Annotated in this window: 56 protein-coding genes (1 of these 56 only partly in view); 33 read left to right on the top strand and 23 right to left on the bottom strand. The window is 61.0% G+C overall.

Features of this window, described 5'->3' with window-relative positions:
- On the bottom strand, window positions 1-440 hold the 5' portion of the coding sequence (locus tag GSQ83_RS17015) for a DUF4142 domain-containing protein (RefSeq protein WP_158804061.1). 70 nt of this gene lie to the left of the window's left edge; 440 of the gene's 510 nt are visible here — the first part of the coding sequence; its start codon is at window positions 438-440; the stop codon falls past the left edge of the window.
- Window positions 441-656: 216 nt separating this feature from the next.
- On the opposite strand from GSQ83_RS17015, the gene GSQ83_RS17010 reads away from it, so the two are divergent.
- Window positions 657-1475 carry a sugar phosphate isomerase/epimerase gene (locus GSQ83_RS17010; RefSeq protein ID WP_158804060.1) on the top strand — a complete coding sequence of 273 codons (819 nt, stop codon included), beginning with the start codon at window positions 657-659 and terminating at the stop codon, window positions 1473-1475.
- A gap of 49 nt (window positions 1476-1524) precedes the next feature.
- On the top strand, window positions 1525-2727 hold the full coding sequence (locus tag GSQ83_RS17005) for a Gfo/Idh/MocA family protein (protein WP_158804059.1): 1203 nt from the start codon (window positions 1525-1527) through the stop codon (window positions 2725-2727).
- Between the two features lie 235 nt (window positions 2728-2962).
- On the opposite strand, the gene katG is transcribed toward GSQ83_RS17005, so the two are convergent.
- The 4 genes from katG to GSQ83_RS16985 all read right to left on the bottom strand — a co-directional run bounded on the left by katG (window position 2963) and on the right by GSQ83_RS16985 (window position 7682).
- Window positions 2963-5146: a catalase/peroxidase HPI gene (gene katG, locus GSQ83_RS17000; protein WP_158804058.1), complete on the bottom strand. Its 2184-nt coding sequence runs from the start codon at window positions 5144-5146 to the stop codon at window positions 2963-2965.
- A gap of 177 nt (window positions 5147-5323) precedes the next feature.
- The gene (locus GSQ83_RS16995; protein ID WP_158804057.1) at window positions 5324-6220 is read right to left on the bottom strand and encodes a LysR substrate-binding domain-containing protein; all 897 of its coding nucleotides are present in this window, start codon (window positions 6218-6220) and stop codon (window positions 5324-5326) included.
- A gap of 162 nt (window positions 6221-6382) precedes the next feature.
- Complete coding sequence (locus GSQ83_RS16990) at window positions 6383-7207, bottom strand: DeoR/GlpR family DNA-binding transcription regulator (RefSeq protein WP_158804056.1); 825 nt, start codon at window positions 7205-7207, stop codon at window positions 6383-6385.
- 28 nt (window positions 7208-7235) lie between these two features.
- Window positions 7236-7682 carry an aminotransferase class III-fold pyridoxal phosphate-dependent enzyme gene (locus tag GSQ83_RS16985; protein ID WP_254065757.1) on the bottom strand — a complete coding sequence of 149 codons (447 nt, stop codon included), beginning with the start codon at window positions 7680-7682 and terminating at the stop codon, window positions 7236-7238.
- A gap of 26 nt (window positions 7683-7708) precedes the next feature.
- Between GSQ83_RS16985 and GSQ83_RS16980 the strand changes: the two genes are divergently transcribed.
- Together GSQ83_RS16980 and GSQ83_RS16975 are read left to right on the top strand one after the other, a co-directional pair.
- A complete protein-coding gene (locus tag GSQ83_RS16980; protein WP_158804055.1) occupies window positions 7709-8299 on the top strand; it encodes an ABC transporter permease in 591 nt (196 codons plus the stop codon).
- A gap of 8 nt (window positions 8300-8307) precedes the next feature.
- A complete protein-coding gene (locus GSQ83_RS16975; protein ID WP_254065738.1) occupies window positions 8308-9183 on the top strand; it encodes an ABC transporter ATP-binding protein in 876 nt (291 codons plus the stop codon).
- 56 nt (window positions 9184-9239) lie between these two features.
- On the opposite strand, the gene GSQ83_RS16970 is transcribed toward GSQ83_RS16975, so the two are convergent.
- Window positions 9240-9896 carry an NAD(P)-dependent oxidoreductase gene (locus GSQ83_RS16970; protein WP_158804053.1) on the bottom strand — a complete coding sequence of 219 codons (657 nt, stop codon included), beginning with the start codon at window positions 9894-9896 and terminating at the stop codon, window positions 9240-9242.
- A 50-nt stretch (window positions 9897-9946) separates the two neighbouring features.
- Window positions 9947-10675 (bottom strand): FMN-dependent NADH-azoreductase, encoded by a 729-nt coding sequence (locus tag GSQ83_RS16965; RefSeq protein ID WP_158804052.1) that lies wholly within the window; start codon window positions 10673-10675, stop codon window positions 9947-9949.
- A 198-nt stretch (window positions 10676-10873) separates the two neighbouring features.
- Here GSQ83_RS16965 and GSQ83_RS16960 point away from each other — a divergent pair, with 198 nt between their 5' ends.
- From GSQ83_RS16960 to GSQ83_RS16940, 5 genes are all read left to right on the top strand, one after another.
- Window positions 10874-12295, top strand: coding sequence for a PLP-dependent aminotransferase family protein (locus tag GSQ83_RS16960; protein WP_158804051.1), 1422 nt, complete (start codon window positions 10874-10876; stop codon window positions 12293-12295).
- Between the two features lie 147 nt (window positions 12296-12442).
- Window positions 12443-12910, top strand: a complete 468-nt coding sequence (locus GSQ83_RS16955; RefSeq protein ID WP_158804050.1) for a carboxymuconolactone decarboxylase family protein — start codon at window positions 12443-12445, stop codon at window positions 12908-12910.
- Window positions 12911-13102: 192 nt separating this feature from the next.
- A complete protein-coding gene (locus tag GSQ83_RS16950) occupies window positions 13103-13423 on the top strand; it encodes an SMR family transporter (RefSeq protein WP_158804049.1) in 321 nt (106 codons plus the stop codon).
- Between the two features lie 405 nt (window positions 13424-13828).
- Window positions 13829-14290 carry a nitroreductase family deazaflavin-dependent oxidoreductase gene (locus tag GSQ83_RS16945; protein ID WP_158804048.1) on the top strand — a complete coding sequence of 154 codons (462 nt, stop codon included), beginning with the start codon at window positions 13829-13831 and terminating at the stop codon, window positions 14288-14290.
- Window positions 14291-14534: 244 nt separating this feature from the next.
- On the top strand, window positions 14535-14777 hold the full coding sequence (locus GSQ83_RS16940) for a hypothetical protein (RefSeq protein WP_158804047.1): 243 nt from the start codon (window positions 14535-14537) through the stop codon (window positions 14775-14777).
- A 52-nt stretch (window positions 14778-14829) separates the two neighbouring features.
- Here GSQ83_RS16940 and GSQ83_RS16935 read toward each other — a convergent pair whose 3' ends face one another.
- A complete protein-coding gene (locus GSQ83_RS16935; RefSeq protein WP_158804046.1) occupies window positions 14830-15678 on the bottom strand; it encodes a MurR/RpiR family transcriptional regulator in 849 nt (282 codons plus the stop codon).
- 141 nt (window positions 15679-15819) lie between these two features.
- On the opposite strand from GSQ83_RS16935, the gene GSQ83_RS16930 reads away from it, so the two are divergent.
- From GSQ83_RS16930 to GSQ83_RS16895, 8 genes are all read left to right on the top strand, one after another.
- Entirely contained in the window at window positions 15820-17256 is a 1437-nt protein-coding gene (locus GSQ83_RS16930; protein WP_158804045.1) for an extracellular solute-binding protein, read from the top strand.
- A gap of 1 nt (window position 17257) precedes the next feature.
- Window positions 17258-18187 carry a carbohydrate ABC transporter permease gene (locus GSQ83_RS16925; RefSeq protein ID WP_158804044.1) on the top strand — a complete coding sequence of 310 codons (930 nt, stop codon included), beginning with the start codon at window positions 17258-17260 and terminating at the stop codon, window positions 18185-18187.
- Window positions 18187-19014: a carbohydrate ABC transporter permease gene (locus GSQ83_RS16920; protein WP_158804043.1), complete on the top strand. Its 828-nt coding sequence runs from the start codon at window positions 18187-18189 to the stop codon at window positions 19012-19014. Before GSQ83_RS16925 ends, GSQ83_RS16920 begins: the two co-directional genes overlap by 1 nt.
- A gap of 12 nt (window positions 19015-19026) precedes the next feature.
- Window positions 19027-20052, top strand: coding sequence for a Gfo/Idh/MocA family protein (locus GSQ83_RS16915; RefSeq protein ID WP_158804042.1), 1026 nt, complete (start codon window positions 19027-19029; stop codon window positions 20050-20052).
- 67 nt (window positions 20053-20119) lie between these two features.
- Entirely contained in the window at window positions 20120-21718 is a 1599-nt protein-coding gene (locus tag GSQ83_RS16910; protein WP_158804041.1) for a serine hydrolase, read from the top strand.
- Between the two features lie 58 nt (window positions 21719-21776).
- Entirely contained in the window at window positions 21777-22142 is a 366-nt protein-coding gene (locus tag GSQ83_RS31380; protein WP_371418032.1) for a YkgJ family cysteine cluster protein, read from the top strand.
- An 84-nt stretch (window positions 22143-22226) separates the two neighbouring features.
- Window positions 22227-23189: an ABC transporter ATP-binding protein gene (locus GSQ83_RS16900; protein WP_158804039.1), complete on the top strand. Its 963-nt coding sequence runs from the start codon at window positions 22227-22229 to the stop codon at window positions 23187-23189.
- Entirely contained in the window at window positions 23186-23965 is a 780-nt protein-coding gene (locus tag GSQ83_RS16895) for an ABC transporter permease (protein WP_158804038.1), read from the top strand. The genes GSQ83_RS16900 and GSQ83_RS16895 overlap by 4 nt, the downstream gene beginning before the upstream one ends.
- 2 nt (window positions 23966-23967) lie before the next feature.
- Here the strand turns inward: GSQ83_RS16895 and GSQ83_RS16890 are convergent, their stop codons facing one another.
- Window positions 23968-24852, bottom strand: a complete 885-nt coding sequence (locus tag GSQ83_RS16890; protein WP_158804037.1) for a LysR family transcriptional regulator — start codon at window positions 24850-24852, stop codon at window positions 23968-23970.
- Between the two features lie 178 nt (window positions 24853-25030).
- On the opposite strand from GSQ83_RS16890, the gene GSQ83_RS16885 reads away from it, so the two are divergent.
- The 8 genes from GSQ83_RS16885 (at window position 25031) to GSQ83_RS16850 (ending at window position 33745) form a co-directional block, all read left to right on the top strand.
- Window positions 25031-26143: an alkene reductase gene (locus tag GSQ83_RS16885; RefSeq protein WP_158804036.1), complete on the top strand. Its 1113-nt coding sequence runs from the start codon at window positions 25031-25033 to the stop codon at window positions 26141-26143.
- Window positions 26144-26177: 34 nt separating this feature from the next.
- Window positions 26178-26936, top strand: coding sequence for an SDR family oxidoreductase (locus GSQ83_RS16880; RefSeq protein WP_158804035.1), 759 nt, complete (start codon window positions 26178-26180; stop codon window positions 26934-26936).
- Window positions 26937-27316: 380 nt separating this feature from the next.
- Window positions 27317-28738, top strand: a complete 1422-nt coding sequence (locus tag GSQ83_RS16875; protein ID WP_158804034.1) for an LLM class flavin-dependent oxidoreductase — start codon at window positions 27317-27319, stop codon at window positions 28736-28738.
- A gap of 10 nt (window positions 28739-28748) precedes the next feature.
- Window positions 28749-29519 (top strand): ABC transporter ATP-binding protein, encoded by a 771-nt coding sequence (locus GSQ83_RS16870; RefSeq protein ID WP_158804033.1) that lies wholly within the window; start codon window positions 28749-28751, stop codon window positions 29517-29519.
- Between the two features lie 11 nt (window positions 29520-29530).
- Window positions 29531-30412, top strand: a complete 882-nt coding sequence (locus GSQ83_RS16865; protein WP_158804032.1) for a branched-chain amino acid ABC transporter permease — start codon at window positions 29531-29533, stop codon at window positions 30410-30412.
- 3 nt (window positions 30413-30415) lie between these two features.
- Complete coding sequence (locus GSQ83_RS16860; RefSeq protein WP_158804031.1) at window positions 30416-31492, top strand: branched-chain amino acid ABC transporter permease; 1077 nt, start codon at window positions 30416-30418, stop codon at window positions 31490-31492.
- 85 nt (window positions 31493-31577) lie between these two features.
- Window positions 31578-32918: an ABC transporter substrate-binding protein gene (locus GSQ83_RS16855; RefSeq protein WP_158804030.1), complete on the top strand. Its 1341-nt coding sequence runs from the start codon at window positions 31578-31580 to the stop codon at window positions 32916-32918.
- Window positions 32919-32935: 17 nt separating this feature from the next.
- On the top strand, window positions 32936-33745 hold the full coding sequence (locus GSQ83_RS16850) for an ABC transporter ATP-binding protein (protein WP_158804029.1): 810 nt from the start codon (window positions 32936-32938) through the stop codon (window positions 33743-33745).
- 60 nt (window positions 33746-33805) lie between these two features.
- Here the strand turns inward: GSQ83_RS16850 and GSQ83_RS16845 are convergent, their stop codons facing one another.
- The 3 genes from GSQ83_RS16845 to GSQ83_RS16835 all read right to left on the bottom strand — a co-directional run bounded on the left by GSQ83_RS16845 (window position 33806) and on the right by GSQ83_RS16835 (window position 37985).
- Window positions 33806-34822, bottom strand: coding sequence for a site-specific integrase (locus tag GSQ83_RS16845; protein WP_158804028.1), 1017 nt, complete (start codon window positions 34820-34822; stop codon window positions 33806-33808).
- Between the two features lie 220 nt (window positions 34823-35042).
- Window positions 35043-36530, bottom strand: coding sequence for an FAD-dependent oxidoreductase (locus tag GSQ83_RS16840; RefSeq protein ID WP_158804027.1), 1488 nt, complete (start codon window positions 36528-36530; stop codon window positions 35043-35045).
- 516 nt (window positions 36531-37046) lie between these two features.
- Window positions 37047-37985 (bottom strand): LysR family transcriptional regulator, encoded by a 939-nt coding sequence (locus GSQ83_RS16835; RefSeq protein WP_158804026.1) that lies wholly within the window; start codon window positions 37983-37985, stop codon window positions 37047-37049.
- 227 nt (window positions 37986-38212) lie between these two features.
- Between GSQ83_RS16835 and GSQ83_RS16830 the strand changes: the two genes are divergently transcribed.
- Together GSQ83_RS16830 and GSQ83_RS16825 are read left to right on the top strand one after the other, a co-directional pair.
- Window positions 38213-39349: an HlyD family secretion protein gene (locus GSQ83_RS16830; RefSeq protein ID WP_254065735.1), complete on the top strand. Its 1137-nt coding sequence runs from the start codon at window positions 38213-38215 to the stop codon at window positions 39347-39349.
- Window positions 39346-40917 carry a DHA2 family efflux MFS transporter permease subunit gene (locus GSQ83_RS16825; protein ID WP_158804025.1) on the top strand — a complete coding sequence of 524 codons (1572 nt, stop codon included), beginning with the start codon at window positions 39346-39348 and terminating at the stop codon, window positions 40915-40917. The genes GSQ83_RS16830 and GSQ83_RS16825 overlap by 4 nt, the downstream gene beginning before the upstream one ends.
- Window positions 40918-41010: 93 nt before the next feature.
- Here GSQ83_RS16825 and GSQ83_RS16820 read toward each other — a convergent pair whose 3' ends face one another.
- Window positions 41011-42249, bottom strand: a complete 1239-nt coding sequence (locus GSQ83_RS16820; RefSeq protein ID WP_158804024.1) for an acyl-CoA dehydrogenase family protein — start codon at window positions 42247-42249, stop codon at window positions 41011-41013.
- A 291-nt stretch (window positions 42250-42540) separates the two neighbouring features.
- Between GSQ83_RS16820 and GSQ83_RS16815 the strand changes: the two genes are divergently transcribed.
- Genes GSQ83_RS16815 through GSQ83_RS16795 form a run of 5 tightly spaced genes read left to right on the top strand, consistent with a single transcriptional unit; the run spans window position 42541 to window position 44530 of the window.
- Window positions 42541-42798, top strand: a complete 258-nt coding sequence (locus GSQ83_RS16815) for a hypothetical protein (protein WP_158804023.1) — start codon at window positions 42541-42543, stop codon at window positions 42796-42798.
- Window positions 42799-42801: 3 nt separating this feature from the next.
- On the top strand, window positions 42802-43086 hold the full coding sequence (locus GSQ83_RS16810) for a substrate-binding domain-containing protein (protein WP_158804022.1): 285 nt from the start codon (window positions 42802-42804) through the stop codon (window positions 43084-43086).
- A gap of 8 nt (window positions 43087-43094) precedes the next feature.
- Complete coding sequence (locus tag GSQ83_RS16805; RefSeq protein WP_158804021.1) at window positions 43095-43382, top strand: hypothetical protein; 288 nt, start codon at window positions 43095-43097, stop codon at window positions 43380-43382.
- Entirely contained in the window at window positions 43379-43534 is a 156-nt protein-coding gene (locus GSQ83_RS16800; protein ID WP_158804020.1) for a hypothetical protein, read from the top strand. The genes GSQ83_RS16805 and GSQ83_RS16800 overlap by 4 nt, the downstream gene beginning before the upstream one ends.
- A 9-nt stretch (window positions 43535-43543) precedes the next feature.
- Window positions 43544-44530, top strand: coding sequence for an SDR family NAD(P)-dependent oxidoreductase (locus GSQ83_RS16795; protein ID WP_256367241.1), 987 nt, complete (start codon window positions 43544-43546; stop codon window positions 44528-44530).
- Between the two features lie 50 nt (window positions 44531-44580).
- Here the strand turns inward: GSQ83_RS16795 and GSQ83_RS16790 are convergent, their stop codons facing one another.
- From GSQ83_RS16790 to GSQ83_RS16745, 10 genes are all read right to left on the bottom strand, one after another.
- The gene (locus GSQ83_RS16790; protein ID WP_158804018.1) at window positions 44581-46071 is read right to left on the bottom strand and encodes a sugar ABC transporter ATP-binding protein; all 1491 of its coding nucleotides are present in this window, start codon (window positions 46069-46071) and stop codon (window positions 44581-44583) included.
- 7 nt (window positions 46072-46078) lie between these two features.
- The gene (locus GSQ83_RS16785) at window positions 46079-47116 is read right to left on the bottom strand and encodes a substrate-binding domain-containing protein (RefSeq protein WP_158804017.1); all 1038 of its coding nucleotides are present in this window, start codon (window positions 47114-47116) and stop codon (window positions 46079-46081) included.
- 46 nt (window positions 47117-47162) lie between these two features.
- The gene (locus tag GSQ83_RS16780; RefSeq protein WP_158804016.1) at window positions 47163-48167 is read right to left on the bottom strand and encodes an ABC transporter permease; all 1005 of its coding nucleotides are present in this window, start codon (window positions 48165-48167) and stop codon (window positions 47163-47165) included.
- Window positions 48168-48175: 8 nt separating this feature from the next.
- Window positions 48176-49291: a mandelate racemase/muconate lactonizing enzyme family protein gene (locus tag GSQ83_RS16775; RefSeq protein ID WP_158804015.1), complete on the bottom strand. Its 1116-nt coding sequence runs from the start codon at window positions 49289-49291 to the stop codon at window positions 48176-48178.
- A gap of 84 nt (window positions 49292-49375) precedes the next feature.
- Complete coding sequence (locus GSQ83_RS16770) at window positions 49376-50233, bottom strand: cyclase family protein (protein WP_158804014.1); 858 nt, start codon at window positions 50231-50233, stop codon at window positions 49376-49378.
- Between the two features lie 12 nt (window positions 50234-50245).
- Window positions 50246-51763 (bottom strand): sugar ABC transporter ATP-binding protein, encoded by a 1518-nt coding sequence (locus GSQ83_RS16765; protein ID WP_158804013.1) that lies wholly within the window; start codon window positions 51761-51763, stop codon window positions 50246-50248.
- 2 nt (window positions 51764-51765) lie between these two features.
- Window positions 51766-52731, bottom strand: coding sequence for an ABC transporter permease (locus tag GSQ83_RS16760; protein ID WP_158804012.1), 966 nt, complete (start codon window positions 52729-52731; stop codon window positions 51766-51768).
- Complete coding sequence (locus GSQ83_RS16755) at window positions 52731-53774, bottom strand: ABC transporter permease (RefSeq protein ID WP_158804011.1); 1044 nt, start codon at window positions 53772-53774, stop codon at window positions 52731-52733. The genes GSQ83_RS16760 and GSQ83_RS16755 overlap by 1 nt, the downstream gene beginning before the upstream one ends.
- Window positions 53775-53868: 94 nt before the next feature.
- Window positions 53869-54897, bottom strand: a complete 1029-nt coding sequence (locus tag GSQ83_RS16750) for a sugar ABC transporter substrate-binding protein (protein ID WP_158804010.1) — start codon at window positions 54895-54897, stop codon at window positions 53869-53871.
- A gap of 81 nt (window positions 54898-54978) precedes the next feature.
- Window positions 54979-55761, bottom strand: a complete 783-nt coding sequence (locus tag GSQ83_RS16745) for an SDR family NAD(P)-dependent oxidoreductase (protein ID WP_158804009.1) — start codon at window positions 55759-55761, stop codon at window positions 54979-54981.
- A 188-nt stretch (window positions 55762-55949) separates the two neighbouring features.
- On the opposite strand from GSQ83_RS16745, the gene GSQ83_RS16740 reads away from it, so the two are divergent.
- A complete protein-coding gene (locus GSQ83_RS16740; RefSeq protein WP_158804008.1) occupies window positions 55950-56684 on the top strand; it encodes a FadR/GntR family transcriptional regulator in 735 nt (244 codons plus the stop codon).
- The last annotated feature ends 2 nt before the right edge of the window (window positions 56685-56686 follow it).

Below are 56686 nucleotides of genomic sequence, written 5' to 3'. Positions count from 1 at the left end.
TCCGCGAAAGCTTTCAGGTCGCTATCGCTGCCATTTTGGATTTCGGTCTGCATGACCTGCTCCATCTGTTTGTGGCCGGCTATCTGTCCATCGATATAGGCGGCATCGAAGGCTGTGCCGGCGGTGTTCTTCAGCGCAGCGGCATCGGCCATATGCGCCGCATCCGTCGTCGCGGGCACAGCGAGGCCCTTTTCCTTCGCGAGTGCGGCGAGCGCCTGATTGTTCGGGGTGTGCTGCTCGATCATCTGCTGGCCGAATTGCTTGACGGACGCTGAGCCGGCCTGTGCGGTGGCCAACTGTCCTTCCTGAACCTCTGCCAAGCCCCCGATCGCAGCCTGCTGCACGAAGATTTTGTCCTGAGCGGATACCGCCGGGTTCGCGGCCATCGCGGCCAGTGGGAGAAATAAAATAGAAGCGCCGAAGACGATCGAGCTTTTCACGTGAACAATATCCTTGAGTGAACGCCCCTAACAGGCTGGAGGCGAGTGAGAAGCTTGGGCGCGGGATCTCGGCGGCAAGCACTGATCTCGGAAAGGTGCTTCACGAAGAGCGGGTTCGGCCGCGCTCGTGAAGCTCTTAGCCGCCGCGATTTGAATTGCCTGATGAGGGCGGCTGGCGGACAATCGGCGGCTGACCACGCCTAGGGAGATAAACATATGGCCCAGAAAATTGCCTATCACGCGAATTGCTGGGGACCGCTCGGCGGCCATCCGGTCGGCGTCACCTCCATCAAGGATCTTGTCTACCAGACCTTCGGCGACATGAACCGGGCCTTCGCGGATATCGCGGCCGCAGGCTATCACGCGGTCGAGCTGTTCGATGGCAATCTGCTCGATTTCGCAGGGCGGATGGGCGAGCTGCGCGGGCAGCTTTCGGAGCAAGGCCTGCAACTCCTGGCGGTCTATGGCGGTGGAAATTTCATCTACCCGGATATTCTCGAGGAGGAGTTGCGGCGGATCGAGCGTGCTGCAAATCTCGCCGCCGAGGCAGGCGCGATACACTTCGTAGTCGGGGGAGGAGCGAAACGCTCGAGCGAACCACGCGATGGCGACTATGACCGGCTTGGGCAGGCACTCGATCGGGTCGCCGACATCGCTGAGCGGCTGGGCCTATGCGCTCTTTATCATCCACATCTCACGACCATGGCCGAAACGCCCGAGCAAATTCGGCGCGTCTTCGCCAAGACCCGCATCGGCTTCTGCCCTGACACCGCACATCTCGCCGCGGCCGGCGGCGATCCCGCGGCGCTGATCGCTGAGCACTACGATCGTGTGAGCTACGTCCATCTCAAAGGCTGGCAGCGCGACCCTTTCGCCTTCACGCCGATTGATCGCGGCGACCTCGATCTTCTGCCGACCTTGCATCTCTTGCGCGAACGCGGCTTTGATGGGTGGATCACCGTTGAGCTCGACGCATGGCCTGATCCGGCCGAGGGCGCACGCGCGAGCATGGCATGGTTGCGGGACAAGGTGTGACCTCGTCAGCACCTTTGCCGCCACCCATTTTCGGACAGGAATATTCCCCATGCATCGTCTCAATGTTGGCATGATCGGCGGCGGCTTCATGGGCAAGGCGCATGCTTTGGCCTATGCCGCGATGCCGATGTTTTTCTGGCCCGCCCCCGCGATCCCCATCCGCCATACCATTGCCGATGTCAGCGACGAACTGGCGGACGACGCCGCGAATCGCTTGGGCTTCGCGAAGGGCGTGTCGGATTGGCGGCGCGTCATCGACGATCCCGAAATTCACATCGTGGATATCGTCACGCCAAACAATAGCCATGCCGAGATCGCCATAGCGGCCGCGCAGGCCGGCAAGCATGTCATCTGCGAGAAGCCACTGGGCCGAACCGCCGCGGAAGCCCTGATGATGCTCGAGGCTGTAGAGGCCGCCGGCGTCACCCACATGGTCGCCTTCAACTATCGCCATACGCCAGCTGTGGTGCTCGCGCGGAAGATCATCGAGGAAGGCCGCATCGGCACAATTCGCAACTTTCGCGGCACCTATCTGCAGGATTGGTCAGCGGATCCCGACGGCCCGCTGTCCTGGCGTTTCCAGAAGAAAATCGCGGGCTCTGGCGCGCTGGGCGATATCGCCACCCATGTGATCGACATGGCGCGCTATCTCGTGGGCGAGATCGCGGCCGTCAGCGCCGTCGCGCGAACCTATATCACCGAGCGTCCTATTCAAAACAGCGGCACCGACAAGCTTGGGGCGGGGCCAAAACTCAGCGGAGTGCCTAAGGCCGCGGTCGATGTGGACGACGAAATTATGACGCTGATCCGTTTCCAGGACGGCGCGGTAGGCTCGCTGGAAGCAACCCGCAACGCCTTTGGCCGCAACAACTATCTGACCTTCGAAATCCATGGCAGTGCAGGTTCGATCTTCTTCAACTACGAGCGTCGTGACGAATTGCAGGTGATGTTCGCCGATGATCCGGCTGACCGACGGGGGTTTCGCACAATCTATACGGGACCGGCCCATCCGCATGGCGATGGTCTTTGGCCCATCCCGGCATTGGGCATCGGCTATGGCGAGACTAAGATCATCGAATGCCATCTCTTCATGACCGCGATCGCCGAGGGCCGGCAGCCCTCGCCCAATTTCCGCGATGGCTATCTGAACGAAGTCGTCGCGGATGCTATTTTGGCTTCCAGCGAAACGGGTATTTGGACAGACATTCGCGCACAAAGTCGCAACGAAATAGCTGCGGAACACAAACGCTAGAGTGGGATGTCTCTGGCTTGGACTTTGCAATTCCACCACGTCATGCTCGGCGAAGGCCGGGCATCCACGCCTTCCTCACTTCTAGAAAGCAAGGCGTGGATGGCATGCCTTCGCATGCCATGACGAATCTTCGAATTGCGGTTCTGTTTTAGATCGTCACGGCCTAGGGGCGGCGCTCATTCTGAACGCCGCCCCTAGATCTCGCCTGCGGGTTACATAACTCCCGCGCCTGGCGTCAAATCAAGTCGTACCGATCGACGTTCATGACTTTGTTCCATGCCGCCACGAAGTCCTTTACGAACTTCTCCTTCGAGTCCGAAGCGGCATAGACCTCTGACAGAGCGCGCAGTTCCGAGTGTGAGCCGAAGATCAGATCGACACGCGTGCCGGTCCATGTCGGCTGCTTGGTGGTGCGGTCACGGCCCTCGTAGACATCCTCAGAGCCGGTCGGCTGCCATTCCGTACGCATATCGAGCAGGTTGACGAAGAAGTCGTTCGTCAGTTTCCCGGGCTGCTTAGTGAAGACGCCGTGCTGAGATCCCCCGGCATTGGCCCCCAGAACACGCAGACCGCCGATCAGCACCGTCAGATCTGGCGTGGTCAAGGTCAGCAACTGTGCGCGGTCCACCAAAGCCTCTTCAGGCGCCATGAATTGCGCACCACGGAGGTAGTTGCGGAAACCATCAGCGACAGGCTCGAGCGGCGCGAAAGACGCCACGTCGGTCTGCTCCTGCGACGCATCCATCCGTCCCGGCGTAAATGGCACCTTCACATCGGTCCCAGCATCCTTCGCGGCTTTTTCGATTGCCGCTGCACCGCCGAGCACGATCAGGTCGGCGATCGACACTTTCTTTCCGCCGGCGGCCGAAGCGTTGAACTCCTTCTGAATCGCTTCGAGCGTCTGCAGCACTTTCGCCAGTTCGGGCGGATTGTTAACCGACCAATCCTTCTGCGGCGCAAGACGAATGCGCGCGCCGTTGGCGCCGCCGCGCTTATCGGAACCACGGAAAGTCGAAGCCGATGCCCAGGCGGTCGAGACCAGCTGGGAAACCGAAAGCCCCGAGGCGAGGAGCTTGGTTTTGAGGGCGCCGATATCCTGCTCATCGATCACCGGATGATCAATGGCCGGAATCGGATCCTGCCAGATCAGCGTCTCCTTCGGCACCAGCGGACCGAGGTAGCGCTGGATCGGTCCCATGTCGCGATGCGTCAGCTTGAACCAGGCGCGGGCAAAGGCGTCGGCAAACTGATCCGGGTGCTCGTAGAAACGCCGCGAAATCTTCTCGTAGGCAGGGTCGAACCGTAGTGCCAGATCCGAGGTCAGCATGGTCGGCACGCGCTTCTTCGAACTGTCATACGCGTCCGGGACATCGGCAGGGGCATTCTTCGCCTGCCACTGCTGGGCACCAGCCGGGCTCTTCGTAAGCTCCCATTCGAACTTGAACAAATTGTCGAAGAAGTGGTTGCTCCACTTCGTCGGAGTCTGGCTCCAGGTTACCTCGAGGCCGGCGGTGATCGCATCCGCCCCGAAGCCGCTGCCATGTTTGCTCCTCCAGCCGAGGCCCTGATCCTCGAGGACGGCGCCTTCCGGCTCCGCGCCGACAAAGGACGGGTCTCCGGCGCCATGAGTTTTGCCGAAGGTGTGACCACCGGCGATGAGAGCGACCGTCTCCTCGTCATTCATCGCCATGCGCGCGAAGGTCTCGCGAATGTCGCGGGCGGAGCCGAGCGGATCCGGCTTGCCGTTCGGCCCCTCCGGATTGACATAGATCAGACCCATCTGCACCGCGCCGAGCGTCCCATGCAGTTCCCGCTCGCCGCTGTAACGCTCGTCGCCCAGCCAGGTTCCCTCCGGACCCCAGTAAAGCTCCTCGGGCTCCCAGGTGTCGGCCCGGCCGCCGGCGAAGCCGAAGGTTTTAAAGCCCATCGATTCCAAAGCGACATTGCCGGTGAGAACGAAGAGGTCCGCCCAGGAGAGTTTTTGGCCGTATTTCTGCTTGATCGGCCAAAGGAGCCGGCGTGCCTTGTCGAGATTCGCGTTGTCCGGCCAGCTATTGAGCGGCGCGAAGCGCTGCTGGCCACCACCGGCACCACCACGGCCGTCCGTGGTGCGGTAGGTTCCGGCACTGTGCCATGCCATGCGGATGAACAGACCGCCATAGTGACCAAAGTCGGCTGGCCACCAGTCCTGCGAGTCAGTCATCAGGGCATAGAGGTCTCGAATCACTGCATCGAGATCGAGGCTCTTGAACGCTTCCGGATAGTCGAAGGCATCACCCAGGGGGTTGGATCGCGGCGAGTGCTGCTTGAGAATGTCCAGGCGCAACCTGTTCGGCCACCAGTCGCGGTTGGCTCTGCCACCGCTTCCGTGCATTACCGGGCACCCGCCCGCGCCTTTATCGTCAACTTTAGCGTCCATATTTGCCTCCCATCCCTATGCTTGCCTCGCCGGACAACCCATGCGCCAATCCCGCGACGAATGCTGGCTGTCCGCCCGCAAGCGTGAGGAATTTTAGCGCAGTACGGGAGCTTGTATAATAGATTATTGGTATCAGAGCGATAGAGCCGAGCTATCGTTCTCGAGGCTCCGGCCCGCTTAGACGAGGTTGACGCTCTGCGGCAGATGATCGCGCAGGGTCTGCGCCAGAAGGTGAAGATCCCGAACTCTGGGATAACTGCGGCGCCATATAAGCCCCACGCGACGCCCGATGCCGGCTTCCAAGGGATGCGCCGTTATCGCTTGGGTATGAGCGGCACTACACGCCATTGCCGGCAGCAATGTGCTGCCCATGCCCATCGCCACCATCTGACGAATCGTTTCAAGGCTGGTGGCGCGGAAATCCCCATCGGCGTCGCGGTCTGTCGTGCCGCAAATCGCCAGTGCCTGGTCGCGCAGGCAATGACCTTCGGTCAGCAGAAGCAGCCGCCGTCCGCGTAGATCTTCCTCCCTCATGACTTTGGCATTGGCGGGTTGGTGTCCTTTGGGTTCGGCAAACCAAAAGGGTTCATCGAAGAGCGGCAGGCTTGCCACACGATCATCCGAAACCGGGAGCGCGACCAGCGCGGCGTCCAGACGGTAAGAAACAAGTCTCTCCATAAGGTGAGCCGTCAGATCCTCGCGCACGGCCAGCAGCAGCTCCGGGTAGTCCTTCTTCAGCGCCGGCACGAGCCACGGCAGCAGGTAAGGCCCGAGCGTTGGAATAACGCCGAGGCTAAACGCGCCGACGAGCGGGCCGGAGACACTTCTCCCCACGCTGATGATGGCTTCGACATCCGTCAAAATCTGGCGCGCCCGCCCGACGATTTCCTCGGCGACGGGCGTCACTCGCACCGACCTATTCGTGCGCTCGAAAAGCGTCACGCCGAGTTGCTCCTCGAGTTTTTTGATCTGCATGCTGAGGGTCGGCTGGCTGATACTGCACGCGGCTGCGGCCCGGCCGAAATGGCCGTGATCGACAAGGGCGACGAGGTAACGCAAGTCCTGCAGCGTCATGCGTGCTTTGAACCCCTCCTGGTGCACCTGCCCAGTCTGAGTTCAACTGGCAAATATGGCAATCGCCTCCTGACCGGCGCGCGGGCACGACTGATATGCCATTCTACCGTCCCGAATAATTGGCGAGGGGCGGCGCGGTCGAAGACGAGGGACAGAGGTCGACTAAGACCCTCCGCTGTCGACCATCAACAGCTCAAGGCCCGGAATCTCCAACATTGCCTGCGCGTTGGCGGTCAATTCCGTGTCGGTGATAATCATGTCGACTCCGGATAGATCAGAGACCTTCATCATGGCGGTAATGTTGAATTTCGTCGAATCGGCAAGCAGGATAACGCGATCCGCCGCGCCGATCAGCGCATGCTTGGTCGCCGCGTCGATGGTGTTCGTGCACCACATGGCGTGATCGCGAACACTCGTAGCGCCGAGCAGCAAAGTGTGCACCCGAATGTTGGACAGTGCTTGCAGTGTGATTGGACCGGCAAAAGCCTGCGTCTCAGAATAGAATGCTCCGCCCAGAGCAGGTATTTCGAGGCTCGTTCTCGACGACAAGACGCTGATGACCGGCAGGGAATGGGTCACTACCGACATCCGCAGGTCGAGAGGCAATAGACGTGCGACTTCGAGCGTCGTTGTGCCGGAATCGAAAGCAACGACTGAATTGGGCGCCAGTAAGCCAACAGCCTTACGGGCTATCGCCTGCTTCGCGGTCAATCTCTGAGCCGAACGGAGACGGAAATCCACTGGCCCGAGCAGCGGTGTCGCCGAACTGACGCCGCCATGCACCGCCCGCGCCAAACCTTCCTTGGCGAGGCGCTGGATATCCCGGCGTACTGTCATTTCAGAGACGCCGAGGTCACGGCTGAGTTCAGCCGCGCTGCAAAATCCGGTGTTGCGGACCATGTCCATGATGAAGCTGCGGCGCGTAGGCGCGGAATCATAGCGCATGACCGCAAGCCGCTCGGGTTCTCGGTCGATCGAATCGTCCACTAAAACATCGCTTTCAGTCGCCGGCTCCTTACTCGATCTTCAAGATGGACTCGCGCAACGCAAAGACCGCACGGTCGATCTCTTCCTCCGTGATGACGAAAGGGGGAGCCAGAAGCAAGATGTCGTCGAGCAGCGGCCGAGTGACGAGCCCATATCCTCGCGCATTCCTCGCGACGGCAGGCGTGCGCGCCAGGCCTGTTGATGGAAAGCGGGCCTTCGTCACCTTGTCGGCGACAATTTCGACCCCCGCCATGAGGCCGAGGGACCGAACTTCGCCCACGTAGGGAAGATCGCGAAGCTCATCGAGTCGCTTGGCCAGATATCGGCCGCGTTCCTCGACCTGGGGCACGAGGCGTTCACGCTCAAGGATATCGAGATTGGCGAGAGCGACGGCGCAGGCTACCGGGTGGCCGGAATAGGTAAAGCCGTGCATCAGCGGCTTGTCATCTGGAACGTCATGGAACGCGTCCCAGATCGCCTTGCGGATTATGACGCCGCCAAGTGGAACATATCCACTCGCCGCTCGTCGTCGCTCTGCTTTCAGCGTTGATCGGGGTGCCGCTCGGCATCGGCGCCGCTTTCATCGGTGGCTGGCTTGACGCCATTCTCTCTCGAAGTTTCGACGTCCTTTTCGCCTTTCCCGCTTTGCTTCTCGCAGCGGTGATCGTCGCGACCTTCGGTCCCGGCTTCACCACAATTGTTATGGCGGTAACAGTGATCTATGTGCCGCTGATGGCAAGGGTGGTACGCGCGGCGACTCTGGTGGAAAAACAGAAAGCCTATGTCGATGCCATGCGGGTCCAGGGCTTCGGCGCGACCCGCATCTGCGCTTTGCACATCGTGCCAAATCTCAGCACTTTGATCATCGGGCAGACGGCACTTTACTATGGCTATGCATTGCTCGATCTCGCAGGCCTTTCATTTCTCGGTTTTGGCGTGCAGCCGCCAACGCCGGACTGGAGCTCGATGCTCTGGTATGCCGACCAGCAGGTGTATATTTCCACCACAGGGGTCGTGTTTCCCGCCATCGCGATCGTGCTCGCCGTGGTCGCCTTCAATCTGGTCGGCGACTGGTTGTCGGAACTCAGTTAAGCACACCAATGAGCTACCAACCCCTCCTTGAGCTCCGAGCCATATCAGCAGCGGTGACGGGCGCGAGCACATTCGTCCCGATCCTTGTCGACGTATCTTTGACAATCGACCGAGGGGAGATCGTCGGGCTTGTCGGGGAGTCCGGCGGCGGCAAGTCAATGACAGCGCGCACCATCATGTCATCGATCCCAAGCGCTATCTCTGTCACGGGCGAGGTTCTCCTGGAGGGTCGAGACATTTCACGGTTGTCTATGGCTGAGCTTCGCAAGGTGCGAGCGCGATCCCTCGGCGTGATCTTTCAAGACGCCCGTTTGGCCGTCGACCCACTCTGGACTATCGAGGATCACGTGACGGAAGGTATGCGCGTGCATGCCGGGCTGACGCGAGTCCAAGCGCGCGCAAAGGCGATTGGGTTACTGCGTCAGGTCGGAATACGCGATGCGGACAGACGTCTCGCGCAATATCCAGGGCAGATCTCGGGCGGAATGCTCCAACGGGTGGTCATCGCGGGCGCGCTTGCCGGTGACCCAAGCCTGATCATCGCCGACGAGCCGACGACCGCGCTGGATGTGACAACCCAGGCCGAAATTGTTGCAATATTCGCGGCTTTGCGCCGCGACCGTGGCCTCGCCAATGCCGGTCTCATCGAGATCGCGCGGATTACCTTCTCTTCGCCACGTTGTGACCGCGTTTGCAAGATGGCGGCAAACCCTCCTGAACGCGTCCGGCAATGCATGCCTGGAATGACGGTCTCCAAGACGGTCATTCGCGAAAAAGCCTCGGATTATGAAATGTGCGCGCGTCTCCCCCTGAGAAATCCGATGTGGCTCCAGTTGGAGAAGCTCGTGCCGGACGAGATGGATGGTCCCGACCGCGGTTTATAGAAGCCAGTGGTGCGATCGAAGAGCGACGGGGGAGACAGCGATCGAGCTTTATTTTGTTACTCGCGCGCTGAAGGGACATCTCTGTGCACAGACCAAGGCACGTCCGGCCTGAGTAGAGCAGACCTAACCAGCCATGAGACGGAGGCGTCATCGGTAATAGCAAAAACTCCGCTCGGTCCCGCGAGGAACTGCACAGTGCGCCGCGCAGCGGCATCGATATGGATCCGAGGGGCGGGTGGCGGATCCTTCTCGTAGTAGGTGCCAGGCCCGTAGAACTGGCCATAGCGCAACACGGTGCCGCCTGCCGAGGTCACCGCATTCTCATGGGCTTCGACAATGGGTCCATCACCCCAAGCGATACTCTGCGCGACGAAACCTGAAGCCTTTGTCGCTCGCGCCGCGGCCAGAAGGTTCCGCGTCCCCTCACTTCGGGTGCGATCGGTCGAGGCGAGGAACGCGGCAAGCTTCCCGATCTCGTCTGGTAGATCAGTCACCTGGTGGACTATGACATCGGGTCGAAATTCCCCTACGGCCACGATAAGCGACTTCTGGTCGAAGAGATCGCATAGTACCGGAGTGACTCCAGCAGCGCGAAGTCCGTTAATTTTCTCTGGCGTCCTAGTCATTGCCGCGACGACATGTCCTTCAGCCAACATGAGCGGCACCAAGCGAACGCCAATGACGCCGGTGGCACCAGCCAGGAAAATTCGCATTCCGTTCGCTCCCTTTGCTCTCGGTTTAATCTGGACGCGGAAACCACAGTCTAGGATCCCGCCACTGTCGCGGCACTGGTGGCCGAAACCGTCAGCTCCGCGGGGGCCGCCACTGTAGTGAGTTGCAGCGAACCGACACCGTTTTCGTTCAGACTTCCGCCGGGAAAATGGTGAAAGAACTTTTGCAGCGCGCGATCAGCACTAGCCCTGGCCTCAACTACAGCACCGGGACCCGAGGAGGTTCCTTCTACGGAAAAAAACGTCAGATCATGCAGTCCGATTGTCCCTAGGATGGCTTTCAGATACGGCGTGAGAAAATCTGGTTGACGCGCGCGCTCTCCGGAATATTTTGCGCCCGAGGACACCGCGACAAAGATTGGGCGATCAGACAACTTGCCCTGCTTTCCTTCCTTCGTCGAGTCGAACGTTCGACGGACCCGCACGATATGATCTATCCACGCCTTCAGCGTAGAGGGCACGGTAAAGTTATGCATGGGGGTTCCAATGACCACAAAATCTGAACTTTCTAGCTCCCGAATCAGCTCCTCGGAGTCAGAGAAGGAGGCCGTCTGAGATACCGTCGTGGACGGCTCTCGTGTTGTGCTGAGCGCCGCCGCGTAGTCCCCATCAATATGCGATATGCCGCCGTCGCCAATTCCCCGATTTACGATTTTCGCGGTTGGCTCGCTTACCAGCAGGAATGCAACAATTCTTCGAGAGAGCCTGTAGCTCTCGGAAGCCTGCCCCCGAGGGCTGCAGCTAATATGCAGGATCTGCATCACCTACTTCCAGTCGTGTTCAACTTTCGTCACTCATGCCTTCCAAATAAAAATCCAATGACCTGCATCCAAGGGCCATGAACTGGACTTTCAGATGGTCCATAATCAGCGCGAGCGAGAGCCTGGGACCCCGACTTCTGCCACCCGGCAAGCCGATGGTATAGTCTTCACCAGCATCTCTATAAAGGCAACTTGTCCATGGCTCTGCGAAAGACCAGCAAGATCTCGCCATTGGGACCGACAGTGGATGGAGCTTTTTATCGGCAGATCTACGATCGGTTTCGTGACGCTATTACCAGTGGGGTATTGAGGCCACACGACCGAATACCTTCGGCAAGAGCGCTAGCCAAAGAAATGGGCTTGGCAAGAGGCACTATAGAGGCAGCCTATTCTTTGCTCGCCGCTGAAGGGTATATTCAGGCCCGGGGTCAGGCAGGAACGATCGTGACTCCAGGCCTCAAGCCGCGAACGCCTGTTTCAGTTTCGGTTCCCCGGCCGGATAGCCGCCTTGCTTCACCCAGCTTTCGTCCAGACTCAATTTTGCCGTTCCAAATGGGTTTGCCCGCTTTGGATGCTTTTCCTCGAAAGATTTGGGCACGTCTGGGCGCACGCTGTGTGCGTTCTATGCAACCATCTGACATGGTTCATCCCGCCGTTGACGGCTTGCCGGCATTGAGAGCCCAGATCGCCGTATATCTTCAAGTGTCGCGCGGTATTAACTGCTCGGCGTGTCAGGTCTTTGTGACGTCAGGATACCGCCACTCAATCGAACTGATTGCTCGTGCATTGTTGAAGTCGGGCGATCGCGTTTGGCTGGAAAACCCCGGATACCCGCCAACGCGAGAATTGCTCGGAAACATGCAAATCGCACCGGTCCCCGTTGCCGTAGATCAGGACGGCATGGTCGTCTCTGATGGAATGAAACTAGCGCCCCGGGCACGCGCAGCGGTGGTTACTCCGGCGCACCAAAGCCCGCTCTGCGTATCGCTATCCCTGCCCCGGCGCTTGGCGCTCTTGGACTGGGCTACGCAAAATAGCGCGTGGATCATTGAGGACGATTATGACGGCGAGTACAGATATATCAGCCGACCTCTCCCCGCGCTAAAGAGCTTGGATCGTGATGGACGCGTAGTCTATGCCGGCACCTTCAGCAAGGTGATCTTGCCGAGCATTCGGCTTGCCTATTTTGTCGTGCCGGAAGCGCAGGTCGAGCGGTTTGAGCAGATTGGTCAGCTTTTTTCCGAAGGCAGTCCAGAGTTGACGCAAAGGATCGTCTCAGCCTTCATAACAGAGGGTCATTTCGCCCGTCACATCCAGCGGATGCGAAAGCTCTACGCCGAGCGTCGGAATGCAACCGCGACAGGGTTAGAAAGCGTGCTCGGGAAACACATGAGAATTGATTCACAGCCGGGAGGAATGCACCTGATCTTGCGCCTGCAAGGTCAACAATCAGATCGTCAGCTTGTCGCGCGGATGCGAGGTGAAGGCCTGTACGGGGAAGCATTGACGGATTGGAAAGTGGGCAGCAATGAAGCTTCAGCCTTGCTCCTCAACTTCACGAATATTGACTCTCAGAGGACCGCGGAGACTCTCGGAAAGAGAATCCGTGATCTGATATGACGGTCGCAACAGCTGCATAAGGGGATGCATACTGCCTCGCAAGATGAGGGAATCATGGCCCAGTGCGTATGATGGGTCATGGCTCTTCTAAGATATACCAAGACGCGACATTTAGGGGTTCTTGAATATCAGAGATAAGGACTCGCCATGACCAATCGTGTCGACTACACCAAGGCCTCGCCCGACGGCTACAAGGCTTTCGGTGGGGTTTATGTCACCCTTCAAAAAAGCAGCCTTCCAAAACAACTTGTCGACCTCGTGTATTTGCGCGTCTCCCAAATAAACGGCTGCGCATATTGCATCGATATGCATTCGCGCGACCTGCTCGCGTCCGGCATTACGATCGAGAAGCTCGTGCTGGTGCCGGTGTGGCGCGAGACCGGCGAGGTATTTGGTTCCCGCGAACGCATCGCCCTTGCCTGGGCGGAAACCGTGACCCGCGTAGCTGAGACCGGCGTTCCTGACGCTGATTACGAAGCCGCTGCCGCCGAATTCAGCGATAAAGATCTTGCTGATCTTACATATGCGATTGGCCTGATGAATGCCTTCAATCGGCTGGGAGTCTCATTCCGCTCGATCCCAGCCGCTGCCGCGAAGACAGGAGAGAGTCAATAAGCGGACACCTCGCCATAGTGATCTGCGATCGCTAGCGCCCGTTCGTCCTTCAAGCCAGCTGAGTCTGATGCTTTGCGGCCCGCCTATGGCAGTGGAAACGAACTAGATGCGGTTCCACTGCCTGATCTTGGCTCTCGTTTGAACTTCATCCGGCCGCAGCGTTTGGTGCGCCAGAAAGACGGATCCGCACTCATGGCTTGGGTACTCCTTTGCGTCGCCGGAATCCTTGAAATCGCATTCGCCATTGGTATGAAATCGTCCGAAGGTTTCACGCGGCTTATACCTGCACTGGTGACGGTCGCCACAGGCTTGTCGAGCGTGTTTCTTCTGTCGCTCTCGCTCCGCTCGTTGCCAGTTGGGACCGGCTACGCGGTTTGGACCGGTATAGGCGCGGCGGGCACCGCCCTTCTGGGGATGATACTCCTGGGTGACTCCGCCGCGCCGATGCGGGTGCTCTGCATTATTCTCATATTGGCAGGTGTCGTCGGCCTCAGACTGGTCTCACCGGCTTGAGCATGATTGCTGGCCAATGCGGCCTAACCTGGGGCCGCGGCGATGAAGCTCTACGGGGTTGCGTCATCCGCATTGACAAAGTTGGCATCCTGCGGATGTCTACCGAACTGTGTTTTCCTGGAAGCCATTTCTCCCAGCCCCAGCGCAATCCCGTATGGCGTTGGCGAGCACGCTGATCGATCTTGAAGTCAATGTCTTCGAAAGCGGATCGGCGATAGTCTTTCCGACGAGATATTCGGCCGGAGATCGACCCGCATCGACATTCGAAAAGCCGACCGACATATGAAGGCCGGCAGGCCCTGGTTCGCGCCTGCGCTCCCGCTCCTTCTGAACAGTTGATGGCCGGCCACTGGGCATCCCGCGTGGCTGTGCTAGGCTCGATTGGTTATAGAAGGAAAGCGCCCTATGGCTGAAGCGAAGCTCGCCCCCAATCTCCCGCAATGGATGATCGACCACGCCAACCGCTACATCTCCAGCGGCGGCAAAGACGGCCACATGTATACCGTCACTCCACCCGGCTACCCAGAAATGACAGTCCCCTCGCTGCTCCTCACCACTGTTGGCCGCAAGTCCGGCGAGAAGTTCATCTTCCCGCTCTTTTACGGCGAGGACGGCAACAGCATCATTATTGTCGCCTCCAAAGGTGGCGCGCCCGAGCATCCGGGCTGGTACAAGAACTTGGTCGCCAATCCCGAGGTCGAAGTTCGGGTCGGCACCAAAGACTTCAAAGCCAAGGCGCGGACGATCACCGGCGCGGCACGTGAACCGTTATGGCAAAAGGCCCTCAACTTCTGGCCGCCCTATGCCGACTACGCGAAGAAAACCGAGCGGGAAATCCCCGTCGTCCTGCTCGACCCCATCGTCTGATCCGGTCCCAGGTCGGACCGGCGACCTGGGGTTGCCGCTTACAGGGGCCTAGCTATGCATTCGAGGCTAAATCCGCATCTCCGGCTACAGCGAGAGCAATGCCCGACGTGCCGGCGGAGGTTGGGGGGTCAGCGCGGCCCGGCGGGCTTTGCATCAGCTTCACCCAATATAGCCATGATACACGCCCGGCGTGCGATGGCTTGATGGCCGCATCGACGAGTGCCCTGGGAACGCGGAGGTAAGGTTGGCTGAAGGTGAAGGGGATCGGCGGTTCAGATATCAAACTCGCATCGACAAGTTACTCCGTCCCATCGGAGAGTGGGGGCGCGTAAAGTTCGCCGGGAGACCTAACTATGTCTTCGACAAGCAGGAAAAGAAACTTGTTCTGGAGAGCTTTCCGGAATTTCTAGGTGAGACCGCGGATGAGGTCCGCCAGAAGATAGAGGATTTCATGGATGAGTGGATCGCATCTCGAGAGCCTGAGTAACGGTTTGTGAGCTGCTTTGGGGTTGACGCTTGCCCATGCGAGAGCCGCGACCTCACCGACGTGGCGAGCGTTTCACGGCCAGGCCCGAGGTTGGCCTCTTTGCCGTCGATTGGTTCGCGCCAGCCAAGGTCGCCGCCACGCTGTCGACGAGCGCTTGCAAGACAAAGAATTGCGCGACGACGGAGGTGACGAAGCCCGCGGAGGGCGGCTGCGCCATCGGCGCCGTCAGCAAGACGAGGTCGGCATGCCCTGCGATCGGGCTCGATGGCCGGCTGGTGATTGCCACGGTCAGTGCGCCGGCGGCGCGTGCGGCGCGCAGCAGCCGCACAGTTTCCAGCGTGCTGCCACTGTCGGAAATCGCGATTGCGACCGCATCGCGGGACGCCGGCGCCATGACCTCCAGCGCGACATTGCTATCGCGGTAAGAGGTTGCCCAAATTCCAGCGCGCAAAAGCTTAGCGGCCAGGATGTCGCCGACCATCGCCGAGACCCCACCGCCGTAGATATTGGCATGACGGCGCAGGACGAGCGCCTTCGCGGCATTCCTAAGGATGTTGCGGTCCAGCAGCCTCGCCGCGCCTTCGAGATTGTCGCTCATGTCGCGGCGCAGCCGTTCGACCTCATCAGCCACCTCGCCCCCTTGCAGGTCCTGCGCTGGCGCGCCGCACTGAGCGGCTAGAGCGAGCTTGAAGGATCGGAAGCTCACGAATCCCAGAATATGGGCAAGACGGACGATGCTTGCTTCGCCGCTTTCTGTGATTTGGCTCAGCGCCTCGATCGAAAGCGTGGTCGTTTCCGAAGGATAGTTGATGATGTGCTTCGCCACGCGGGCAAGCGCCGGCGACAGTTCCGCAAACTGCGACTGCAACCTGACTACGATAGGCGGGGTCGTCCTGAACATCAACCTTGGCGGTTCCCGAGCATCTTTCACGGCCCAATCAAAATCCTTTGTTGACAAGCCCACAGGAGCAATGGAGCATTGCTCCGCATAAATAGAGTTTTCTGGAGCGGCGATCCACTACTTCTAGAGGGAGCAGCATCTATGGCGGACCATTCCGGTACAGTTACTCGGCGCACAGCAATGAAGGCGGGACTGGCGACGGCGCTTGCGGCTGCACCCCTTGCTCGGCCGGCCATCGCCGCGAGCAAGAAGGTCGTGCGGGTTCTCGTTGTGGCGGATCCCTTCTACTACGCTCTGCGCGAGGTCACAGGCCAATTCGAAGCCGAGACCGGCATCACCGTCGAACTCGAGAACCTCGCCTACGACGCCCTGCAGGCGCGCCTGGTTTCGTCGTCCATCGCGCGCAAGCCGGACGCTGACGTGGTGACCGTCGATCAGATGTGGACGGGACAATATCTCGACAGCAACTGGATCATGCCGCTCGATGCGATGATGAAGGGCGACAAGGATCTCGATCTGGCGGACTTCATTCCCGAGGTTCTCTATTCGCTCAACACGTGGCGCGGCCATTTCGCGACTCTGCCGATCGCATCCTACGGCCAGGGTGTGATGTATCGCAAGGATGCCTTTGCAGCGCAGAAGCTGACGATGCCGGATCCGGCTTCATTTACCTGGGACGCCTATCTCGACCTGATCAAAAAGCTCGACGGCGCAACGGTCGGTGGCAAGAAGCTATTCGGCACGGTCGTCGCCGGCTCGCAGCCGCAGCCTATCGTCCATATGTACACCCAGCTGGCGGCGAGCATGGGTGTGCACTGGTTTAAGGAATTTCCAGAGGGGAAATGGGACTTCACGCCGACGATCAACACGCCGGAAAATGTCGCGGCGCTGACGATGTACGAGCAGCTCTACAAACTGTCGCCGCCGGAGGCGATCAACTTCAATTGGTTTGAGGCCGGCATGCGTTTCGCCCATGGCGATATCGGCATGTTCTACTGGTGGACGCCTTATTTCTACCTGACGCAGCGTGACGGCTATATGACCGGGAAACCCTCCCCGGTCGGCGATCAGATCGGCTTCGCCACACTGCCGCATGATCCGAAACATCCGCAGGTCATCAGCGCCGGCGGCTGGAGCCTCGGAATTCCGTCCTATGCTCCCAACCAAGACAACGCCTGGCAATTCATCAAATGGGCGACTTCGGCCAAGGGGCAGAAGGCGATGGCCTTGGTCGATAAATTCGGACATCAATTCTCTGACTTCGGCCGCGCATCACTCTACGATGACGCCGATCTGCAAAAACTCTATCCATACCTGCCCTTGCAGCTCGCCCTGCTTAAACAATCCAACGGCAAAATCGTGCGGCCGCCGGCGCCCGTCTACACCACGCTCGAGGGAATTTACGGCCTCAACCTGAACCGCGTGCTCGCCGGCAATTCGAGCCCGAGCGTGGCGCTCTCGGCGACCTCGGATCTGTTCGACAATGTGCTGAAAGGCAACTACCTCCTGCCCTACCAGCTCCCGTCTTACGACGACACGCTTGACGCGACCAAGAAGCTCATTGCCTCAATGGCCTGACATGGCTGCCGTCGCCTATGCGGATGGCGCTCGGACCACACCGCCGTCGCGTGAAAAGCGACGGCGGCAACGACTGCCCCTCATCCTCATCGCACCGTCGATCATCCTGCTGACAGCGCTGGTCGCCTTCCCTCTCGTCTTTTCGCTGCGCAACAGCTTCTGCTTCTGGAATCTCCAGATGAGTCCGAAGCCGCTCGGCTTCATCGGGCTCGGGAATTACCGTGCGGCGATCGAGCAATCTGACTTCGTTGAAGCGCTTCGACACACGCTCACCATCGCGGTTGTCGGAACCGCGATCGAGGTCGCGCTTGGCCTCGCGATCGCGCATCTGCTGGCTGTGCGGCTGGTGGGCATGAACTTCTGCCGCGCGCTCCTTATCATGCCGACCACCATCGCGCCGATCGTGACGGGCTTCCTGTTCCGATATATGTACGACGCACAGGGTGGGTTGATCCCCTGGCTCATCCGGACCGCTCATTTGCCGCTGCCAGCGCAGGGTCTGCTCGGCAACGAACACACGGCGCTCTGGGCAGTATTGGCGGCCGATATCTGGCAGTGGACACCCTTTTGCGCCATCGTCTTATTCGCTGGCTTGCTCTCTGTTCCCGACGAGATCGTTGAAGCCGCGCGCATCGATGGCGCGGGCGGCTGGACTATCCTGCGCCGGATCACAATACCCATGATTCGCAAGCCGATGGCCTTCGTCGCGGCATTGCGGCTGATGCAGATCTTCAATCTGTTCGATCTGGTCTTGGTGCTGACACGCGGCGGCCCTGGGTCGGCCTCACGAACACTCTCCTATAATCTGTATCAGCAAGGACTTGTTGACTTCAACATCGGGCTTTCCAGCGCCAGCACCTGGTTGATCGTCATCATCGTCAACGTTCTGATCGCGCTCTTTGCCGTCTTCGCCTTCAAGGACATCGTGTGATGTCGCGTGGGATCGTGCTGAAGCTTTGGCTCTATGCCGCCCTACTGCTGCTGATGGTCGTCTTCATCGGCCCCATCCTATGGTTCTTCCTGCTTGCGATCCGGCCGCCAGAGACCGCGTTCCAGATGCCGCCCGTGTTGTTCTTCAGGCCAGAGTGGAATGCCTTCTACGAGACTTTCGTGAACCCTGGAACCAATGCGCGGCAACTCTTCAACAGCCTGATCGTGGCGGGGGGCGCGGTGCTCCTCAATCTTCCATTTTCGATCCCGGCGGCTTACGCTATTTCCCGCTTCACTTTTCGGGGCCGAAAGAACCTGATGCTCTGGTATCTGGGTTTGTTGATGGCGCCGCCGGTTGCCTTCCTGATTCCGTATTTCCTGGTCGCGACGGCGGTCGGGCTGACGGGTACCTATCTCGCGATGGTGCTGGTGCTGCAAACGATCATGGTGCCCTTTTCTGTCTGGCTCCTGAAGAGCTTCTTCGACGATATTCCGGCCGACCTTGAAGCCTCGGCGGCGCTGGATGGGGCACGCCTGCACGAGATATGGTGGCATATCACTCTGCCACTTGCGACACCGGGCCTAATCGTCACCGCCATGTTTGCCTTCGTCTTCGCCTGGAACAACGCGGCCTTTCCGCTCGTGCTGAGCGACCAGGACACCGCGACGCTGCCGATCGGCACGCTCGGCTATTTCGGCAGCGCGGGCATCACCTGGAACAACATCGGGGCGGCCGCCGTCGCGGCGATGCTGCCGCCGATGCTGATCTTTCTCGTAATGGGCCGCTATGTTGTGCGGGGTCTCACCTTCGGCTCGATCAAAGGATAGGAGCGACGTCCGATGGCTAAGACTGGCTTTGCGGTGGTTGGCGCCGGGCTTTGGGGTTCGCAGCATGCGCGCGTCTTCTCGACGCTGCCTGAAGCCGCGCTCGTCGCGGTATGCGATGTGGATGCTGGACGTGCGGAAGCGATGAAGACGCGCTTCGGTGCCAGGCGCGCATATACGGATCTCGGCGAACTTCTGGCCGATCCCGCCGTTGAGGCAGTGACCGTGGCGACGCCCGACTTCGCCCATAGCGACATCATCCTGAGGGCTCTCGCCGCTGGCAAGCACGTGATGAGTGAGAAGCCGCTCGCAACTGATTTGGCGGCAACGCAACGCGTGGCAGAGGCCGTGAAGTCATCCGGCCGCAAATTCATGTTGGACTTCCACAACCGGGTAAATCCCGGTGTGGCCGCCCTCCATGATGCCGTCACCTCCGGTGAGCTGGGACGACCGATCCACGGTTTCATTCGCCTTAGCAACACGACCTTTGTCCCGCGCGAGATGTTGAGCTGGGCAAGCCGGTCCTCGGCGCTGTGGTTCCTCGGCAGCCATGTCGTCGATGCCCTGCGTTTTGTGACCGGCGACGAGGTGGAGCGCGTGCAGGCGGTGCGGCGGGACGGGCATCTCCGTAGCCTCGGCGTGGATACGGCGGACGTCCATCTTGCTATCCTGCAGATGCGATCCGGCGCCGTCATCTCAATGGAGAACAGTTGGGTCCTGCCTCCGGACTCGCCCATGCTTTATGATTTCCGCATGGAATTGGTCGGTGAAAAGGGAGCCGTGCAGGTCAATACGGCCGATAACGGCGCCTTCCGCAAGTTCACGGGCGGTGGGCTGCGCTCTGCCGATCTCTTCGGCGCAGTCCCCGCAGGTCCCGGCCGTATTGGCGGCTTTGTCTATGAGGCGATCGCCCGCTTCGTGGATGCCGTGGTAGCGGATGGCCCGCTGCTCGCAACCGCGGAAGACGGACTTGCGGCGACCGAGATTCTCACCGCGATCGAAGAAGCCGCTCGCACCGGCGCGACCGTTTCAATCAGGTAGGTCGCATCTGGCCTTGTGCGCATCCCGCTTGGCTGGTCAAAAGCCTTAACCGAGGGGGATCCGGACGATGCCAACGCTACCTTTGATTGCGCGGCGGCAAGCCGCGAAGATCGGCGCCGGCCTGAGCTTTGCCATAGCGACCAGAGCATCCGCCGCCGAGCCGCTGCCGGATCCCTCGCTCTCTCCTTCTCAGACCGTCGGCGTTGCTGTGCCGCCCGGCCAAATCGACCAGGCAATCGCAAAACTGGACGGCTTGACCAAGGATCTGCTGAGCAGAAGCGGAGTCCCCGGTCTCGCGGTGGCCGTGGTGCGAGATGGCGAGACCGTCTATGCGAAAGGCTTCGGCGTACGAAAGACCGGCACAACCGACGCCGTAGACGCCGACACCGTCTTCCAGCTCGCCTCGGTGTCGAAATCCGTCAGCGCGACAGTCGTGGCGCAGCAAGTCGGCCTCGGGGGCATTGCATGGAACACACCGGTCATCCGGCACCTGCCGTGGTTCGCGCTGAATGACAGGTGGATCACCCGCCACGTCACGCTTGGTGACATGTTCGCCCATCGTTCGGGTCTGCCGGATCACGCCGGCGACGATTTGGAGGATCTCGGCTACGACCGCCGGCAAGTGCTGGAGCGCCTCAGATGGTTGCCGTTGCACTCCTTCCGCGATGAATACGACTATACGAATTTTGGCGTCACGGCGGCCGCCGAGGCTGCTGCCGTCGCCGCGGGGACCGATTGGGCGAACCTTGCGGAAAAAGCCGTCTACGGGCCGCTGGGCATGTCATCGACCAGCTCTCGCTTCGCGGATTTCGAACGACGTCCGAACCGGGCGGTCGGACATATCAGAACCGGCGATCTGTTCGTGGCCAAATACCAACGCCAGCCGGATGCGCAATCCCCCGCCGGCGGTGTCAGTTCGTCGGTGCGTGACATGGCGCTGTGGCTTGCGATGGTGCTGCAGGGTGGCACCTACGGCGGCAAGCGGATTGTCGCTCAGGAAGCGCTACTCCCCGCAGTGACGGCGCGGATTGTGACCGACCATGGAACCGACATGACGGCGCGGCCGGGTCTTTATGGCTACGGGTTTGGCGTGGGAATTCAGCCGTCCGGGCGCGTCACCATGAGCCATTCAGGCGCCTTCTACCTGGGCGCAGCAACCAATTTCGTGCTCATTCCATCATTGGGACTTGGCATCATTGTTCTCAGCAATGCCTTCCCCGTGGGTGTCGTCGAGGCTTTGTCTGCGTCATTCGCCGACCTTGTGCAGTTTGGCAGGGTCACGCGGGACTGGCTGCCGGCCTATCGCGGACTTGTGGCAGGGATCTCCGCCCCAACCGGCTCTCTCGTAGGCAAATCGCCACCACCAGGGGCTGCACCTCCGTCAAACTTGCAGAACTACGCGGGCCTCTATGAAAATGACTACTATGGTCCCGCCGAGATCTTAGGCCGCGGAGACGGTCTTGCGCTGAGGATTGGCCCCAAGGGGCTGCAATACCCATTGCGACATTGGGACGGCTCCGTTTTCGTCTACACCCCCGACGGCGAGAATGCCCCCGATGGTTCCGTCTCCGCGATAACCTTCAAGGTGGGTGGCTCCGGTCGAGCTTCTGCGTTCTCCAATGAATTCTACGCCACCAGTGGCCGGAACGCATTCGTCAGACGCTGACGCCGCTCCAGATAGCGAAGAGCTGGACGACCCCCGGTCCGCAATCCATACATAGAGGATGAAAGACCCGTCCCCACTTGACTGCCTGAAATGCCCCGCGCTCTGCTGCAGAATGGCGGGCTATGTAGAAGTATCGCCCTCGGACGTCACAAAACTCTCGCGCTTCCTGGGTATCTCGGCTCGAGCGTTTGAGGCGAAACACATCGTCCATGTAACGCGCGCCGGGCGTAAGCGTATCAAGGCCGGATACGAGACTTGCCAATTTCTAGGCAGCGATCGGCGTTGCACCGTCTATCCCGCGCGGCCGGCTGATTGCCGGGGCTATTTTTGCTGGGAGCAAAACGATCCCACAGTCTATGAATATGCACGCTTCGTACAGACACCTGTTCGCCGCCTGCGCGCTGAGGAAGCAGCAGAGGAGTAAGCGCCACAGGTTGAAGCCCAATCCACCGCCCGTTTACTAGGCGCAAAGGTCTGCTAAAATACGCCTTTATAAGGGCGGGAAAGAATGGCTGCCGAAACAAGCATTGCGTCAACAACCTCCGCAGCTTCGATTCTGTCGATCTCCGCGGTTACAAAGCGCTATCAGTCTGGTCTTGTTGCCTTAGACAACGTCAGCCTCGCAATCGATGAGGGCGAGATTTTCGCGCTGCTTGGCCCAAACGGTGCGGGCAAGACAACATTAATCAGCATTGTCTGCGGCATCGTGACTATGACGTCGGGCCAAATCCTCGTCGATGGACATGATATTACGAGTGACTCTCGCCTCGCTCGCGCCAAGGTAGGCCTTGTCCCCCAGGAAATAGCGCTCGATATCTTTGCGACGGTCTGGAACACCGTCTGTTTTACCCGAGGCCTATTCGGCCAGCGAGCGGATCCCGTCTACATTGAACGTCTGCTGCGGGATCTTTCTCTTTGGGAGAAGCGTAAGACCCGCGTCATTGAACTATCCGGCGGGATGAAGCGCCGGGTGATGATTGCTAAAGCACTCAGTCATGAGCCGCGGGTCCTGTTCCTGGATGAGCCCACAGCTGGCGTCGACGTAAATCTGCGGCGCGATATGTGGGCCTTGGTTCGCAATCTGCGGAAGAAGGGCGTCACTGTGATCCTTACGACTCATTATATCGAAGAAGCGGAGGAAATGGCAGACCGCATCGGAGTCATCAATGACGGCAAGATCATCCTGGTCGAGGAAACCGCGAAGCTGATGCAAAAGCTCGGCAAGCGGCGGCTGACTCTCGTCCTGCAGCTTCCGATGGAAACGATTCCCGCGGAACTGAGTGACTGGGCGCTTGAGCTTAAAGATAACGGGCAGCGGCTGTCCTACAGCTTCGACGCTAATGCAGAGACCACGGGTATTCCCCAACTCCTCAATCGGCTGTCGGAAATGCGCATCGATTTCAAGGATCTCGAAACGACACGCAGCTCGCTCGAAGATATCTTCGTCAAACTGCTAGAAGATGCGGCATGAGAGGCCCGCGCGCGATCAACCACATTGGAATGTGGATGATATATCGCACCGAGATGGCTCGCACGCTGCGCACGATCTGGCAGAGCGTGGCGACTCCGGTGATAACGACGGCCCTCTATTTCATCGTCTTTGGCGGCGCGATCGGCTCGAGGATCCAAAATGTCGGAGGGGTGCGCTATGGTGCATTCATCGTCCCCGGACTGATTATGCTCTCGCTCCTCACTCAAAGCATCTCCAACGCATCGATCGCCATATATTTTCCAAAGTTCATCAAGACAATTTTTGAGATCCTGTCAGCGCCGCTATCGTCGCTCGAGGCGGTCTTCGCCTATATCGCCGCGGCCGCGACGAAGTCGATTGCGATCGGCTGCATCATTCTCGCTACGGCGACGTTCTTTGTCCCCGTCCACATCCTTCACCCCGCGTGGATGGTTGCGTTTATGGTGCTGACCTCGGTCGCCTTCAGTCTGTTCGGTTTCATCATTGGCATCTGGGCCAAGAATTTCGAACAGCTCGCCATCGTGCCATCGCTGTTAGTTACGCCACTTACCTTTCTGGGGGGCGCCTTCTATTCGATCGACATGCTACCGCAGCCCTGGCGGACGATCAGCCTGTTCAATCCGGTCGTCTATCTCGTCAGCGGCTTTCGCTGGAGCTTTTATGGGGCCGCGGACGTAGGCGTCGGCATCAGCCTGGCCTTCACCGGCGGCTTTGTGGCGTTGTGCGTGCTTGTCCTCTGGTGGATGTTCAGAACAGGATATCGCCTCAAGCCGTGACGCTAGCTCGCCAGGACGGTGCGCGCCATGACATCGACAAAAGCCTTGATCTTGGGCGAGCCGTGCCGGCTCGGCGGCCAAAGGATCTGCAGCGTACCGGAACTGCGCAGGGAAGCGTCGAGCACGGAACGAAGGGTGCCGTTGGCGAGTTGCCGACGCACCGTGAAGCTCGGCGTGTAAAACAGCCCTAGTCCCTGCTCGGCCAGTCCGATCAGCGGCTCCATCGTATTCGCGACGGTCGAGGCGGGCGGTTGAAAATCCAACTCCGCACCCTCGCGACTGAATATCCAGCGCTCGAGTTTTCCGGTTGCCGTCCAGCGGTGAAACAGACAGTCATGCCCGACGAGCTCTTCCGGCTCGCGGGGGATGCCACGTTTGGCGAGATAGGCCGGGGAGCCGACGATCACGTAGCCATAGGTGCCGAGCATGCGCATTTTTAGGTTCGAATCAGCGACCTTGCCGGTCCGCATTACAACGTCGAACCCTTCCTCGATCACATCGACCAGCCGGTCCGTAAAGTCGAGTTCCAGCGTGATCTCGGGATAGGCCTTCGCGAAAGCCCCGAGGGGAGGCGTCATCAGCATCCCGATCAGCGGCAGGCTGACGCGCAGAGTGCCTTTGGGCGCGGTGGATTGCGCGATCTCCAGCTCCGCGGCCTCGATCTCGCTGAAGATCGTCTGGCATCGCTTGAGGAAGCGGCCACCTTCCGGCGTCAAGGTGATGTTTCGGGTGCTGCGATGGAAGAGCGGCGCGCCTAGCCGTTCCTCCAGGCGTGCAATGGCTTTGCCGACCGCCGAAGACGAGATGCCGAGCGCTCGGCCCGCCGCCGTGAAGCTGCGCGTTTCCGCGGCATGGATGAAGGCGTTCAGCGGGCCGAGCCGATCCATCTTGTCTCCAACGTGCCGATACTCGTCCTGCTGCCCGTCCTTGACCCAGAAATCCAGTGAATTGCGGACATCACTGTCCGGAATGTTCCAAACGGCAGCCCAATTTCAAGCGGCGCCGGGAGAACCTAGCTTGGCTGAGTTCATCTGCCTCACCCCTAACCGCAATCAGGAGTGCCTCATGTCTAAGTTGTTTTCCCCGGTGCAGATCGGCGCGGTCGCACTGGCGCACCGTGTCGTCATGGCCCCACTCACGCGCTCGCGCTCCGGTCAACCGGGCGACGTTCCCAGCGATATCATGCGCACCTACTACAGTCAGCGCGCCTCGGAAGGCGGCCTGATCATCGGCGAAGCCACAACTATCTCGCCCTCGGCGCGCGGCTGGTTCGGTGCGCCGGGCCTCTATACCGACGCGCAGGTCACGGGCTGGAAGGCGATTACCGACGCGGTTCATGCCAAGGGCGGGCGGATGTTCGCCCAACTATGGCACACCGGCCGGTCGTCGCATGTCGATGTGACCGGCGGCCCGCAGCCTGTTTCGGCCTCGGTCGACCCCGCCTATTGGCAGGAGGCCTCGCATCTCACCTCAACGCCCGGCGGCTGGGTGAAGCCCTCGCCGCATCGCGCGCTGGAGGTGGGTGAGATCGCCGGCATCGTCGCGGACTACGCCCGAGCGGCCGAACGAGCCAAGGCAGCCGGCTTCGATGGCGCCGAGGTACATGCGGCGAACGGCTACCTCATCGATCAGTTCCTCCAGGACGGCAGCAACAAGCGAACGGACGCCTATGGCGGATCGATCGAGAACCGGGCGCGGCTGTTGCTAGAGATCGCCGAAGCAGTGACGTCAGTCTTCGGCGCGGACCGCGCCGCCGTCCGGATCGGGCCAAATGGGCGCTGGAACGGCATGGGCGACAGCGACCCGCGCGCTTTGTTCGACTACTTGGCCCGGGAACTGAACCGCTTTGGCCTCGCCTATCTCCACATCATCGAGCCCCGCGTGAAGGGCAACGTGGTTGTGGCCGAAGGACAGGCACCAGTCGCCGCCGAGCACCTACGAACGATCTTCAAGGGCAGGATCGTTGCAGCCGGTGGCTTCGAGCCGGAAACGGCGGCGGCCATCGTCGAGAAGGGTGATGCGGATCTCGTGGCTTTCGGCCGCCACTTCGTCTCGAACCCGGATCTTCCCGACCGGATCCGCAAAGACCTGCCTCTCAGCCCCCACGACCGGGACACCTTCTACACCTTCGAGGCCAAGGGTTACACGGATTACGCCCGTTTCGGCGCGGCCGCCTGATCGCCGATCAATTAACCGCCCAGGAACACATTCCATGAAACTCACAGGCAACACGATCTTCATCACTGGCGGCGGCTCCGGCATTGGCGGGGGCCTTGCCGAAGCGCTGCACAAACTCGGCAACAAGGTCATCATTGCCGGGCGGCGTCGCAGCCATCTTGACGAGATGATCGCGGCCAATCCCGGCATGCAAGCTGTCGATCTCGACATCGCAAATCCGACCAATATCGAACAGGTGGCCAGGCAACTGATCGCCGACCATCCCGGCCTCAACGTTCTCATCAACAACGCTGGAATCATGCAACTTGATAGAGCGGCTGGCAGGATCGACGACGCGATGATGGTTTCGACCATCACCACCAATTTGATGGGCCCGATCCGCATGACGTCAGCGCTGATCGAGCACCTCAAAGGCCAGGACGATGCTGTCGTGGCCTACACCACATCGGTTCTCGGTTTTGTCCCGATGGCGCCGACGGCGATCTATTCCTCCACCAAGGCAGCACTTCATTCTTACATTCTCTCGCAGCGCTTCATGCTGAAGGAGACAAAGGTTCGGGTGCTCGAGATCGCGCCCCCTTGGGTCCGTACCGAACTCATGAACAGCCAAGAAGCCGAGCAAGCCATGCCGCTGGAGCAGTTCGTCGCGCAGACCATCGCCGTATTGGCGACTGATGCGGATGAGATTCTGGTCGAAGCCGCCAAACCGCTTCGGGCGAATGCCGGCCCGAACGAGCATTTCTTTGTCGATCAATTCAATACGCAGATGACGGCGCTATTCGCGGGCGGTTGAGCCGCTTGCTTGGCACGCGTCCCCCAGCTCATGAAAGAAAGGCGTTTGCCGTATAAGGGGCGCTTATCGTGGCACGTGGATTTTCGTCGCCACCATGGCGCGTGGCTTTCCTCAGATGCCGACCTTCTGACGCTCACCTGGAGCCGTCGGCACAAACTCAATCACTTATTCTCGTCGAGACCGGCCTGTGACGATCTCACTATTTTAGATAGCTAGATAATTTAACTGACTCTCGCGTGTGATATGTCCTATTGACTAACGATAGAACAGAGTTCAATCGTGTGAAGCGCCCGCCGTAGCCGATGCTGGCCCGACACTCGGGATGGCGACGGAGCTTGGCGCATGTCGGTCTCTTTCGAACACGCAACGGATCGCAACCTATGACCCGCCAAATCCGCTTCAATGCTTTTGACATGAATTGCGTCGGGCACCAGTCGCCAGGACTTTGGGCGCATCCCCGAGATCGCTCCTGGCAGTATAAGGATCTCGAATACTGGACGGATGTCGCTCGCATATTGGAACGCGGGATATTCGACGGCATATTTGTCGCCGATGTCATCGGCTACTACGACGTCTATCAAGGCACCGCGCATCACGCCATTCAGCAGGCGGCGCAAATTCCGGTGAACGATCCCATACAACTCGTTTCGGCGTTGTCTCTGGTCACTAAGCATCTGGGGTTCGGCATCACGGCCTCCACCGGCTTCGAGCACCCCTATCCTTTCGCCCGCCGGCTCGCCACCGCCGACCATCACTCGAAAGGCCGGCTGGGCTGGAACATCGTCACCTCCTACCTCGAGAGCGGAGCCCGTAACACAGGCACCGCCGGATTGCCGCGGCACAACGACCGTTATGAAGTCGCGGATGAATATCTTGAGGTCATCTACAAGCTATTGGAAGGAAGCTGGGAAGAAGGGGCAGTGCAGCGCGATCGCGGCCGGCGCATCTTCACCGACCCGTCAAAAGTCCACGAGATTCGCCACCAGGGAAAATACTTCTCGGTCCCCGGCTATCATCTTTCCGAGCCATCACCGCAGCGCACGCCGGTTCTATACCAGGCAGGTGCGTCTGGTCGCGGCCGCGATTTTGCCTCGAGGCATGCGGAATGCGTTTTCGTGGCGGCTCCCACCAAGACGGTGCTGCGCAACTATGTCGCCGATGTTCGCAAGCGTGCCGCCGCCGCTGGCCGCGATCCCCGCAAGCTCTACGTCTATAACCTTCAAACCGTTATTTTGGGCGAAACGGACGCGGCGGCCGCGGCAAAATTCGAGGAATATCGCAGCTATGCCAGCTATGACGGCTCACTCGTCTTCATGTCCGGCTGGACTGGGATCGATTTTGGCCAATATGCCCCGACGGAATTGGTGAGAAAAGCCGAAACCAATGCGATTGTCTCGATCGTCGATGCCTTAGCCGAAGGCGACCCGGACAAGAAGTGGACAGTAGAGGAATTGGCTGCATGGGGTGGTGTCGGCGGCCTTGGCCCCGTCATCGTCGGCTCGCCGTCCACTGTTGCTGATATTCTTCAGGAATGGGTTGAGGATACCGATGTGGACGGGTTTAATCTCGCCTATGCGGTAACGCCGGAATCCTTCGAGGATGTGGTCAACCTACTCGTGCCCGAACTACAGCGGCGCGGCGTTTACCCGACCGACTACAAGCCTGGTACGCTGCGGGAGAAATTGTTCGGCGGCGAAGCCTATCTATCCAGTGATCATCCGGGTGCGCAATTTCGCGATCTCGCGGCGATTCATCGGCGAGAGGCCGAAACCGCAAAGTCGCAATTGCTTGTCGCGGTATAGCCAGTTCGCGATGACCAAGCCGCTCCTCGCCCTGCATAATGTTTCGCTCTCTTTCAAGGGTGTGAAGGCGCTGACGAATCTTTCGTTCACGGTTCAGGCTGGGCAGGTTTGCGCCTTGATCGGCCCGAATGGAGCCGGAAAGAGTTCGGCACTTAACATCGTGAATGGCGTCTATCGCGCGGATTCCGGGCGTATCGTCTTCGACGGCACGCGGTTTGAACGGATCCGCCCCTTGAAGGCGGCGCGACTCGGGATCGGGCGCACCTTCCAGCACAATGCCTTGTTCAAGCATATGAGCGTACTCGACAACGTAATGGCCGGCCTGACGCGCCATACCCGCACCGGTCCGTTGAGCCACGCGTTTCATCTGCCGCGGGGACGACGCGAAGAGGCACGAATGCGCGAGCGTGCAGAGCAGGTGCTGGACTTTCTGCATATCCGACCTCATCGCGACGCTGCCGCCGGCACGCTGCCATACGGTGTGCAAAAGCGGGTCGATCTCGCGCGGGCTCTGGTCGCAAAGCCTAAACTCATTTTGCTGGACGAGCCCATGGCCGGCATGAACCAGGACGAAAAGGAAGAGATGAGCGGCTTCATACGCCACACCAACCGCACGCTCGGCACAACGATGCTGCTGATCGAGCATGATGTCGGCGTCGTCATGGACCTATCCGACCAGGTGGTTGTGCTGGACTATGGGCGCAAGGTCGGTGACGGCTCCCCCGAAGCGGTACGCAACGATCCCGAAGTGATCGCCGCCTATCTCGGCACAGTGCATTAGAGCGCCCGGCCGTGGATTTCTTTGTCGAAACTCTTGTCGGCGGCCTCCTGGCTGGAGTCATGTATTCCCTCGTCGCAATCGGCTTCGTCTTGATCTACAAGGCCTCCCGCGTCTTCAATTTCGCCCAGGGTTCGATGCTGCTGTTCGCGGCTCTGGCTTTCGTGACGCTGACCGAGCACGGCGTTCCTTTTTGGCTTGCTGGCGCCATAGCCTTGTTGCTCATGATTCTGACCGCTGTCCTGGTGGAGCGAGTCGTGTTACGCCCGCTCACGGGGCGTTCCGATCTCACATTGTTCATGGCGACGCTTGGACTTAGCTACGTCATTGCCGGCGTAGCGCAGGCGGCCATGGGGACGGATGTGCATGCGCTCGATCTCGGTATTCCGGATGTGCCCATCAATGTCGGGCCGATCCAGGTCAGCGAGTTCGACCTGGCCGCAGCGGGCATCTCCGGCATTCTCGTGATTGGCTTGTCGCTATTGTTCACGCGCACGCGCATCGGAATTTCTCTTCGCGCCGTGGCGGATAACCAGCTCGCGGCGCAGTCTGTCGGCATCCGTCTCGACTGGATCTGGCGAATCGTCTGGTCAGTCGCGGGCTTCGTCGGCCTTGTCGCCGGTCTGCTATGGGGCGCCCGTGAGGGTGTGCAATTCTCCCTTAGTCTCGTTGTTTTAAAGGCTCTCCCGGTACTCATCATCGGCGGATTTACCTCTATCCCGGGTGCGGTCCTTGGCGGGTTGATCGTCGGCGCCAGCGAGAGCCTAGCAGAGCTGTATCTCGGCCCACTCATTGGCGGCGGCCTTTCAGCCTGGTTCGCCTATGTCCTGGCGCTGATCTTCCTATTGGTGCGACCCGCCGGACTTTTCGGCGAGCGCGAAATCGAGAGAGTCTAGGTGATGCCGAGCGATCGAAGCGACGCGACGGTGGTTGTCGGTCAGTCGCGAGCGGGACTTGCGGGTTGGAGTCCGCAGTCACGGCAACTCGTGCCGCTTTTGGCCGGAGCGGTGCTGGTGTTCGGCGTCATCCCAGCGCTTGGGAATGATTACTGGTTCAACGCCATTCTGATCCCCTTTTTCGTGCTGTCCTTGGCCGCCCTGGGGCTGAACGTGCTGACCGGCTATGCGGGGCAGGCCTCATTGGGGTCCGGCGCTGTCATGTCGGTCGGCGCCTTCGCGAGCTATAATTTTCTTCTGCGACTCCCGATGCTTCCTCTGCCCATCGCGCTCCTTTTGGGTGGAGCGACCGCCGCTGTCGTCGGTGTGTTGTTCGGTCTACCGAGTCTGCGGGTCAAAGGCTTCTACCTCCTTGCCTCCACATTGGGCGCGCAATTCTTTGTCGAGTGGCTTTTCAACGGCTACGGTTGGTTTTCCAACAACTCCTCCTCAGGCTCGATTTCCGCGCCACGTCTTGAGATTTTCGGCACGGATCTATCCTCGCCGGTTCACCGCTACCTGCTGACCGCCGTCACTGTAGCCGTGCTGACGGTCATGACGGTGAATCTAGTGCTTAGCCAGACCGGCCGAACATGGACCGCGATTCGCGATATGGATACAGCGGCCGCCATCATTGGCGTTCCTGTAGCCCGCACCAAGCTGCTCGCCTTTGCCGTCAGCTCTTTCATTCTCGGCATTGCCGGGGCGCTTTGGGTATTTGCCTATCTCGGAACCGCCGATGCGCATTCTTTTGACATCGACCGGTCCTTCCAGATCCTCTTCATGATCATTATTGGGGGGCTCGGCAGCGTGATGGGAAGTTTCGTCGGCGCGGCTTTCATTCTGCTGTTTCCGATCTTCTTGGACCGCGTGGCCGTCGGAATATTCGGGGGCACGGTCGACACGGGTCTTTTGCAGAACCTCCACGACATCGTGTTCGGCGCTCTCATCATCTACCTTCTGACGCGCGAGCCTCGCGGACTGGCCGCCTATCTGACGAAATTGAGCGATCGGCTTCGGCGTGGAAGGCCTGCGAGGTGATCGCGGCGGTCGCCGTCGCAAGTCTAGCCCACGAAGTCACAACCAACGTTTCGTAACCCAACTCAAACGCACCAACGGAGACATCATGTCCTTCCTCTCTCAAGGCGCGAAACTGGCTGGAGCGCTCGCACTCAGTGCCGGTTTCGCGGGATCAGCGCTCGCGGCCGAGGGGCCGCAAGAGCAATACCTGCCGCTTCTTACTTATCGCGTCGGACCTTATGCACCAAGCGGTGTCAGTATCTGGGCCGGCTTCCTCGATACGATCCGATACTACAACGAACAAAAAGGTGGCGTGGACGGGGTGAAGATCGTCACTCAGGAATGCGAGACGGGTTGGCTCGCGGAGAAGGGCGTTGAATGCTACGAACGCCTGAAGGGCGGTCGGAACGGATCCCAGGTGCCCTTCATCCTGCCGTTCTCGGCGCCAATCTCCTATGCCCTGACGGACAAGGTTGTCGCCGACAAAATCCCGATGATCACGATGAACTACGGGCGAACTGAGGCCACCGACGGCGCTGTGTTTCCGTGGAACTTCCCGATCATGCTGACCTTCTACAGCGAGGCCTCGGGCGTCATCAATTTCATCGCGCAAAAAGAGGGCGGCTTCGCCAACCTCAAGGGTAAGAAGATCGTTACCCTATACAACGACTCCGCTTACGGTCGCGAGACGCTCGGGCCGCTGGCCTTGCTATCAAAGAAATATGGCTTCGATGACATCGAGATTCCGAATCCAAATCCAGGTGTCGAGCAGTCGGCGCAATGGCAGCGAATTCGCGAAATCAAGCCTGATTGGGTCTTCCTGCGCGGCTGGGGAATTCAAACCCCCGTTGCCATCAAGACCGCGGCCCGGGTTGGCTTCCCAGCGGACCACATCATAGGAGACGTATGGTCCAGCTCTGAGGATGATGTCATTCCCGCCGGCGCCGGTGCGAAGGGAGTGCTTGCGGTCACCACCTATCCGGCGGGCACCAATTTCCCGATCCATCAGGAGCTGAAGAAATACATTCTCGACAAGGGCGAGAGCGACCTCAAGGATAAGGCGCGGTTCGGCACGGTCTACTACAATTCTGGCGTCGTCCAGGCGATCGTCGCGATCGAGGTTCTACATACCGCCCACCTCAAATTCGGAAATCGCCCAATTGACGGGACGGAGGGGAAATACGGAATCGAGCATCTGAATATCGACGAGAGGCAACTCGCGGAACTCGGCGTGACGGGCTTGCTCCAGCCGTTGAAGCTGTCCTGTGGTGACCATGAGGGCGGCGGCGCACTCCGGGTGCAACAATGGGACGGCAAGACCTGGACACCCGTGAGCGGCTGGATTCAGGCCGACCGGTCCAGCTTGCGGCCGCTCATTGATGAGAAGGCGGCAGCCTACGCGAAGGAGAAGAGCGAAACCCCCCGCGATTGCGCGACCGAAAGCTGAGGACCGGGAACAAGCCGATGCGCAGCTCAGGCGATGTGCCGAACGGAAGGGACGTCTTCCTTCGTCTTCACGAGGTCGAGGCGGTCTATGACAGGGCCATCGTCGGTCTGCGCGGGGTGACTTTCGACGTGGCCAAGGGGGCGATTGTGGCCCTGCTTGGCGCGAATGGAGCGGGTAAGACGACAACCTTGAGGGCGATTTCCAACCTCTTGGGAGCGGAGAATGGAGCGGTAAGTGGAGGCGCGATCACCTGGGAACAACGATCGGTTCTCGCGACCCATCCGTCGCAACTGGTGGCGCAGGGCCTCGCTCAGGTGCTGGAAGGGCGTCAGTGCTTTCAGCACCTGACCGTTGAGGAAAATCTTTTGACGGGCGGCTTCGTTCGCCGCCTTTCGCGGAGCCGACTGCGCACGGAACTGGATCGCGCCTATACGCGGTTTCCGCGCCTCAGGGAGCGGCGGCATATCCGCGCTGGGCTCACTTCGGGTGGCGAGCAGCAGATGGTCGCGATCGGCCGCGCGCTAATGACTGGGCCGCGCCTGATGCTGTTGGACGAACCATCGATGGGTTTGGCGCCGAGAGTCGTGCACGAAATCTTCGAGATCATTCGTAGGCTCAATAGCGAGGAAGGCGTCACATTTCTCGTCTCCGAGCAGAACGCCAATATCGCATTGCACTACGTCGATACCGCGCATGTGCTGGAGAATGGCCGCGTCGTGGTATCTGGCACGGCAACTGAATTGTCGGAGCGGGCGGATATCAAAGACATCTATCTAGGCGGAGGCGCCGCGAAACGACGTGAGCGCCGCAGCCAGCTTGCACATTGAAGCGCCCTAGCCTGCAACCTTGAGTGCTCGATCAGCGCGAGTCAGCTCGTGCTGGATTCCTCACAAGCCTAGCTTCCCCGCGGGGCTCGACGTGTTCAGCTTGGAACGGCGCACGTAACTGCGCATCGTCGTCAGACTTCGATGGCGGGTATGCCCCATGATCTCTTCATCTGGAACGCCGTTCTTATAGGCGGTCGTCACGAAACCGGCGCGCATACCGTGTGGCGTGATCGGCTCCCATATCGTCCCGCTGATTTTGGCCTGCACCGCGCGTTTCTTCAGAATTTGCCGCACTGCATCAGGGTCAAGTCGCCCTGCATGCACAGCGCCCCAGCGATCGACTTTGCGGAAGATCGGGCCGGAGACGATCTCGGCCTGCTCCAGCCACGCTTTCAAAGTCGCTATGGGGCAGGTCAGTGAGATGCGCCCATGGTTGATGCCAATCTCGGCACCCGCACCCTCCTTGTCGGTCTTGGAGCGCGTGATGAGGATGCGCATGCCCTCTGGAACCCAGGTCACATGCTCGATATCCAGCCCGACCGCCTCCGAACGGCGAAGAGCCCCTGCGAAGCAGAGCAGGAAAAGCGCCCGGTCTCGAAGACCCGCCATATCGTCGCCACAGGCGGCCAGGAGGCGTTTGATGTCCGCTGTGGTAAGGGCCGCCGACCGGCGAGGCGGTTCGCCATGGGTTCGCGCAATACCGCGCAAGGTCTCGCGGATCGCGGGGTGACGGGTATCCAATGGCTGCTTGGTCATCCGATGCGCGCGGGCGATGGCGGCGACCCGCCGCCGCAAGGTGGACAGCGCGTAGCCCCGACCGGCATCCGCCAAATAGGCGCCCACGATCTCCGGCGTCGAGGGCATGGGGTCGAGGCCGCGCTCGAGGCACCATGTCTTGAAATTCGCCAGATCGGCCTTGTAGGCGCGCAGCGTCGATGATGCGTCAGCCGCGTTTTGGTAGACCTGCGAGCGTGCGATTGACCTCGCCGCTCTGATGGTGAGCGCGGGCTCTGCCTCATCGAGGCGGCGAACCGCGGCCGATTCGGGCGAACGAGGAACCACTGGGTTCTTGGTCATGACGAAACCTGGCACTGATAAATGTAACCGTCAATACGCGAGAAGGTTCGTTATCACGTATTGACAATTTGCCGAGTCTGAGGCGAAACGGAGGTGAAGGAGCCAGCTCGCCGGTCGCCAAACAGCCCTTGGTTTGAGGGTGTGGCGAGTGATGCGCGTGGGATGGCGCGATGTCCGCGCTTGCTCGATCTTGTTTGTAGGAGTTCGACGCAAGAGACTGTCACTCAACCTGGAGACCAAGCGAAATCGCCAATTTTCTCGCCAGCTTTGCGCCGCTGTTGAGGCCACCCTCCATATAACCGGTGAAAAGAAGGCTGGTATATTCCCCGGCGAAAAATAGCCGCCCCTCAAAGCCTTTCTCGAGGTTCGGATAGATGGAGGTAACCTCGCCAAGTCTCGGTGCGCAGTAGCCGCACTGGGTCCACTTTTCGTTCGGCCAAGCCATGAACATCGTTTTCTCCACATGGGCCGAATAGCCGGGATAGATCGCGTCGAGATAGAATTTGAACTTTTGGCTTCTCTCCGCGGCAGGGAAATCCAGACAGTCTTGCGCCGCCTGTCCGCCCGAAAACACGGTGAGACAGGCCGGCTCTTCCGCATTCGACCGCTGCCCGTCGGTGCCTTCCCAGGTGTCGCCGACGGGCGTGTCGGTCAACGCGTTGGGCATAAGACCGCTCCGCTCCCAGAATGGGCGCGAGACCTTGGAGAGATATTTGAGCGTCGGGCCGGTCGATGGCTGATATCCCGGAGGAAGCCCTGGCTCGATGGGGAAGTTGTTCCAGGTGCTGGGTGGAGCGGTCAGCACGACGAGATCGCCTTCGACCGTGATCCCGTCAGCCAGCTCCACCGCAGCTCCCAGCCTGCCTAGCCGCATGCGGACGACCGGCGCCCCCAGGCGAATGTGGTCTTCGCCGATCGCTTCGGCCAGTTTGAACGCCATTTGCTGATTGCCGCCGATGCAGCGGAAAACCTCCGTCTCCGTCCAGAACTTCTCAACTCCGCCGCCAGCGATGCAGGAAAGGGCCGCCAGATAACTGAATCGCTTCGGCCAGGACGCGTCGTCATTGCCCAGCAGCGTCAGGGCGCCGTGTCGTGCGACATCGTCCAGATCGAACGAAGCGAAGGCCGCGGCCAGGCTGGTGTGATCGAGACGTGTCGCATCGGGCGTTTGCCACGGTCGGTCCAGGTTTATCTTGCGGGCATCCGCATTTAGGAAGGAAAGAGCATGCGCGATTTGCCCCCAGAGCGCCCGCAGTTCCTGGCCCGCATATTTGTTCCCATTTAGGATGATGGGCGCCTTGTCGGTCTCAGGCTCTGTCACATCACGGAACTCGAGCCCGAAATGCTTGCCATAGGCCATCCAGGTCGGATGGTTCGACCCGATGAGTTCGCCGCCACCCTCGATCACCCGGCCTTCGATGAAATTCTTCAACGACAGCACGCGGCCGCCAAGCCGATCGCGGGCTTCCAGCACCGTCACCCGAGCGCCGGCATTGCGAAGTTGGAAGGCGCAGCTGAGGCCGGCAAAGCCTGCCCCGACGACGATGACATGGGGCGCCGAGGCGGCGATCTTCGCCTTGGCAAGGCGGCCGCCCAGCATCAGGCCGGCGCCAGTCGCTGCCGTCCCGTGCAATAATTGGCGGCGGGTCACTGTCCCGGGTGCGGCATCGACGCGACGTGCGATGCGGCCGATAAGTCCCGGCCTCATGGACGATGAGCCGGCAATGTTTTGAGCCAGTCCACCGTATGATTGAGCGAACCAAAGACGCAGGAGATTCTCGGCGACAAGGGTTGGAAAAACTGCCGAAGCGGAAACTTTTTCATATTTATCTCGGACCCTCGGAAGCACTGTGCTTTCCGACCTTTTAGTTTTTTGCTCAATCTTCGCTGAAATATGTCGAGCGACGTAGGGTTAGCGACGGATCGGAGAAGCGATCCCGGTCTGGCGAACTAATGGCCGCCGAACGGTTGCAGACGACGGCCGATCCGTCAATCTTTTGCCTTGGGCATATGAGAGCCATCCCATAGCAATGGAGGCGCTGGCTAGAACCGGGGGATTGCGATTCGGCCCGAATGCAGACCTTGCCTAGTCACGACGAGACGCTCCCACTTCGTGCGGCAGTGCAAGCTGGCGCCCGGCATGCTGCGTCGCTCGAACACCGGTGTGGTGCGTGAGGGGATCCCGTCTCAAGAAAACGTGGCTCCCCGATGGACGAGCCGACGGTCAGCTTCTCGTTGCTGGCAATTCCTCAGAGCGTAGGGCGCCCAGCCATCGCTGATGTTCGACGAACCGCTCGACCGACCTGTCGATAAAGGTGCGAACCGTTGCCGCCAGATAGCGGCGGTGGGGATAGATTGCGTTGATTGCAAACTCAACCGGCAGGTATTCGGGAAAAAGCGAGATCAATGTGCCCGCTTTAAGTTCCTCCTCCACGATAAAGGGCGCGGCGAGCGCAATACCACCGCCGCCGACGAGAACCGCGTGAAGCACCTGGGCGCTGCTGGTTACCAGATTGCCGGATACGCGCACGGCGGCCGGTTTTCCGTCTCGATCGGTGAAGTGCCATTCATCGCCGAAGGGATAATACGCGTAGCGCAGGCAATTATGGTTGGCGAGATCAGCGAGGCGCGCGGGTGACGGATGATTTTCAAGGTAGCGCGGCGCGCAGCACAGGGTATGGCGCCACTCGGCCAAACGCCGCACAATCAGGCTAGAATCCGGAGGCACGACCGCACGGATGGCAAGATCAAACCCTGCCTCGACAAGATCGTTCATCCGGTCGCCAGACCGCAGATCGATCGCCGTTTCGGGAAAATCCTCGAGAAAGCGCACCACGACCGGTGCAATGAAGCGGGCGATATTTGTGTCGCAAAAGATTCGCAACCGGCCGCGTGGCGTAGACTGTAATGCGCTCGCGATTAGATCGGCCTCGTCAAGCTCGGCCAGGATCTGCGAACAGCGCTCATAGTATTCGCGCCCGATCTCGGTCAGTCCCACCTTCCGCGTGGTGCGGTTGAGGAGGCGCACGCCGAGCCGCTCCTCCAAAGCCCTCACATGCTGGCTGACCATGCTCGGCGAAATGTCGAGCCGCGCCGCCGTTCCGGCGAAGCTGCCGACTTCCGCGACCTTGGCGAAGACTCGCAAGCTATCGAAACGATCCACTGGGCACCGACTGTGAAGCAGTAGTGAACAGTCTATGCGGTGGACGCCGTATTATCAAACAGCGCCGCAGGCTCCATCTGGTGACCCGAACCCAGGATCTCCGCGTGCCGAGTGGAATGCCCATGCCGGCCGCCAAACCCGGGGGCCAAAGGCGATCCCGAGGGCCGCCTGGACGCGCTTGGCCACATTGCGAGGCAGTGTCGCCGCGGTAGGAATGGAGACGAACAATGGATGGCTCGCAACTCCTTGGCTATGCTGAGCCCGAGGACTTGACCGCGGCCAAGACCGCCAGGCGCCGCCGCTGGTCGCTCAAGCAGGCGCTGATCGCCGGCGCGGTGCTGGTATTTCTCGCGGTCGCGGCGGATTACGGCCATTACTACTGGACAACGGGCCGCTTTCTGATCTCGACCGACGACGCCTACGTGGAAGCGCATTCGGTCCTCATCAGCCCCAAGATAACCGGATACATCTCCGAGGTTCCGGTCGACGACAACCAAGCGGTCAAGGCTGGCCAAGTGCTCGCCCGGATCGACCCGCGCGACTATCAGACGTCGCTCGATCGGGCGCGCGCGAACGTCGCGGCGGCGCAGGCCAGCATTGACACCTGGAGCCAGCAGATCGCCGAGCAAAAGCTCGTGGTCGAGCAGGACTCCCGTCAGATCGCGTCGGATCAGGCGGCACTCGTTTTTTCGCAGCAGGATTTCCAGCGCTATACGCAATTGGCCAAGGATAGCTGGGGTACGGTGCAACGGGCTCAGCAGGCACAAGCCGATATTCACGAGAAAGTCGCCACGACGCAGCACGACACCGCGGTCGTCGCAGCCGCCGAGACGCAGATCGGTGTTCTGGAGGCGCAGCTCGCCCAAGCCAACGCGGCGCTGTCCCAGCAACAGGCAAGTGAGCGACAGGCCGAACTCAATCTGAGCTACACGACGATCACTGCCCCGGTCGACGGCACCATCGGGGTCCGTACCTTGCGGGTCGGCGAATACGTTCAAGCCGGAAGCCAGCTGATGGCGGTGGTGCCGCTCCAGGCGATTTACATCACCGCAAATTACAAGGAGACCCAGCTGACCAACGTGCGTCCGGGCCAGCCGGTCTTAATCGACGTTGACACCTTCCCGGGCATGGTGGTGCACGGACACGTCGATAGCCTCGCGCCGGCGAGCGGCCAGGAATTCGCTCTGTTGCCGCCCGACAACGCTACCGGCAATTTCACCAAGATCGTCCAGCGCATCCCGGTCAAGATCGTCGTCAATGCCGGTGATCCGCTGGCGAACCTATTGCGCCCGGGCATGTCGGCGGAGTCGACGATCGACGTAAAACCACCGCTCCGCGTACGGGCGGCAGCGAGCGCGTCATGACCGCGACCGGGGATCGTGCGAGCGAGCCGACGGTCTCTCTCAAGACCTGGATCACCGTCGGCGGCGCGCTGATCGGCGCCTTCATGGCGGTGCTCAACATCCAGATCACGAGCGCCTCGCTCCCCTATATCGAGGGCGGCATCGGCACCGGGGGCGTCTATGGCACCTGGATTTCGACCGCGTACCTGATCGGCGAGATCATTGTCATCCCGCTCACCGACTTCCTCAGCCGGGTATTTTCCCTACGGCGCTATTTGCTCTGCAACGTGGTGCTGTTCTTGCTTTTCTCGGTGCTGTGCGGCCAGGCCAGCAGCCTCAGCGAGATGGTCGTGCTGCGGGCTCTGCAGGGCTTCGCCGGCGGCGTCATGATCCCGCTGGCATTTACCATCGTGATGACCATGCTGCCGCGCTCTAAGCACCCCCTAGGGCTGGCCGGCTACGCGGTGACCGCGACCTTCGCGCCGGCGATCGGCCCGACCATCGGCGGCTATTTCACAGACAATTACGGCTGGCCCTGGATTTTCTACATCAACTTGGTGCCCGGCGCGGTCATGCTCGCCGCGCTCTGGTACGGCCTGCCGAAGTCGGCGATGCAATTCGGCTTGTTGCGCCGGGCGGATTGGCGCGGCATCGCGCTGATGGCCGTCGGTCTCGCCGCCTTCCAGACAGTGCTCGATGACGGCAATGTCTATGATTGGCTCGGCTCGCCCTTCATCGTCAAACTAAGCCTCGTGGCGGCGGTGGCGCTCGGTGCTTTCGTGGTGCTTGAGTTCATCACGCCTCAGCCGCTCGTCAATCTGCGGCTCCTCGGCCGGCGTAATTTTGGCCTCGGCACGTTGGGCAACTTCCTGCTTGGTTTCGCGCTATACGGTTCCGCCTATCTGCTGCCGCAATATCTCGCCGTCACGCAGGGCTTTGACTCCGAGCAGGCCGGAGAGGTGATCGCCTGGACCGGTCTGCCGCAACTGCTGTTAATCCCGCTCGTGCCACTCTTGATGAAGCGGGTCGATACGCGTTTTCTCATCGGCACCGGCCTCCTGCTTTTTGCCACGAGCTGCTTTATGAATATGGCGCTCGACCAGGACTACGCCGGGCCGCAACTCTTTTGGCCGAATATCGTGCGCGCGATCGGTCAGGCGATCGTGATGACCCCGCTTTCCGCGATCGCGATGCTTGGGATCGCATCACAGGAGGCGGGTGGCGCGTCGGGGCTCTTCAACATGACGCGCAATCTCGGCGGCGCGATCGGCACCGCGGCGATCGAGACCTTCTTTACCAAGCGTGAGCAATTCCACTCGGCCATCATCACCCCGGATGTCTCGCTGCTCCAACCAGCGACGCGGAGCCGGCTGAGCGACTTGCAGCAGTATTTCATGTCACACGGCGTCCCTGACCCGGCGAGCGCGCTGCACCGGGCCATCATCGCCGTCGGCAACACGATCCGCGCCCAGGCGACGATCATGGGCTACGCCGATTGCTTCGCATTGCTCGGCGTCGTGCTGCTCGTCGCCGTTGCAATAGTTGCCTTGCTGAAAAAGGGTGCCGCCTCCGGCGCCGGCGCACATTAGTCTATGGCTCATGCGGCGCGCATAGCCGGATCCTGTCCGCTGCCTTCACACAGTTGATCGACTGACCCTCTGGAGAACAGCGCTCGGCGCGAGTTAGATCAGCGCACCGGGCTCCATCGCTATGCCAAGCGCATGACGCCCGTACATCGCAGCCTGTACATCCCAGGTGAGGGCTATATGAGATGATGCCGCATAGACGTCTCTAAAGTTGCGTTGAAGCGAATTATGTGTGGATAGGGCGGCACCTCCACTGGCAGACAAAAGCAACTCGACTGCCCGCTTGCTCAAGGTCACGGCAAAGGCGAGATCGCGCTTCCAACGCAATTTGGCATCGTCGCCAACGGCCTCCCCGCTCTCGGTCAGAGCGACTAATTCGCGAAGATCGGTCCAGTAGGCGGTTTCGGCGAAGGAGATGTTCGCGGCCGCTTCCGCCACACGCAACTGCACTGGCACCATCTCGGCTATCCGGCTGGCGCTGAACGTGCTTGCACGCGTGCGAGCGCCCGCGGTGAACTGATCTAGCGCGGCCCGGGCGGCGCCGAGCGGAACGGCGCTCAACGCAAAGCCGAAAGCGGAGTACGCCGGAAGTCGATAAACCGGACTTCGATTAATCCGTGCTCCGGGACATTCGCGGCCCGCGGCGAGTATTTCCGGCCGAACACTTCGATGTTCTGGTACGAACACATCCCGGATTTCAACGTCGTGGCTACCGGTTCCAGCCAGTCCGAAGGAGTGCCAGTTGTCCAGGCTCCGAAAGTCGTCCTTTGGCACAAGAAACATCCATCGTTCTAGCGGCGCATCCGTTCCCTCTATCTGCGCACCGACCAGCAACCAGCTCGCCGCGTCAACACCGCTACCGAAGGGCCAGCGGCCGCTCAGTCGGAAGCCACCGCTGACGCGCTTGGCCCGGCCACATGGAAATGCTAGGCCGGTAGCAGCAAGCGCGCGCGGATCCACACCCCAAATGTCGTCCTGGGCCTCCTCGCTGAACTGCCCAATGTTCCAGGAATGCGTAGCCAGGTTCATCCAGACCCAGGAAGTAGACGCGCAGCCGGCGGCCAGCGTCATGGCAACGTCTGCTACCACGTCGAGATTGAGTTCAGACCCACCGTAGCGCAGCGGCTGCATCATTTGCATCAGACCGGCTTCATAGAGTTCGTCGACAGTCTCTTGGGGACATCGCCGAATCATTTCGCAGCGTGGGGCGCGCTCGGCCAGATGAGGGACTAAAGCGGTAGCGCGCTCGCGTGCAACTTCGGAAGAGATCATGACGACAGTCTTTTTGTGGTTCTCGCGCAGTCTATGGGCATAACGATACCCGGCCAACGTCAATTGTTGGGTCCGTTGGCGGACGTCACTGAAAACTGCCAATGTGCCTAAATTTCGGCCGGGAGTCCGTTGGCATTCTCAAGAAAGGCGACAGAAAGCCTCAGGCTCAGGTCAATCCGGGCTTTACTGCAATGATCAGTGACCGGTTAAGTCTGATGCCAGATCCAGCTTTTTGCGTGCTCTTCGGTCTCGCGGGACGAGTGTCCAGCCTATCAGGGTGCACGATACGGTGGCTGTCGGACTCGCGCTGACAGCGAGATTCGGCCGACCTTGGGAAGTTAGAGGGAAATGAGCATGCGTCTTACAAGGCCATTTGCGGCCGCTGTAATGGGTCTTTCGCTTCTTGCCGGCGCCTCTGCCGCCCAAGCGATGTCGAAATGTATTACCCAGCCTCACAAACCACCTTACACCGTGTCCTGGGCCGATATTTATCTCGCTCCCACCTGGATGACCCAGACGACGCAGACCATGAATGATATGGCGCGTGATCTGAAGAAGGACGGCCTTCTGAAGTCTTTCACGATCCAAAATGCGAACGGCAATGTTACGTAGCAAATGCAGCAGATCCAGGCGGTGATCGACGCCAATACCGATGTCATCATCGTCGATGCTGGATCGCCCACCGCGCTTGATCGCGTCGTCGGCCAAGCTTGCCGCAAAGGCATCGCGGTTATCTCGTTTGACAGCCCGATCCATACGGATCAACTCACGACGAAGATCGAGGTAAGCGCCAAATCCTGGGGCGACGCGACGGCGAACTGGCTGATCGACACGCTGGGCGGCAAGGGTAAGATTCTCGTGCTGAACGGCCCTGCCGGCATTGACGCGCAGGCAAGCTGATCCCTCCGATGACCGGCGAAAATAGCAAGCAGTTCCTCAATACGTGGTCGCAGAAGAAGTTGAACGCCATGGCGGTCGGCAATCCCAACTGGATGGGTGCCATGGCGATATTGGCGGGCGTGCTGGCACAGCAGGGGAAGGACGTGAAATTTCCGATCGACGTGCCGATCCCGATGATCACCAATGCCAATCTCGCGGCAATCTTGGAGAGCGGCAAAAACTTCCCGGATGACGGCTTCATCTACCCGCCCTATACGCGCACCTCCCTGCAAGCCATGATTTTGGCCAAGCCGTGACCGAGACTTTCGCTGCTCCGCGCACGGATCTGCGGGGACAGACGGCGCTGGTGACTGGCGGCATCGGTGGCGCCATCGCCGAAGCACTGGCCGCAGCCGGCGCCGCCGTGACCCTCTCCTACCACACCAATAGAATCGCCGCTGAGAGCTAGGTTGCGCGCATCGAGGCGGCCGGGGGTACCGCGCTCGCCGTGCAGGCCGATTTGCGCGAGCGACAGGGTGTCGCCGTGATCTTCCGGCGCCATCTGGAACGTTTCGGGGGCCTGCGGATCCTCGTCAACAATGCCGGTGACATGGTCGAGCGCGTGCCGACGGCGGAGACTACGGAAGCGCTGTGGCGCAGTGCCATAGATCTCAACCTCTCCAGCGTGTTCTTTGCCTGCCAGGAAGCAATCGGCCCGATGTCGGCGCAAAAGGGGGCCGTATCGTCAATATTTCCTCGGTCGGTGCCCGGACCGGCGGATGCGCCCAGTCGATACCCTATCACGCACGGGTTCCACCACGAGAAGGATGGCGTCGGCCTCACTGCAGATGAGGATTTTTTGCTCTCGCTTTGCTTCTGCCCCGCCTGTCTGGCTCGAGCGGCCATGGCGGGAGTCGATGGTGAAAAAGCGCGCGCCACCGTGAAGCTTTGGATCACCGAGGCCTGCGAGCGGGCCATACCGGCGTCACGCTGGCCGGAGTTCCTCTCCGCCGGCCTGGACGTCTTCCAGCCTCACCCCGAGGTGTACGACTTCGTCAAATGGCGCTTCGAGCCGGTAACCAGCCTTATCGGTGAAATCCGTGACCATGCCGCGCCCAGCACAAAAATCTACCTGATCGACTTGAAAGAGGGCTGGCTGGGAGGCTGCGATGTAAAGGCGGCTGCGGCGGCCTGCGATGGCGCCATTATCTGTGGCTATGACATGACGCCTGATCAAGTCACCGAGTTGATCGCTCAGAATAGGACCGCTGTGGGTCCGGACAGGCATCTCGGCACCGGTTTTCGCGTCTTCTACCCCGAGATGCGCAGCCCGGCGGATCTCGCGACCCGAGCCAACGCTGCGCGCAAGGCGGGCGCGCAGAGTATCAACTTCTACAATTATGGCTTGGTTCCCGGCGCGCGTCTGAACTGGGTGAAGCACGCGATCAGCGCAGCCTCTCGCTGACACGCGCTGATACCCTCTTTCCAACGCTCGAAGAAACGGCGACCGAGTGGTCAAGCGACGGCGGCGGTAGCAGCTCCTGACGAGGCTAGCGCCAGAAGGCTCAGTTTGTCGAAATCCGCCGAAGGCCGGTTTGCCACGATACGCCCAGCGGACATGCAGACGATGCGGTCGGCGACATCCAGCAATTCCTCGAAATCCGAGGAAGTGACGCAGATCGCCATGCCGGAATCAGCGAGACCACGAACCAGCGCGTGGATCGCCGCCTTCGCCTGCACATCGACGCCGCGGGTGAAGTCGTTCAGCAACAGGACCTGCGGCCGTGCCTCCAGCACGCGGGCCAGCATCACGCGCTGTTGGTTGCCGCCGGAGAGCCGGGCGACCGGCTCACGCAGGGCATTGGCGCGCACGCCGACCTCCGCCATCCGCGTCTTGGCGGCCATGTCAAGCGTCGCCCGGCCGAGCCCGCGCAGCGCGCCCATGCGCGCGACCGCCGCGGCCCCGATATTGACGCTCGCGTCGCGGTCCAGCCACAGCCCGGCCTTCTTGCGATCAGGCGGCATATAGACGACGCCAGCCGCGATCGCCTGGCTCGGATGCCTGAAGGTGACCGGCTTGCCCTTCACCTCCAGCTGGCCGCGTACAGGCAGGACGCCGCCCAGCATCTCCAGCGCAGTCGAGACACCGGACCCTTCGAGACCCGCGAGACCGACGATCTCCCCAGCGCCCACCGAGAGGTCGAGATCTGAGAGGCCCGGCGCGGAGCCGCGTATCGAGATCGCCGCGGCACCCCCGCTCGCGCTACCGGCGGGTCGCGGACGCTCATCGGCGCGGCGGCCTACCATCGCGCGCGTGATAGTGGGGATATCGACATCCGCCGTGCGCCAGCGGCCCGCGACGCGGCCATCCCGTAGGACGGTAAGGGCATCGGTGATCGCGAAAACCTCGTCCAGCCGGTGGGAGACGAAGATGACGGCGGCCTCCTGCGCGGTGATGAGGCGGATCGCATCGAAGAGACCGTGCGCCTCAGCCTGCGACAACGCGGAGGTGGGCTCGTCCAGCACCAGCACAGTGCCGCCGGCGCAGAGCGCGCGGGCGATCTCCACCAGTTGCCTGCGGGACAGCGGCAGGTCGCTGACACGTGCCTTGAGGTCCAGCACCGCGCCCAGTCGCTCCACCGCCGCCGCCACCTTGCGATGCCGGGCGTGGCGGCTGATCAGCCGGAAGGGCGGCGTCGGCAGCACACTCGCGAAGACGTTTTCCTCGACCGAGCGATCCGGAAACAGCATCAGCTCCTGGTGCACGACGACGAGTCCGGCCCGGCGCGCCTCGGCCAGCGAGCCGAGTGGCACCTCGCGCCCGGCGACGCGCAGACTGCCGCTATCAGGACGGATGGCACCCGACAGAATACGGATGAGCGTGGACTTCCCGGCGCCATTGGCACCGAGCAGCCCATGCACCTCGCCTGCATTCACCGTGAGCGAGATATCCTCAAGCGCCGCCATGCTGCCGAAGCGCTTGCTGATCCCCTCGGCGGTCAGCATGCCGTCATCATCCCCGGAAGCGCGCCTCGCGGACGAGATACTCCGCGACATTGTCCTTCGTCACGATCTCGTTGGCGAGATAATAGTTGCCGCCTGGCAGGTTGAGTTTCGGCGCGCCGAGAACCGCGCGCTGATAGGCATACATCACCGGCAGATAGCCTTGCAGATAGGGCTGCTGACCAATGGTCGCGTTGACATACCCATCGCGGATCAGCTCGAGCGTCTGATAGAGCAGATCCGTGCCGACGATGGGCAGATCGAGTTTCTGGTTCTTGCGCACGAGACCAGCCGCCGCCGTGTCAGGGCCGCAGAGCGGCATCATCGCCGCTAGATCGGGATGCGCACGAAGAATGTCGCGGATGGTGCCGAGCTCGCTCGCCATGTCGGCAGGGTTGGTGTTATAGACGCCGACATCCTGCATCCCGCCAGCGGTGACGCCTTGTCGCGCGCCCTGCACGCGCAGATCGAGCGCGAGCGAGCCGGGGGCGCAGTTCGTCATCGCCACCTTGCCTTTGCCGCCGGCGAGCTTGGCCAGCATCTGCCCTTGGACCACCGCCGCGCTGACCAGATCCTGGCCGAAGTAAAGTTCGCGCGCGCTCTTCGGCGTGTCGTTATTGGCGGTGAGGACAAGCACGCCATTCGCTACCGCCTTGCGGATCGGTGCGATCCAGGCATCCGGCTCGAAGGAGATCACGACGATCGCCTCGTAGCCGGTATTCACGAGCTGCTGGAACTGCGAAATCTGGTTGACGGTATTGCCGTCCGGCACGCCGGTCCAGAGCATGTCGATGCCAAGCTGGGCTCCGGCATCTTCCGCGCCCGCCTTGGTGGCGGCGAAATAAGGGTTGGTGGTGCCGGCGCAGGAAACGGCGACCTTGACGGGTTTCTTGTAGAAGGTCCCGACCCAGTCCTTCCAGGCGGGAGCGTCGGCGGCACGGGCCGTGACGGCGCCGCCAAGTGTCGCCGCGCCGACCGCACCGGCGACGCCGAGCAACCTGGCGAAGTTCCGGCGTTCCAGTTGCAGCGAGGGCTTATCTTCGGTCATTGGCATCCTCCCTTTGTTCGTTGCGATATTTGGCCGGCGGTCGTGTTCATGCCGCCGTGGAACGCCCGCCGCCGCCGGCGAGCCAGGTCAATGTCATGGCGGCGATGAGCACGAGACCCGAGACGCCCTGCGCCCAGTTGGGCGAAATACCCCAGAGAACCACGAGGTTCTGGAAAATGCCGATGACGCAAAGCCCCAGCAGGACACCGAAAATGGAACCGCGTCCGCCACTCAGCTTGACGCCACCAATGATGACGGCTGCGAGGACACTGAGCTCATAGCCCGATCCGGCGGTTGGTCCGGCGGTATCGAGATAGGCGACGGAGCAGACGCCCGATACCCCGGCGATCAGGCCGGAGAAAGCAAGCAGCAGGATGCGCGTCCGTTCAACATGAAAGCCGACGAGATGCGCCGCCTGCGGATTGCTGCCGATCGCCAGCAATCTGAAACCTGATGAGGTGCAGCGCAGGATGATCTCGACCACCAGTGCGACGACAAGAAAGAGGATGGTGATGAAGGAGATCTGGCCGACGGCACCTTGGCCAAAGATGTCGAAGAACAGATGGCTCGCGGGCAGGCCGCCGACCGGCGACCCGCCGGCGAGTGCCAGCGCGATGGCGCGATAGATGCCGAGTGTCGCCAGTGTGACGACGATGACGGGTACTCGGATGAGCTGTGCCACGAGCCCATTGACCAGGCCGCAGGCAAGCCCTGTCAACACGCCGAGCGCCGCTGCCTCCGTAATGGGGTAGCCCGCCTTGATCACCATCGCCGACACCACAGCCGTTAGGCCGAAGACGGAGCCAACGGAGATGTCGATCTCGCCCGCCATCAAGGCGAGCCCGACGCCGATCGACAGGAAACCCAGGAAGGTGATGTTCTGGAGAATGCCGGCGAGGTTGTTGACCGTCAGGAAATACGGGCTGCTTACCGTGCCGACGACGAAGAACAGCACCATGGCGCCGAGGATGCCGAGTTCCTCGAAGCGTAACACACTACGGGTGTTGCGCCTGATCCACCCTCTCTCGCTGTCGTTCGGCGTGGTTGTCATCGCAGGTTTCAGAGCGGCTTCGCGTAGGACACGATCGCTGCCGCTGTCAGCGTGGCACCAGCGCCTGGCATCTCGGGCCGCAAGTAATAGCCATTCTCGACACGGATCGGCTCCGCGAAGCAATCCTTGATCCAGGGAATGTATTCCAGCATCGTCGTCGCCGGGTGCGAATACGACAGATGCACATGCACCTGCCCCATATCACCAACATGAGCGACAACGGGCAGCCGGCTGGAATGCGCCCGATCGGCCACCTGGAGGTATTCCGTGATACCAGCAAGCCGCGTCACATCCGGCTGCACATACTGCACTGCCTCCGCATCGATGAAGGTGCTGAAGGCCTCGGCCGTGTAGAGCTGCTCGCCGAGCGCGATGGGGATGCGGGTTGAGCGCGCCAGGATGGCATGGGACCGGACGTCATCGTACCACATCGGCTCCTCGAACCAGTGCAGGCTGACGGCTTCGGCCTTCTCGCAGAAGCGCTGGCAGGTCGGCAGATCCCAGCGACCATTGGCATCGATGGCGATCGTCACGTTTGGCCCTAGCGCCTTCCGCACGGCTTCGAGGCGATCGAGGTCGATCATTGGATCATCATGGCCGACCTTCAGCTTGATGCGGCGGAAGCCCTCCTCCTCGATCGCGCGGCGGCTGCGTTCCAGCAACGTGTCCTTTGGGATCGAGAGCCACCCGATATCTGTATTGTAAGCCTCAAGTTTCTCCGTCGTTGCGCCGCCGAGCAGCTTCCACAGCGGCATGCGTGCCGCTTTGGCGCGCAGATCCCATAGCGCGATATCGACCGCCGCCAGCGCGATCTGTGTGATGCCGGCACGGCCCACCCATTGCAACGCCGGATTGCGCGCGAGCTTGAGCCAGAGACGCGTGCCATCCGACGCATCCTCACCGATCAGCAGCGGCGCGTAGCAGGCGGAAATGCAACGCGTGATGAGCTGATCCGAGGGAAGATGCGCGTGGGTTCCAGTGAAGCCGTATCCCTCCAGCCCGTCCTCCGTCGTGATACGCGTGCCGACGACGCCCCAATGCGTGATGGTATGCGTCGAGTCCGAAATCGACGCGACATTGAGCGGAACATGCAGGATGAACGGCTCGACCGACCGGATCTTCATATTGCCTCCTCGGTGGAAACGAGCGCGGAGGGATCGCCATGCGCTCGGACAAATTCTAGAAACTCGATGTCATTTACAGCGATCTTACACAACCAGAACCGGCCGCAGCCAGGAACCGGTCGCGCCCGTGATCTTCAGCGGCAGGGCAACGAAGAATCCTTCGCGGATATTCGCTTGGGACACTTCTTCCAGATTGAGATTCTCGATGAGATGCACGCCGGACTCAGTTAGCATCGCGCCATGTGTCGTGACGGCAGGATCGTCGAACGGCAGCGGTTCGGTCCCGGTCGTGTCGGTGCCGAGCACTGCCATGCCGGCGTCATAGAGCCATAGCGCCGCCGTTCGGCCGACGCCCGGCTCCGCCGCCTGGAACGCCGCCTCATCGCCGAAATCCTGAATCTTGCCGGTACGAACGATGACGATGTCGCCCTTGCGGATCTCGCTATCGGTGCGCGTCAGTTCCGCTTTCAGATCCTCGACAGTAACCTCGTAGCGGTCGGGCAGCCGGTTCAGCCCCTTGAGGCACGGAATATCGAGCACCACGGCGCGCCCCAGGATAGGCGGCACCGTCTCGATGCCGTAACGCGTCCAGCCGCGATCGTTCCGCGATTCCGAGGCGAGATGGCCGCCATAGATCCGGCCGTCTTTCTGGACATGGATGAGCGCATCGATATGCGTGCCGATATGCAGGGCGCCGAAGATAGCCTCGGCGGAATACTGGAAGGGCGAGACCGCACCCGTCCCCTCCGGCGTCTGCGTGAAGGCAAGTGAGAAGCGAATGAAGTCCGGATTGTGTGGAATACGCGTGTTCAATTCCAAACCGAGATCGAAGACTCGTCCGCGCTTTGCGATACTCAGCGCCGCCCTCACCGCGGCATTGTCGATACGAGAAAGCGCACCAAATGGCGGCTTTTCCGCCACGCTTGTAGCGATCTCTGCCATAATGCCTCTCCCTTATGCCGCCTCAACTCGATGGATCAGCGACATGATGCGGCTGCTCATTTCTTCGTAGTCGCGGGTATTCGTTATGGTGCCTTCGATGCGGTAATCATTCATCACCGCGATACGATCGGCGAGCGTGATCATCTCCGGCATGTCGCTGGTGATCACCAACACGGCGGTGCCGGTATCGGACAATTCGCGCAGCAATTCGTGTAGGTAAGCCTTGGTCTTGATGTCGATGCCGACGGAGGGCTCGTCCACGATGAGCACCTTCACCCCCGCCGCCAGCCATTTGGCAACGCTAATCTTCTGCTGATTGCCGCCCGAAAGATTGCCGACGAGCTGCGCCAGAGAAGGCGTGCGGACTTCCAACCGGCGTACGAAAGGCTCGATCCTGCTGCGGATACGCCCATCCGTCAGCGGCAGACCATGGTGGCCGAGATTGCGCCAGACTGTGATGCCGGCATTGGCGAGCACCGAATGCATGAGGATCAGCCCCTCCGCCTTGCGATCCTCGCTGACATAGCCGATGCCGTGGCGATGAATGGCATCCGCGACGGAAGCGATCTTCACCGCCTTGCCCTGGATCTCGACGCTGCCTTCCGTCACGGCGAACTGCCCGATGATGCATTTCGCGAGTTCGGTGCGGCCCGCCCCGACGAGTCCGTAGAGGCCGAGGATTTCGCCACGCTTCACCGTCAGGTCGATGTCGCGGTGGCCGAGGATGGTGGAGACACCTTTAAGCGCCAGAGCCGGCGTCGCGGCAGCGAAATTCCGCGCCGGCCAATCCGCGATCTGCTCCTTGCGGCCGATCATGAGCTGCACGAGATCCTGCCGCCCGAGGCCCTGCAGCGGCTGGCTGTGCGCGGCATTGCGGCCATCGCGCAGCACCGTGACCTGGTCGCATAGTTCCCCGACTTCTTCCAGCTTGTGGCTGACGAAGAGCATGCTGACGCCATCATCGCGCAGGCGCTTGAGGACCTTGAAGAGAGTGACAGTCTCGTGCGGCGTCAGCGAGGCCGTTGGTTCGTCTAGCAGTAGCACGCGGGAATCGAGCGCCAGTGCCTTGGCGATCTCCACCAGTTGCATCTTGGCGACGCTGAGCCGCGAGACCGGCGTCGCCGGATCAACATCGAGGTCAAGAAGGTCGAGCCATTTGCGCGACTGACGGTAGAGCTCGGGGTAGCGCAGCGGCTTCAGCGGACGTCCCGCGAGTTGCTCCAGGTAGATGTTCTCGCCGACCGAGAAGCGCGGAATGAGATTGCGTTCCTGATGCACGACGCCGATGCGCTTTGCCATGGCATCGCGCGGGCTCGTCAACTCGATCGGCGTTCCGGCCAAACGAAGCTCACCGGCATCCGGGCGATGGATGCCGGTGATGATCTTGATCAGCGTCGATTTGCCGGCGCCATTCTCGCCCAGCAGCGCGTGGATCGAGGCCTCGCGCATTTGCAGCGAGACGTCCTGCAGCGCCATCACGCCGGGGAAGGATTTCGAGATGCCGAGCGCCTCGAACAGGAACTCCGCCATGCTCAGGCCCTCCTCAGCGGCTTGAGGCGGAATTCCCGCAGGCGGTTGATACCGACCGCCCAGAGGATCAGCACGCCGAGCACCACCTGGACCAGGAATGGATCGATGTTGAACAGCACCAGCGCCTCGGTGATGATCGCGACGATCACTACGCCGAGGGTCGTCGCGCCGACACTGACATGCCCGCCGGTCAGCACGGCGCCGCCGATGACGGGCGCGGCGAAGGACAGGATGAGCCAGTCGTCCCCGATCGTCGGCTGGCCAATCTGCAGCCGCGCGCAGAGCAGGATGCCGGCCAGCGCCGCGATGGCGCCGGAGAGCGCATGGGCGACGATGACGGTGAGCCGGATCGAGATGCCGGAAAGCTCGGCCGCGTGACGGTTGCCGCCCACGGCGAGGATGCAACGTCCGATCGGCAGCCGTGTCAGCATCAGCCACAGGCCGAAGCCGACGATCGCGGTTGGAATGATGAGCCAGGGCAGCGGCCCCAGGAAAGGCGCATTGCCGAGATGCTTCACCAGATTCGGGATGCCGTAGAAGGGCTGTGCCTCGGTGATGCCGAGGTTGATGCCCTTGTAGATCGAGAGGCTGGCAAGGGTGATCACGAAGGCGGAGATCCCGGTCAGCGAGATGATCACGCCATTGATGATGCCGCCCAATAACCCGATGAGAATGCCGAGCAGCGCCGCCGGCAGGATCGGCATGTGCCAGACCTGCATCATCCCCGCGAAGCTGATGGCGGCGAGTCCGCCGATGGCACCGACCGAGAGGTTCATCTCGCCGATGGCGATGATGATCATCTGCGAATAGGCGACCAGCGCATTGATCGCGACCGCCAGCAGCAGAACCTGAATGTTGAAGGCCGAGAGGAAGGAGGGGCTGAGCGAGCCGACGATGATCGCGGCCAGGATGGTCACCAGAAGCGGTCCGAACCAGTCCGTCCGCCCATAGCGCGAGAGGAACTGCATCAGATCATCCTCCGCCGCGCGATGAAGCTGCGCCGCGCCTGATCGAGCAGAACGGCCACGAGGAGGAGCAGGCCCAGCACCGCCTCGACCCAGAATTGGCCGATCTGGAGAAGCAGCAGGCCATTGGTCAGCAGCGTGAGGAGAAAGGAGCCGAGCAAGGTGCCGAGCGGCGAGACGAACCCGCCGGAGAGCAGCGTTCCGCCGAGCACCGGCCCGAGGAAGGCGGGGAGCAGCCAGTCCTGGCCGAGCTGACCGGCCATGGAGGGGATCGCCGCATCGTTGCGTGCGACGAGCATGAGGCCGGCAACGCCCGCGAGCAGCCCCGCCAGCATGTGGCAGAGGATGATGACGCGCTTGACGCGCACACCGGACAGTTCCGCGGCCGAGGCCCGCGCGCCGGCGGCCAGCATCTCCCGCCCCAGAGCCGTCAGCCTGTACAGATAGACGAGCGCGAGCATGATGACGACCGCCAGAAGGAGCAGCGGCGAGATGAAGCCAAAGTAGCGGATATGGGCGAAGCTCGCGAAGCTCAGCGGAATGCTGCGGAAGGCCTGTGCGCGGGTAATGAAGATCATCACGCCGAAAAAGATGCTCATGCTGGCGAGCGTGATGATGAAGCTGTGCAGACCCGAGCGCACGACCGCCCAGCCGTTGACGAAGCCGAGCGCCGCGCCCAGCAGCAGCCCGCCGATGACGGCGAGCGGCCAGGGCAGACCCGCGACCTGCATCAGCCAGCCACCGCCCATGGCGGCGCAGACTCCGATGGCGCCGACGGAAAGATCCAGGCCGCCGGTGACCACCACGACCATCATCGCGAACCCGATGACGATATTCTCCGCCGCCGTGCGCCCCAGAATGAAGAGATTGAAATGCGACAGGAAGCGCGGCACCGCGAAAGTGAAGGCAGCGCCGAAGATGATGATCAGCAGCACGAGGCCGAATTCGTTTGTCAGGTAGAAGCGCACACGCCGTACGCGCGGCGAAGGCGTCAGGGTGGTGTCGGATGCATCCAGGGATGCGGCGGCGGGTCCGTCAGATGGCATCGAAATATCCATGATCTGAAGCGATGGCGGATGCATGCCCTGCATCCGCCACAGTCGGGATAGGGCCCCGCAGCGAGGCCCTATCCGCAGCGCGTCACTTCGAGCAGATGAGGTACGTCTTGGCGAAGCTGGCGAAGATTGTCTTGGTAATCGCCTGCATCGACTGAAGGTAGTTATCCACCTGCTCGGGCCCGGCGAAGACCGTTCCGGAGTCGATGAAACGGGCGGTCAGCGCGTTCTTCGTCCAGGGCGCACTCGCATTGACCTTGCAGCCGTTGCGCAGCTTGTCGATGGCATAGGAGCCGATGTAGCCCTGGCCATAGGGATTCTGCAGCATGGTGCCGAGCAGGTAGCCGTCCTTGACGCCCTGCAGTACGGCCTTGTCGTGGTCGATGGCGACCATCTTGATGCGCTTGGTGCCGATGCGGCGCAGCGCGTTGGCGCTCACCACGGATGGCACCCAGGCGGTGGAGATGATGCCGTCGATGTCATTGGCATGGGCGGCGAGATAGGCGTTGATCTTCTCTTCCGCCGGCCCGGGCGCATCGATGTCGGCAATGGTCTCGGCGACGGTCGCGCCCCCTTCCTTGGCTGCCTGATTGACCGCGTTGATGCGCAGCTGGGTATTGGGATCGACCAGGAAGCCGGTGACGTGGAGGATGCGCTTCTTGGTTCCGGCCATGCCCGCGATAAGGTGCTGGGTGCCGAGATAGGCGGAGCGGTAGACATCCGTTCCGAAGCAGAAGGAGGCCGTGGAGGGATCCTTCAGGCAGCCGGCCAGGGCGATGACAGGCGCGCCGGAATCCGTCAGCTCCTGCACGGTGCTCACCGAACCGACGGGATCACCGGGAAAGAGAAGGAAGCCGTTATAGCCCTGGGTGACCAAGCTCTCGAGCAGGTTGTTCTGATCCGCAAGCTGCCACTGCTCCGGAACCTTATAGTCCGCGGCGCCGAGGTTGAAGTCCTTCTTGGCGTCAGCACCAGCCTGCGCCCAGCTCGCGAAATACGGATGCGGACCGCCCGGGACGAGCGCGATCTTGGTTGAAGGATCCGCATATGCGACCGCCAGGCCGCTGAATAGCAGAGCGCCGACGCAGCCCAGCAGTTTGGTAAGACGAGACATTCCTGAACCCTCTTTGTTTTCTTTGCACGACGATTAGTCCCGTCGCTGGTGGATGCACAAGCGCTACTAGTCCATTGCCGCTTAGAAGAAGACCTGCTGAGCGCCGGTCAGATTGATCGCGGCGCCGTTGATGAAGGAGGCGTCGTCGGAGGCCAGCCACGCGACAGTCGCCCCCATATCCGCCGGCGTGCCGAAACGGCCGCTCGGGATATTCTCTCTGATGTAGCTGTTCATGACATCATCCAGCGCCACCCCGCGCTGGTTCGCCATATGTTGAAAACTGAATTCCAGCATCGGCGTCATCAGCGCGCCGGGGCAGATGCAGTTGGCGGTAATGCCATGCGGCGCGAGTTCCAGCGCCAGCGCCTGGGTGAGAAGGATGACGCCCGCTTTCGACGCCGCGTAAACTCCTTCGGTCGCGCGGCCCACCTTGCCGAGTTGCGATGCCGAGTTGATCACCCGGCCGTTCTTTTGCTCGATCATAACGCGTGCGGCGGCGCGGCAGCCGTGAAAGACGCCGAGCAGATTGACGTCCATTACGCGCTTGAAGGTCGCATCATCGGTTTCGGCAATAGCGCCGCCGACATAGATCCCAGCGTTATTAACCATGATGTCGAGCCGGCTATGCGCCCGGACCGTCTCCGCGACAAGCGCATCGAAAGCGTCACCGTCCGCGACGTCGAGCACCGCCGATGTGTGCCTCCCCGAAGTTTCAGCGCGAAGTGCAGAGACGACCATCGTCGGCTCATTGACGTCGGCGCAAATCACGCTGGCGCCTTCCTCCGCCAAACGCCGTGCGATCCCCCCGCCAAGGCCCCGCGCGGCGCCCGTAACGATCGCAACTTTTCCCGACAGCTTTCCCATCGCGTCCACCCAGTGTCAGTTCTCGCCGCAAAGTATGCGGCGCTTTTGGCGGGCATCGACCCATCTTGTCGTGCCGCACCTTCGACCGTGCCACATACCCGCCGAGAATGGTAGCAAAATTGGTAAGGCCACCTTGCCACTTGACGGCCTGTTCATTTCTCACGCTAAATGCGAATTGGAGGGACCACGTGCCTATCACTTGGATTGTTTCCCAACGTTTGTACCAGCAGGTCGCCGAGCAATTGGCGACGCTGATTCGCGCCGGCGAATTCCTTCCCAGGCAGCGTCTACCACCCGAACGGGATCTTGCTTTGAAGCTCGGCGTGAGCCGTCCGACAGTTAGGGAGGCGATGATCGCGCTCGAGATCGCTGGGCTCGTAGATATCCGCTCGGGCTCCGGTATCTACGTCAATGACGCGCGAAGCGTTTCCGCCACGATCGGCGATGCTGGCACGAGTGTCTTCACAATCCTCGCCGCCCGCCGCGCGATCGAGGGCGAGGTTGCCGCGCTGGCGGCCGTTGCGCCGGGCCAGGATTTCGAGCAACTAGAGCATCTGATCGCCGCACAGAAGACAGCCATGAGTCAGGGGCTGCCCGGCCACGAAGAGGATCGCCGCTTTCACCTTTCGATTGCGGCCATGGCGGGCAATGACGTGCTGACCGGCGTAGTAGGGATGATCTGGACCGAAATGTTCTCACCGGTCTTTGAGAGGCTCATGGAGAAGACCGCCGGGGCGCCGGCGCGGCAGCGGACACTGCGAGACCACTCCGCCATTCTCGCCGCTCTTGCCAATCGCGATCCTGCCGGCGCGCGACAGGCGATGCACGAGCATATTGTCCATACGGAGACCCTGTTCCTGGACGAACGCCCCGCGTCGCGAGAGCCCACGACCGCGAAAGCTAAGTCTCGCCGTTCCATCTGAAG

It is taken from the genome of Acidisoma sp. L85 (assembly GCF_009765865.1).
Taxonomy (GTDB): Bacteria; Pseudomonadota; Alphaproteobacteria; order Acetobacterales; family Acetobacteraceae; genus Acidisoma.
The sequence above is the reverse complement of the archived record's forward strand: the minus strand, read 5'-3'. Positions and strand labels throughout refer to the sequence as shown.

Bases quoted from the DNA above. Each gene is read 5' to 3' on its own strand.
- GSQ83_RS16870 (WP_158804033.1), top strand. From the start codon at position 28,749: ATGACCAAGCCGCTCCTCGCCCTGCATAATGTTTCGCTCTCTTTCAAG.
- GSQ83_RS16950 (WP_158804049.1), top strand. From the start codon at position 13,103: ATGGCTTGGGTACTCCTTTGCGTCGCCGGAATCCTTGAAATCGCATTC.
- GSQ83_RS16755 (WP_158804011.1), bottom strand. From the start codon at position 53,774: ATGCCATCTGACGGACCCGCCGCCGCATCCCTGGATGCATCCGACACC.
- GSQ83_RS16780 (WP_158804016.1), bottom strand. From the start codon at position 48,167: ATGACAACCACGCCGAACGACAGCGAGAGAGGGTGGATCAGGCGCAAC.
- GSQ83_RS16845 (WP_158804028.1), bottom strand. From the start codon at position 34,822: ATGACCAAGAACCCAGTGGTTCCTCGTTCGCCCGAATCGGCCGCGGTT.
- GSQ83_RS16890 (WP_158804037.1), bottom strand. From the start codon at position 24,852: ATGGATCGGCTCGGCCCGCTGAACGCCTTCATCCATGCCGCGGAAACG.
- GSQ83_RS31380 (WP_371418032.1), top strand. From the start codon at position 21,777: ATGAAAGACCCGTCCCCACTTGACTGCCTGAAATGCCCCGCGCTCTGC.
- GSQ83_RS16750 (WP_158804010.1), bottom strand. From the start codon at position 54,897: ATGTCTCGTCTTACCAAACTGCTGGGCTGCGTCGGCGCTCTGCTATTC.
- GSQ83_RS16875 (WP_158804034.1), top strand. From the start codon at position 27,317: ATGACCCGCCAAATCCGCTTCAATGCTTTTGACATGAATTGCGTCGGG.
- GSQ83_RS16930 (WP_158804045.1), top strand. From the start codon at position 15,820: ATGGCGGACCATTCCGGTACAGTTACTCGGCGCACAGCAATGAAGGCG.
- GSQ83_RS16745 (WP_158804009.1), bottom strand. From the start codon at position 55,761: ATGGGAAAGCTGTCGGGAAAAGTTGCGATCGTTACGGGCGCCGCGCGG.
- GSQ83_RS16785 (WP_158804017.1), bottom strand. From the start codon at position 47,116: ATGACCGAAGATAAGCCCTCGCTGCAACTGGAACGCCGGAACTTCGCC.
- GSQ83_RS16945 (WP_158804048.1), top strand. From the start codon at position 13,829: ATGGCTGAAGCGAAGCTCGCCCCCAATCTCCCGCAATGGATGATCGAC.
- GSQ83_RS16955 (WP_158804050.1), top strand. From the start codon at position 12,443: ATGACCAATCGTGTCGACTACACCAAGGCCTCGCCCGACGGCTACAAG.
- GSQ83_RS16935 (WP_158804046.1), bottom strand. From the start codon at position 15,678: ATGTTCAGGACGACCCCGCCTATCGTAGTCAGGTTGCAGTCGCAGTTT.
- GSQ83_RS16910 (WP_158804041.1), top strand. From the start codon at position 20,120: ATGCCAACGCTACCTTTGATTGCGCGGCGGCAAGCCGCGAAGATCGGC.
- GSQ83_RS16960 (WP_158804051.1), top strand. From the start codon at position 10,874: ATGGCTCTGCGAAAGACCAGCAAGATCTCGCCATTGGGACCGACAGTG.
- katG (WP_158804058.1), bottom strand. From the start codon at position 5,146: ATGGACGCTAAAGTTGACGATAAAGGCGCGGGCGGGTGCCCGGTAATG.
- GSQ83_RS16760 (WP_158804012.1), bottom strand. From the start codon at position 52,731: ATGCAGTTCCTCTCGCGCTATGGGCGGACGGACTGGTTCGGACCGCTT.
- GSQ83_RS16805 (WP_158804021.1), top strand. From the start codon at position 43,095: ATGACCGGCGAAAATAGCAAGCAGTTCCTCAATACGTGGTCGCAGAAG.
- GSQ83_RS16840 (WP_158804027.1), bottom strand. From the start codon at position 36,530: ATGAGGCCGGGACTTATCGGCCGCATCGCACGTCGCGTCGATGCCGCA.
- GSQ83_RS16920 (WP_158804043.1), top strand. From the start codon at position 18,187: ATGTCGCGTGGGATCGTGCTGAAGCTTTGGCTCTATGCCGCCCTACTG.
- GSQ83_RS16860 (WP_158804031.1), top strand. From the start codon at position 30,416: ATGCCGAGCGATCGAAGCGACGCGACGGTGGTTGTCGGTCAGTCGCGA.
- GSQ83_RS16965 (WP_158804052.1), bottom strand. From the start codon at position 10,675: ATGCAGATCCTGCATATTAGCTGCAGCCCTCGGGGGCAGGCTTCCGAG.
- GSQ83_RS16810 (WP_158804022.1), top strand. From the start codon at position 42,802: ATGCAGCAGATCCAGGCGGTGATCGACGCCAATACCGATGTCATCATC.
- GSQ83_RS17010 (WP_158804060.1), top strand. From the start codon at position 657: ATGGCCCAGAAAATTGCCTATCACGCGAATTGCTGGGGACCGCTCGGC.
- GSQ83_RS16830 (WP_254065735.1), top strand. From the start codon at position 38,213: ATGGATGGCTCGCAACTCCTTGGCTATGCTGAGCCCGAGGACTTGACC.
- GSQ83_RS16790 (WP_158804018.1), bottom strand. From the start codon at position 46,071: ATGCTGACCGCCGAGGGGATCAGCAAGCGCTTCGGCAGCATGGCGGCG.
- GSQ83_RS16925 (WP_158804044.1), top strand. From the start codon at position 17,258: ATGGCTGCCGTCGCCTATGCGGATGGCGCTCGGACCACACCGCCGTCG.
- GSQ83_RS16850 (WP_158804029.1), top strand. From the start codon at position 32,936: ATGCGCAGCTCAGGCGATGTGCCGAACGGAAGGGACGTCTTCCTTCGT.
- GSQ83_RS16855 (WP_158804030.1), top strand. From the start codon at position 31,578: ATGTCCTTCCTCTCTCAAGGCGCGAAACTGGCTGGAGCGCTCGCACTC.
- GSQ83_RS16970 (WP_158804053.1), bottom strand. From the start codon at position 9,896: ATGCGAATTTTCCTGGCTGGTGCCACCGGCGTCATTGGCGTTCGCTTG.
- GSQ83_RS16915 (WP_158804042.1), top strand. From the start codon at position 19,027: ATGGCTAAGACTGGCTTTGCGGTGGTTGGCGCCGGGCTTTGGGGTTCG.
- GSQ83_RS16995 (WP_158804057.1), bottom strand. From the start codon at position 6,220: ATGACGCTGCAGGACTTGCGTTACCTCGTCGCCCTTGTCGATCACGGC.
- GSQ83_RS16885 (WP_158804036.1), top strand. From the start codon at position 25,031: ATGTCTAAGTTGTTTTCCCCGGTGCAGATCGGCGCGGTCGCACTGGCG.
- GSQ83_RS16770 (WP_158804014.1), bottom strand. From the start codon at position 50,233: ATGGCAGAGATCGCTACAAGCGTGGCGGAAAAGCCGCCATTTGGTGCG.
- GSQ83_RS16775 (WP_158804015.1), bottom strand. From the start codon at position 49,291: ATGAAGATCCGGTCGGTCGAGCCGTTCATCCTGCATGTTCCGCTCAAT.
- GSQ83_RS16765 (WP_158804013.1), bottom strand. From the start codon at position 51,763: ATGGCGGAGTTCCTGTTCGAGGCGCTCGGCATCTCGAAATCCTTCCCC.
- GSQ83_RS16975 (WP_254065738.1), top strand. From the start codon at position 8,308: ATGAGCTACCAACCCCTCCTTGAGCTCCGAGCCATATCAGCAGCGGTG.
- GSQ83_RS16895 (WP_158804038.1), top strand. From the start codon at position 23,186: ATGAGAGGCCCGCGCGCGATCAACCACATTGGAATGTGGATGATATAT.
- GSQ83_RS17005 (WP_158804059.1), top strand. From the start codon at position 1,525: ATGCATCGTCTCAATGTTGGCATGATCGGCGGCGGCTTCATGGGCAAG.
- GSQ83_RS16815 (WP_158804023.1), top strand. From the start codon at position 42,541: ATGCGTCTTACAAGGCCATTTGCGGCCGCTGTAATGGGTCTTTCGCTT.
- GSQ83_RS16825 (WP_158804025.1), top strand. From the start codon at position 39,346: ATGACCGCGACCGGGGATCGTGCGAGCGAGCCGACGGTCTCTCTCAAG.
- GSQ83_RS16900 (WP_158804039.1), top strand. From the start codon at position 22,227: ATGGCTGCCGAAACAAGCATTGCGTCAACAACCTCCGCAGCTTCGATT.
- GSQ83_RS16880 (WP_158804035.1), top strand. From the start codon at position 26,178: ATGAAACTCACAGGCAACACGATCTTCATCACTGGCGGCGGCTCCGGC.